The sequence below is a fragment of the Mycobacterium sp. NBC_00419 genome, assembly GCF_036023875.1.
GTDB lineage: Bacteria > Actinomycetota > Actinomycetes > Mycobacteriales > Mycobacteriaceae > Mycobacterium.
Genome location: NZ_CP107931.1, coordinates 3,263,042 through 3,320,058, shown reverse-complemented (window position 1 = coordinate 3,320,058; position 57,017 = coordinate 3,263,042). Strand labels below are relative to the sequence as shown.

The following is a 57,017-nucleotide window of genomic DNA, read 5'->3' as shown; positions in this document are numbered from 1 at the left end:
GGGGCTGGTCAGCCGCAGCAGGCACAGCTGGCCGATTTTCATGCCGGGCCACAAGGTGATCGGCAGGTTGGCGACGTTGGACAGTTCGAGGGTGATGTGCCCGGAGAAGCCGGGGTCGATGAACCCTGCGGTGGAGTGCGTCAGCAGGCCAAGCCGGCCCAGTGAGGACTTGCCTTCCAGGCGGCCGGCGAGGTCGTCGGGCAGGCTGCAGCACTCCAGGGTCGAGCCCAGAACGAACTCGCCGGGATGCAGCACGAACGGCTCGCCGGCGGCAGGCTCGACAAGACTGGTCAGCTCGTCTTGCTGCTTGGCGGGGTCGATGTGGGTGTAGCGGGTGTTGTTGAACACCCGAAACAGGCCGTCCAGCCGAACGTCCACGCTCGACGGCTGAACCAGGGCGTCGTCGAACGGGTCGATGCCGAGTCGCCCGTCGGCGATGGCGGCGCGGATGTCACGATCTGAGAGCAGCACGCGACGAGCGTAACGGGGTGGTGAGGTGAAAAGGGCCGCAAGGTTGGCGTTGTGCGTGGGGATCACGGCTGCGGTGGCGGTGGGCGGAACTGCGTGCGGACACGATGCGGACCGAGTGCCCTCGGCACCGCTGGCGGACAACTCGTCGGCGGCGATCGACAAGGCGATCACCGCCGTCACGACGTTCAACACCGAGCTGGAACCGCACATCTGGGACGGTGAGCAGTTGCGGCCGCAGGTGCGCACGGCGACCCTGGCGATGGTCGATCGCCTGGTGCGCGACAGCGGTGTCGACGGCCTCACGGTCGACGACGTCGCGCTGGTCGGCAGCATCGCCTCCTACGAGTACAACGATGCGTCGGACTTCGACGTGCATGTGCATGTCCACGCTGATGGTGTTGCTGCACAGCAACTTTCGGCGACAATGGCGTTGCTCAGCAGCAACATCGAGCAGCGGCAGGAAGGGCGGATCCACTTCTACGGCTTGCCGGTGGAGGTGCACTTCTATGCCGGGGCGCCGGAAGCCGAGCGGGTGCCCGGTGTCGGCCGGTTCTCCATCCTGCACAACGCGTGGATCGAGAAGCCCGCCCAGCACCCGGAGAACTTCGACCGCGCTCAGATGGCCGCCGACATGAAGGGCTTCTCCGACCGGTACAACCGGCTCGTCGAGGAGTTCACTGCGGCGAAGAAGGGCTTCGACTGCAAGCGGCTGAGCGACCTCGACGACGAGATCAGCGACTACCGCAGCGCCTCGTTCGACACCGACCTGGGACCACGCAACACCCAGAACCTCGCGTTCAGAGCCCTGCGCCGGCTCAACGTCAGCATCCCCGACATGCTCGACACCCTCGAAGAGGACTGCACCTACGTCAACGAGTCCCTGCCCTGACAGGTCTTGCTATCCTTCGTCAGCAGCACATGCCGATGTAGTTCAATGGCAGAACATCAGCTTCCCAAGCTGAATACGCGGGTTCGATTCCCGTCATCGGCTCCACGATTGAGCAGCACTGATGCTGTTCGATCACACCAAGTCGGTGTCACGCACTGTCACAACGCGGTTTAAAGTCGCGCCAGCGCATCTACCGGCACTATCGCCGGTGGGGGTCCCGCCTGCATGGGCCTCAGAACTCGCAAGAAGGTTGAACCAACAGAGGTGTAATTCAACTAAATGAGCTAACAAGTTGAACTTGGACCTCATGCGTCTACCTATGTTGAACGTGGGCCAGTACGTTCAACCTAACCGGCGTAAAGTTGAACATATGGACGTAGACGCCGTGGGCCACTCGCCCATCGGAACCCTTGTGCCAATCGGTGGAGTGGATCCCCGCACGATGGAAGAGTGGAGGTACTGGGCGTATCTACCGGACCCGCTCCCAGAAGTTCCTAACCTCTCGCCGAGCGCCACGGCTTCCGCCGCAAGGGCCGCCATGGCCATCGCAAGACTTGATGAGGCCGTCGCTCAGCTACCAAGACCCGAGATATTGGTACGCCCAATCATCCGCCGCGAGGCCGCCAGTACGTCCGCACTGGAAGGCACCTACGCAACCTTCCAGGAAGTTCTTGAGGCCGACTTCCTGCGAGACAGTCAGATGTCCTACGAACAGCGCGAGATCCGCAACTACGTGGAGGCGTCAGAGCTTGCCGTTCAGAACATAACTGAACGGCGAATCACGCGGAGCTTCCTCGGGGAGCTTCAGCGGGTCATCGTTCGCCGCACCAAGGGCGACACGGCCGACGCTGGAGACCTCCGCCCACACGAGGTTGCCATTGGTGCTGAAGATCGTCCGATCCATGAAGCTCGTTTCGTCCCGTGCCCCGCCGGAGACCACCTCATCGTTGGGGTAGCCACGTGGGAAGACTGGATCAACCAGAAGTCCGATCTGCTAATTGTCGCGAAAATGGCAATCGCCCACTACCAGTTTGAAACGCTTCATCCGTTCGGAGATGGCAATGGCCGACTCGGTCGCCTCATCTCATTGCTTCAGATCATGCAAACGGGCGAACTTCGTTGGCCTGTATTGAACATCGCACCCTGGTTTGAATCGCGGAGGAAGCTGTATCAAGACGGCCTGCTCAACGTCACACTCTCGGGGGACTTCAGTCCATGGGTCGAATTGTTCGCGGAAGCTGTGGAAGTCCAAGCCCGCGAGGGGCTTACACAGATCCAAACTCTCTTGGCGATACGCGACCGAATGGTTGCCGATTTGCGAGCGAAGGGGATGCGCGGGTCGCCAGTAGAGATCGCAGAAGTACTCATCGGATACCCGGTGATCGACGTTCCCACTGTGAAGCACCTGCTCGACAAGTCCTTTCAAGCGGCGAATCAGGCGGTTGGCAAATTGATAGAGCAAGGCATTCTGACGGAGATCACTGGCCGACGCCAGGACCGGATGTTTGTGGCACCTGAAATCCTACGAACGGTCAACGGGTGATACCAGAGTCGATCCCCTCTTGGGTATGACGACGAGTCCTGTTCCCCAGTCAGGTACTGCTGACCTTCTCGAAACGGCCTGTTTTTCGGTCCAACCTGATTCGGTATACCGATCCGCGCCGAAGTCCCGACAGATCGGGCGGCGGCGAGTGTGGGGGAAACGTCAGCAGCGGCATGATGCGCTCCACCAGCAGGGCCATCCCCGCGTCCCAGTCTGCGCCCTGACATTCCTCGAAGGTTCCCCAGGCGATGACGCTGCGCCAGTTGGACAGGTCCTCGACCTTCTCGACTTCGACGCAGACCTGGGGTTCGGCTCGCATCGCCCGCAGCTTCGCGCCGTCCATGGCGTGTCCCCACACGTAGGTTCCGTCGTAGACGTAAGTCACCGGTACTACGTAGACCCGACCATCGCCGAGGCAGCCGATCCGCGCGATGACCTCGGAGCTCAGCAGCTCCTCGATTTGTGGCTGGGTCAGTTCACCGAACATGGTGCAAGTCTTCCCGCTAGAGGGCGTTAGCTCGTACAAATGGTCGCTCTCATAACTCGGACTAACGCGCACCAAAGTCCGACTTATCGACCTAAGTCGGACTAACGCGCCCGCTTAGCTTGCTCATGGGCGCGTACAACAGCTCTCCCTCGTCCCGCCGCACTGGGAGTTCAGCGGCACCAGTTCTTGGCTGCGCTTTGTCCCGCTACCGGCGCCGCGTTTATCGACGCCGTGACTACATTGACGCGATGACTACGACGTCACCTCGGCTTGTTCGGCGCCCAATCGACTACCTGCTGTTGCCGGCCTTCATCCTCGGCATCATCAACGCCGTCTTGCTGAGCCTGCCCGAGGCAATCGGTGTACCGCGCACCCCGGACAGCCCCTGGCCGGTGCTGCGGGCGCTGCACACCTGGGCCGTCGAGCAGGAGCCACAGCATCTGGTCATGCCGCCGACATTGCAGGCCTCGCTGCTCTACGACGCCTTCGTGCAGCTGCCGCTGCTCATCGTGCTCACCATCGGCCTGTGGAAGCTCAAGCAGTGGCCCTGGTTCGGCATCCTGGCTCTGGTCTATTCGGTCAGCGCCGTGATGAACATGTACTTCTACTTCATGCAGACGTTCCTGGGGCCGGACAGTCCCCCGCACCTGGGCGTCTACCTGCCGGCCAACCTGCCGTGGGCCATCGTGCCGATTCTGGTGGCCTACCGCTTCTGGCCCTACGGCGTCGATCTCAAGGGCCGAACCGCTCAGCGGTAGTAGACCTCGCCACCGGTCGGGTATCCGCCGCCGGTCGTGGTGACATGCACGTGGTCGTAGTGGCCGTATCCGAAACCTGACGGTCCGTTGGGGGTGTAGTAGACGCCGCGCCAGATCGCGTCCTGGATCCCGAACCGCTGGGCGTTCTTGAACACGAACGACACGATCGCGTTACCGAGCGCAATGCCCTCGGCACTGCCCGGATTCGGGATCATGACGTCGACCGCCAGCCCTTCGGGATGCCAGCGCAGCGCATCCGGGCGCACCCCGCCCATGCTGCGGATCTGCGGGAACTCGGCACTGATGGCGCGCTCGACCAGGATGGTCCTGACCTGCAGACCTCGTTCGGGCGCCAACCCGACGGGCAAGACCCGCGATCGGGTATCGACTCGCCATCGCGACGCTGCCGTCGGCCGGCTCGCAGCGAAACTCACATTGACCGCGTCCCCGGGAATCGCCGCCATCGACGAACTCGCCACCGCGGACACAAGTTGCAGGCAGCACGGCGCCGACTCGACGACCGCCGGCGCGCTCTTCTGCTGCGTAGCCAGGGGTTGAACATCCCCGCCGACTACCAGGGACAGGGCTATGGGGACGCCGATGGCAGCGAGGACCATTGCTGGTCTCCGCCGCTTCTTGGCAAATTGGTGACGCCCCACGCGAAACACAATAACTGATCACGAACCAATAACAGCAAAGTGTCAGAATTATCTAGCTACGCCCACGGCCATGCGTTTCGCATTATCAGGCCCGGCACTTACGCGGGCGGCGTGACCGCCGGTGCCGTCACCGCTACCGAGGAACCCGGATTCTCCGACAATGTCGAACTGGCACTCGGTGTCGGGCCGGTGCCCAGTCCCTGCTCGGCCAGGCCGATGCACTCATAGGAGTTCTGCCCCGTGCACGGGATGCCGTCGACCACCGGCAGACCGCCGCCGGGCGCGGTGGTTTCGGCGACGATGTCCGGCGGAAGCCCGGGCATGCAGATCCCCGTCTTGGGGTCGAAAACCTCGAAGGTGGAACACTTTTCACCGGTGGACGGCGAGGCCGGGCTCGACACGACCACGCTGACGGCCATGGCGGCCAGTGCCGCCACTGCCGTCATGGGCAGCACCACCGATGTGAAACGTGCCGACATGGGCACTGAGTCAAGCACAGCAGCGCGGACGACGCCGGATTACCGAACGAGCTCACCCATCTGGGCCGGCCGCTGGCGCACCAGTTGCGGCCACCAGAACCAGCGGCCGAGCAGCGCAGCGATTGCCGGGGTCATGAACGCCCGCACCACCAACGTGTCGAACAGCAGACCCATGCCGATCGTCGTACCGATCTGGGCGACCACCACCATGGAACTGACCGACATCGCCATCATCGTGAACGCGAAGACCAACCCGGCCGCGGTCACGACGGACCCACTGCCGCCCATGGCCCGGATGATGCCGGTGTTGATGCCCGCCGGTAGCTCTTCTTTCATGCGCGCCACCAGCAGCAGGTTGTAGTCCGCACCCACTGCCAACAGGATGATGACCGCCATAGCCATCACCATGAACTGCAGGTCTATGCCCAGGATGTGCTGCCAGAGCAGGATCGACATACCGAAGGACGCGCCCAGCGACAGCGCCACGGTTCCGACGATCACGGCCGCTGCCACGATGGCGCGGGTGATCAACAGCATGATGATGAAGATCAGCGTCAGCGCGGCCACACCGGCGATCATCAAGTCGTAGGCGTTGCCGAGTTCGAGATCCTTGAACGCCGACGCGGTGCCGCCGAGGTACACCTTGGAACCCTCCAACGGCGTTCCCTTGATGGCCTCGAAGACGGCGGATTTGATGTCATCGATCCGGTTGATGCCGCCTGCGGACAGCGGATCATCCTCGTGGGAGATGATGAACCGCACGGCGTGGCCGTTCGGGGAGATGAAGTTCTTCATGCCGCGCTTGAACTCGGCGTTGTCGAAGATCTCCGGCGGCAGGTAGAACGTGTCGTCGTTGTGGGAGTCGTTGAACGCCTTGCCCATTGCCGTGGAGTTCTGGTCCATCGCCGCCTGCTGATCCTGCTGGCCGGCCTGCGTGGCCTGCATGGTCAGCATCATGATCCGCATCCGCTTCATGCTCTCGACCGTCGGAACCATCATCGCGGCCATCTGCGGCATCAACTCGTCGAGCTTGTGCATGTCGGGCAGAAGTGCCTGAATGTCGTCGGCCATGGTGTCGACACCGTCAAGGCTGTCGAAGGTCGAACGAATAGACCAGCACAGCGGAATGTCGAAGCAGTGCGGTTCCCAGTACAGGTAGTTGCGGATCGGCCGGAGGAAATCGTCGAAATCGGCGATGTGGTCCCGCAATTCGAGAATGTCAGCGGCCATCTGGTCGGTCTGGGTGACCATGTTGTGCATGGTGCCGCTCATCTGCTCCATCAACCCGATCATCTGGGTCATGTTGTTGATGGTGTCCTGCATGATGTTGCCCTGCACGATCATGTCGGCCATCCGGTCGTTCAGGTACGAACGATTCATCGTCTGCATGGTGCCGCCCATGCCGAGCTGTGCCGGGATCGTGCTGTACTTCAACGGTTTTCCGTCGGGCCGGGTGATCGACTGCACCCGCCCGATACCGGGAACCCTGGCAACCGCTTTGGCGACCTTCTCGATCACCAGGAAGTCGGCCGAGTTCCGCAGATCCTGATCGGTCTCGATCATCAGGATCTCCGGATTGAGCCGGGCGATCGGGAAGTGCCGTTCGGCAGCGGCGAATCCCTCGTTGGCCGGCAGGCTGTCGGGCAGATACTTGCGGTCGTTGTAGCTGGGCTGGTAGCCCGGCAGCATGATCAGACCGACGAGCGCGACCATGATGGTCAGGAACAGCACCCAGCCCGGCCAGCGCACGACGACGGCCGCCAGCTTCCGCCAGAACCGGATTCGCATGGCCCGCTTGGGTTCGAGCATGCCGAATCGGCTGACGACGGTGATCATCGCCGGGCCCAGAGTCAGCGCGACCAGGACGGCCACCACCATTCCGACTGCCATCGGAACGCCGAGAGTCTGGAAGTAGGGCAGCCGCGTAAACACCAGGCAGAACGTCGCGCCGGCGATCGTCAAACCGGACGCCAGCACCACATGGGCGGTGCCCCGGAACATCGTGTAGTAGGCAGATTCTCTGTCTTCGCCGACCGTACGTGCTTCTTGATAGCGCCCGATCAGGAAGATCGCGTAGTCGGTGGACGCAGCGATCGCCAACGTCACCAATAGCTGAGTTGCGAACGGCGACAAGCCGATCAGCTCGTGATAGCCGAGGAACGCGACCACACCGCGCGTCACCGACAGCCCGAGGATCAGCATCACCAGAACCATGAGGGTGGTGAGGATCGATCGGTAGAAGAACAACAGCATGAAGATGATGACGCCGACGGTGGCGAATTCGATGACCCGCAGACTCTTCTCACCGACGTGCTGTTGGTCAGCCTGCAGCGCGGGCCCGCCGGTCACGAAGACCTTCACTCCCGGCGGCGGGGTCATGTTCGCGACGATCTTCTGGACAGCCTCGACCGAATCGTTGCTCAGCGGCTCGCCCATGTTCCCGGCCAGGTTCACCTGGACGTAGACCGCCTTGCCGTCCCCGCTCTGGGCGCCGACCCGGGTCAGCGGGTCGCCCCAGAAATCCTGGATGTGCTGGACGTGGGTGGTGTCGGCCCGCAACTTGGCCACGAGCTCGTCGTAGAACTTGTGGGCATCGTCGCCCAGCGGCTGGTCACCCTCGAGGACGATCATCGCCGAGCTGTCGGAGTCGGACTCCTCGAACACCTTGCCGACGCGGGTCATCGCGACGATGGACGGCGCTTCCTTCGGCGACATCGAGATCGCCCGCATCTTGGCGACATCGTCCAGTTGCGGCACCATCACGTTCAGCGCCACGATCAGCCCGATCCAGCCCAAGATGATCGGGACGGCGAGCACCCGGATCCACTTGGCGACGCCGCTTCGACGCGCCTCGTCAGCGCGGATCTGGGGGTCGATCGTCGGAGCACTCATGATGAGTTAGTCATACTAAGCTATAACTCGGCCCCTTAGGGCGCCAGCCTTGGACCGTCAGAATTGCCGGCGCGCAAAAGGTTGCTGAAATCGACAGCACCTGCACAAAGCCAAGGCAAAGCGCGTGCGTTGAAGAATACCGCGAATAACTGCGATCGCCATCTCAGGTTTGGCCGAGATTGACCGCACGACAACGGATTCGACCCTCCTCGAGCGAGTATTTCTGTACCTGTGGCAGACCCCGCATCGGCGTTCTAATGTTCGGCCAACAGACATTCTCAGAGCGGGGGGTTGTCATGGGTATTCACCACAGTCCAGGCTTCATCGCCTTTGCGATCGTCGCGGTCCCGATCCTCGTCGCGATGGTCGGCGCCGTCTCCGCCCAGGTGGCCCAGAAGTTGCGTGATCGGGCCGACGGTGTGGTGACCACCTGGGCCGGATTGCGCATCACCCACCAGCAGTTGGTGATGGGCTATCACGACAATGCCCGCCGGATTCCGCTGGCCGGCCTGCGCGTCGACATCGAGGAGACCGGCTCACCGGTGCGACGTCATCACAACCACCGGATCCACCTCACCATCGAACATGACGGCACCGCCATCGACCGGTGGCAGCCGTACTCGCGGACCACCCGCCGGGCCGCGCAACGGTTCGCAGTTCAGCTGAACCTGTTGAGCCAGGGCGTCGACCGACGCGAGCTCAGCGTCTGACGCGGGCTACCAGACCCGCACGTAGTCGACGAGCATGTCGGCCGGGTAGTGCCCTGGCCGTGGATCGCGGCCGCCGGAGCCGCCGACCGCAAGGTTGAGCACCGGGAACACCCGGTAGTCGGGGAAGTTGAACGGCCAATCGTCCAGGGAGTAGGCCGGCACCGTGAAGTACGGCTCCTTGCCGTCGACGTAGTCCTGCCAGAAGTACATCCCGGAGTCGTTCCAGGTCACTCGCCAGGTGTGCCAGTTGGAGTCGATGCCGACCGGGGTCGTCGCAAACGACGTGCCGTCCAGGCGGGCGTGCACTGTCGTGCCCGAGGGCCAGTCGCCATTGCCGTACCACTCAGCCAGGTCGATCTCGCCGCCGACGTCCGGGTTGTCGTTCATCAACCACCAGGCGGGCCAGGCGCCCGCGGTCAGGCAATTGAACTTGATGCGAGCTTCCCAGGTGGTGCCGATTCCGCCCCACCACGTGCCGAGCACTTTGCCGGAGACGTACTTGTTGTCGGCGCCGCGGGTCGCGCGGATGACCAGGTTGGACTTGCCGTCGAGGAACACGTGCTCGCGGTCGTCGCGGTACTGGCCCATGTTCTCGGGCCGGTCCCAGAACACCGGGTTCTTGATCAACTCGCGGGCCTGGGCGATGTTCCACTTCGACGGGTCGGGGGCCGAGCCGGCCGGGCCGTCGAACTCGTCGTGGAACAGGTACGCGGGGGTGGTGGCGTTGGGTGCCGGCGCGTCCGGTCGAGCGGGGCTGGCACCGGCCGCCGGCATGGGCAGCGCGGCAGCAATCGCACCGAAACCGGCCATGGCCATCAGACTGCGGCGATCAATATCAGACACGCTAAAACCTTAAGGGCGATCTGCTCGTGTCGGCGCATCTGGGGCCTCTTCGACGCCTGCGCTAATTACCGGCACCGGCCCCAGCAACCCGGACAGACACCTCTGATCAGGGCGGATGCGACGGTGGGACAAGCTGAGGAACAGTGCCGCGCGGACGGTGTGTCGAGCCGATTCGCCCGAGTCGCGCCCGGTGCCGCGTAACGTGATCAGCTGATGAAGTCGACGATTCTCTCCCGCCGCGACCTGGATTTCCTGCTCTTCGAGTGGCTGGCCGCCGACGCGCTGACCAAGCGCGCACGCTTCGCCGAGCACTCCCGGGAGACGTTCTCCGACGTGCTGGATCTCTGCGAGGACCTGGCCACCCGGTACTTCGCGCCGCACAACAAGAAGAGCGACCAGAACGAGCCGACGTTCGACGGCACCACGGTCACCGTGATCCCGGAGGTCAAGGAGGCCATCGACGCGTTCGCGGCCGCCGATCTGCTCAGCATGGGCATGGATCAGGAACTGGGCGGGGCGCAGCTGCCCGCGACCGTGGCCCAGGCCGGGTTCGCCTGGTTCACCGCGGCCAACATCAGCACCGCCGGCTACCTGATGCTGACCATCGCCAACGCCAACCTGCTGGTGAAGTTCGGCAGCCCCGACCAGATCGACACGTTCGTCAAGCCGATGCTGGCCGGCCGTTTCACCGGCACGATGGCGCTATCCGAACCCCAGGCCGGGTCGTCGCTGGCCGACATCGTCACCCGCGCCGAACCGCAGGACGACGGCACCTACCGGCTGTTCGGATCCAAGATGTGGATCTCGGGCGCCGAGCACGAGATGTCGGAGAACATCGTGCATCTGGTGCTGGCCAAGATTCCTGGCGGACCGCCTGGCACCAAGGGCATCTCGCTGTTCATCGTGCCGAAGTTCCTCGTCGAGGCCGACGGGTCGGTCGGTGCGCGCAACGACGTCGCCATCTCGGGTCTGAACCACAAAATGGGCCAGCGCGGCATCACCAACACGGTGCTGAACTTCAACGGCGCCGTCGGCTACCTGGTCGGCGAAGCGCACCGCGGCATCGTCTACATGTTCCACATGATGAACGAGGCACGGCTCGGGGTAGGCATGGGCGCAGTCGCGTTGGGCTACACCGGCTACCTCAAATCCCTGCAGTACGCACGGGAGCGTCCCCAGGGCCGTCCGATCACCAGCAAGGACCCCGGCGCCCCTCAGGTGCCGATCGTCGAGCATGCCGACGTCAAGCGAATGTTGTTGGCGCAGAAGTCTTATGCCGAAGGTGCGCTCGCGCTGGCGCTGTACTGCGGCCGGCTGGTCGACTGGCAGGACAGCGCGGAGTCCGACGAAGAGCGCGACTCGGCCGCTCTGCTGCTCGACATTCTCACCCCGATCGCCAAGAGCTGGCCGTCGCAGTGGTGCGTGGAGGCCAACAGCCTCGCCATTCAGGTGCTCGGTGGTTACGGCTACACCCGTGAGTACGACGTCGAGCAGCACTACCGGGACAACCGCCTCAACCCCATCCATGAAGGCACCCATGGCATTCAGAGCCTGGATCTGTTGGGCCGCAAGGTCACTCAGCGGGGCGGGGCCAGTCTTACTGCACTTGGCGCGGTGATCGGCCAGTCGGTCGCGGCAGCGACGGGTCTCGGCGGTGAGGCCGCTGAGCTGGCCGCCGCCCTCGACGCGTCGTGGCAGCGGCTGGTCGACGTGACGATGGCGATGTTCGCCTCCGGCGACATCGAGGCGGCGATGGCTAACAGCGCCGTCTATCTCGAGGCCTTCGGCCACATCGTGATCGCGTGGATGTGGCTGGAGCAGTTCGTGGCCACCAACGGGCACCCGGGCGACTTCTACGAGGGCAAGCGCCAGGCTGCCCGGTACTTCTTCCGCTACGAGCTGCCGCGCACCACCCCGCAGATCCAGCTGCTCGCGAGCCTGGACCGCACTACCCTCGACATGCGCCCGGACTGGTTCTGACCTGCCCGACCCCTTAGTATTCGATTGGTCTACGAAGGGGTCGGCGTCAATGGGTAGCAGCAGGTACATCGGCTATGTCGGCGGCGTGGCCGTCGCAGTAGGCGTGGGAGCGGCGATCGCCGCAGGCGGTCAGGGCACCGCCAGCGCGGAAACCGGCAAGTCTGATTCGACCAGCGCCGCCTCACAGGCCGATGCCGGGCCGAAGAAGTCAACCGCGCACGCGGCCCGCGTGCACACCAAGCCGAGCAGCACAGCCGATGACGCCACGGGCGGGGTCAGCAAGGTCCAGGCCGCCGCCGCGTCGAGCCTCAGCACACCGACGACGACCGTATCGGTGCAGGTCGACCGACTCAAGAATCTGTCGACCGGCCGCAGTGCCCGCACGGCCGCAGCCACCACCGACACCGTCACCACCGAGACGCCGTCGTCGCAGGCCTCGCAGTCCTCCGTCGTCGCCTCGGACACCGTCTCGGTGCCGTGGAGTCCCAACCCGCTGCGCCCGATGCCGCCGGAGCCGGCGCCCAACGACATGCCGGGGCCCATCTGGGACCTGGAGCAGGCCGTCGTCAACGCCTTCCCCGACTTCTTCAAGCCGGTGCCCCGCGAAATCTTCGAGGCCGGCTACCGCGTGAGCCAGATGATCCCGTGGGTCAATATCGTGGTGCCGTTCTCCAATATCGGCGCGAACCTTAAGGCCGCGCTGGCTGGGGACAAGGCCGCCTCGCAGCGCATCGTCAACAACCTGATCGTCACCCTCGCGCCGGTCGCGATTGTGTACTACGCATACAACGAGATTGCCGATCTGGTGAACCTCGAGCAGCAGGCGCTGGACTTGCAGACATGGGCCATCACCACGGCCTGGGACATCCTGGATCCCTTCCAGCTGCTGCACAACCGCGGCGAGTCCGGCCTGCCGCTGTCCACCACGACGCCGCCGGCGTACCCGCCCACCGATCCGGTGAACGTTCTGTAATTGCCGGTCAGGCCCCGTTTCGCGGGGTGGAGTTCAGCGTTCGCGGACGCTTCGGGATGCAGGTCAGCGGTTCTGCCCCCAAGATCTAAGGATTGCGGCACAGTGGCCTAAGCCTTAGCGGGTTCGCAAGAAACGCGAGCAGACTCCAGGAGCGGTATGAGCAAGCTGCGGAAAGCCATCACCATCGTCAGCATCACCGCTGTCGCGACCTTCGGAGTCGCCGCGTGCGGGGGAAGCAAGAACAGCGGTGGCGGCGCCGCAGGCGGCGAGATCAGCGTCACGATGACCTCGTTCCCCGACTACGTCGACCCGCAGCTGTCCTACACCCTCGAGGGGTGGGAGGTGCTGTGGAACACCTACACCCCGCTGCTGACCTACAAGCACCAGAAGGGCGAGCCCGGCACCGACGTGGTGCCCGGCCTGGCCAAGGACATGCCGGAGATCTCAGCTGACGGCAAGACCTACAAGCTGACCCTGCGGCCGAACATGAAGTACTCCGACGGCACCCCGATCAAGGCCTCGGACTTCACCTACGCGATCAAGCGGCTCTTCAAGGCCGATTCCGGCGGCTCGGTGTTCTACGAAGGCATCATCGGCGCAAAAGATTTCGCCGACGGCAAGGCCGACACCATCAGCGGCATCAAGACCGACGACAACACCGGTGACATCACCATCACGCTGGACAACCCCAACGGCACGTTCAACAACCTGCTCGGCCTGATGTTCGCCGCCCCGGTTCCGCCGACCACCCCGCTGGACAAGGACGCCACCAACACCCCGCCGCCGTCGAGCGGACCGTTCGTCATCACCAAGGTCGACGCGCCGAATACCCTGACCCTGGAACGCAATCCGCAGTTCAAGACGGTCAAGGATGCCGGCGCCTCCGAGGTCGCTGATGCGCAGGTTGACAAGATCGTCGTCACCCAGAACAAGAACAACTCCGCGCAGGTCACCGGCATCCAGCAGAACAAGATCGACTACATGACCGACCCGCCGGACGCCGACCGGCTGCCGGAGATCAAGGCGAAGTACTCCAGCCGGTTCCGTCTCGAGGACTCGATCAACACCTACTACTTCTGGATGAACACCCAGAAGGCGCCGTTCAACGATCTCAAGGTGCGCCAGGCCATCAACTACGCGATCGACCCCGAAGCGCTCAACCGGGTGTTCGGTGGCCGCCTGCACGCCACCCAGCAGATCCTGCCGCCCGGCATGCCCGGCCACGACGAGTACAAGCTCTACCCGGGCCCGGACCTGGAGAAGGCCAAAGCCTTGATCGCCGAAGCCAATCCGGCCGACAAGGACATCACGGTGTGGACCGACGACGAGCCGGACCGCAAGCGCATCGGCGAGTACTACCACGACCTGCTGACCCAGCTCGGCTTCAACGCGACGCTGAAAGTCATCTCCGGTGACACCTACTTCCAGACCATCGGCAACGAGTCGACACCGGATCTGGACACCGGGTTCTCCGACTGGTTCCAGGACTTCCCGCACCCGGACGACTTCTTCCGTCCGCTGCTCAACGGTGCGAACATCCTTCCGACCAACAGCAACAACTTCTCCCGGGTCAACATCCCCGAGCTCGACGCCAAGCAGAACGAGTTGCTGACCAAGCAGCTCACCGATGACGTGAAGAAGCAGTACGCCGAGTTGGACAAGGCCTACATGGAGCAGGCGGTGTGGGCGCCGTACGGCAATGAGCAGTACACGACGTTCCTCTCCGAGCGGATGAACTTCGACAAGTCCTATCGACATCTGCTGTTCAACCAGGACTACACCTCGTTCGCGTTGAAGTAGCCGACGCCATGGTGGTGGCCACCGTCGAGGGGCGAAGTCCCTGGCATCTGGCATGGGAACGATTACGGCGCAACAAGGTTGCGCTGGCCTTCGGGGTGTTGTTCGTCCTGCTCGTGTTGTTCTCACTGGCTGCCCCGCTGTGGGCCGACCACGTGGCGCACACCGGACCCAACCAGAACCACATCACCGACAAGGTGCTCATCGACGGCCAGGAGACCTACGTCGTCTCACCGGACGGCACACCACTGGGACCGGGGCTGCGTGGGCGCTACCTGCTCGGTGCCGACCAGAACGGCCGCGACGTCATGGTGCGGCTGATGTACGGCGGACGCACCTCCATCTACATCGGGGTGATGGCGGCGGTCATCACCACGGTCTTCGCGGTGATCGTCGGCATGTTGTCGGGCTACTACCGCGGCTGGGTCGACTCGATCCTGTCGCGAATCCTCGACGTGGTGTGGGCATTCCCCGTGCTGCTGCTGGGGATCGCGCTGGGCACCACACTGGCGCTGGGCGGGTTCAAGATCGGTGGCCTGGTGGTGGCCGGTGACTCGCTGTGGATTCCGATCCTGATCATCGGCCTGGTCTACGTGCCGTACATGGCCAGACCGGTCCGCGGCGAGATCCTGGCGCTGCGGGAGAAAGAGTTCGTCGAAGCCGCTGTGGCACAGGGCAAAGGGCCGGTGCGCATCATGGTCTCCGAGCTGCTGCCGAACATCATCTCGACCATCATCGTGTTCTTCACCCTCAACATCGCCAACAACATGCTGCTGGAGTCGGCGCTGTCGTTCCTGGGCGCCGGCGTGCGCCCGCCCAACGCGTCGTGGGGCACGATGATCGCCGACGGCTACCAGAACATCTACACAGCACCGCACCTGACGATCGTGCCGGGTTTGATGATCGTGCTGACGGTCCTGTCGCTCAACGTATTCGGTGACGGGCTGCGAGACGCTCTGGATCCGCGCGCCAAGATCCGGTTGGAGCACTAGCATGCTTCGATTCGCGGCCAGAAGGCTGATCGGGATGATCGCGGTGCTGTTCGCGATCTCGGTGATCGTGTTCCTGATCTTCAACGTCATTCCCAACTCCGACCCTGCGGCGCGCATCGCCGGCAAGAACGCCAACCCCGCACTGATCGCCAGGGTCAGCGCCGATCTCGGCCTCGACCAGCCGCTGCCGGTGCAGTACCTGACCATGATGAAGCAGATCTTCACCGGCGAGCTGACGTCGTACGCCAGCAGTCAGAATGTGGCCGAACAGATTTGGGACGGACTCCCGGCGACGCTGTCGCTGACCATCGGCGCGGCGGTGCTGTGGATGGCGCTGGCGGTGTGGTTCGGCTACCTCAGCGCTGTGCGCGCGGGCGGGTTCACCGACCGCGCGCTGACCATCCTGGCGCTCGTCGGCATTTCGATGCCGGTGTTCTGGTTGGCGGCAATCCTGTTGTACTTCTTCAGCTTCAAGACCCAGATCTTCCCGACCGGCAGTTACGTACCACTATCCGAAGACCCGCTGCAATGGGCGTATCACCTGATCCTGCCGTGGATCACGCTCGCGGTGCTCTACGTCGGCTTCTACAGCAGGGTGCTGCGCTCCAACATGCTCGACTCGATGAACGAGGACTATGTGCGCACCGCCCGGGCCAAGGGCATCAGCGAACGCCAGGTGCGCATCCGCCATGTGCTGCGCAACTCGATGATCCCAATCGTCACGCTGTTCGGTCTGGATTTCGGTGCTGTGGTCGGCGGCGGGGCGATCCTGACCGAGACGGTGTTCAACATCAACGGTGTCGGGCTCTATGCCGGGCAGGCGATCGGCAAGCTGGACCTGCCGCCGCTGATGGCGGTGACGATGTTCGGGGCGTTCTTCATCGTGCTGTTCAACACGATCGTCGACATCCTCTACGCCGTACTCGATCCCCGGATCCGGCTGGGTGAGGCGGCACCGGCATGAGCCCGATCCTCACGGTTCGCGACCTGCAGGTCAGCTTCCGCACCGACGACGGCGTGGTACACGCGGTCGACGGGGTGTCCTTCGAGGTCTCCCCCGGCGAGGTCGTCGCGATCGTCGGCGAGTCCGGCAGCGGCAAGAGTGTGACAGCCCAGACGCTGATCGGCCTGACCCGCGCCCCGAACGCGAAGATCACCGGGTCGGTGATGTTCGAGGGCCGCGACCTGATCGAGCTTTCCGACGAAGATTTCCGCGGGGTGCGCGGCGAACACATCGCGATGGTGTTCCAGGACCCGATGACCTCACTGAATCCGGTGTACCGGGTCGGCGATCAGATCGCCGAGATGATCCGGGCGCATCGTGAGGTCTCCAAGAGCGAGGCACTGTCCCAAGCGGTGGAACTGCTTCGCTCGGTGGGCATTCCGAACCCGGAGCGCCGGGTCCGCGACTATCCGCACGAATTCTCCGGCGGCATGCGCCAGCGCGTGATGATCGCCATGGCACTGGCTCTGGATGCCGAGCTGCTCATCGCCGACGAGCCCACCACTGCCCTCGACGTCACCATCCAGGCGCAGATCCTGCGGCTGCTGGAGAACCTCAACGCCGAGCGCAACCTGTCGGTGGTGCTGATCACCCACGATCTCGGCGTCGTCGCCGAACTGGCCGACCGGGTGGTGGTGATGTACGGCGGGCAGATCGTCGAGGACGGCCGACTCGACGAGATCTTCTACAACCCGCAGCACCCCTACACATGGGGGCTGCTGGGGTCGATCGCGCGCCTCGACGAGGTCCGCCCCGAGCGGCTCCCCCAGATTCCGGGCCAGCCGCCGTCGCTGTTGAATCCGCCGACGGGCTGCCGCTTCGCTGCCCGCTGCAAGTATGCGTTCGAGAAGTGCACGCAGCCACCGGCTCTGGAGGCTCGCGTCGGCACCCCCGGCCACCTGGACCGCTGCTGGTTGACGCCCGACCAGAAGCTGGCGAACCGATGAAGGGCGATCCGCTGCTGGAAGTCAGCGACCTCGTCGTGCACTTCCCGATCAAGTCGGGCATCGTGGTGGACCGCGAGGTCGCCCGTGTGCATGCCGTCGACAGCGTCAGCTTCACCCTGCATGAGGGCGAAACCCTGGGCCTGGTCGGCGAATCCGGTTGCGGCAAGTCCACCCTGTGCCGGGCCATCCTGCAGCTGGTGACGCCGACGTCGGGCTCGGTGCGTTTCGAAGGCCAGGAGTTGGTGGGCCTCTCGCGGCGCGCGCTGCGGCCGCTGCGCCGCGAAATGCAGATGATCTTCCAGGATCCGTTCGCCTCGCTGAATCCCCGCAAGCGGGTGGGCCAGATCATCGGTGACCCGCTGGAGTTACACGGATTGGCCAGTGGCGCCGAACTCAAGCGCCGAGTGCAGGATCTGCTCGACCGGGTGGGCCTGCAGGCCGAGCATTACAACCGCTATCCCCACGAGTTCTCCGGCGGGCAACGGCAGCGCATCGGCATCGCCCGCGCGCTGGCCCTGCACCCCAAGCTGATCATCGCCGACGAGCCGGTCTCGGCGCTGGACGTCTCGGTGCAGGCGCAGATCATCAACCTGCTCGAGGATCTACAGCAGGAGTTCGGGCTGTCGTATCTGTTCGTCGCCCACGACCTCGGCGTCGTGCGCCACGTCTCTGACCGGGTCGCGGTGATGTACCTGGGCAAGGTCGTGGAGAACTCCGACTCCGACGGCCTCTATGACAACCCCCTGCATCCCTATACCAACGCCCTGCTGTCGGCGGTGCCGATCCCTGACCCGCGCAAGAACTTCGCGCGGGAACGCATCACGCTCGAAGGCGACGTGCCCAGCCCGATCGATCCGCCACCGGGCTGCCGTTTCCACACCCGCTGCATTTCGGCCACCGACGTGTGCCGCACCGACGAGCCCGCGTTGGTCGCGCACGGCGACAGCCACATGGTGGCCTGCCACCACCCCCGCGTCTGAGTGATGTCGGGTACTAGGGACGGCATGGATAGCGAGCGGGGCGGCGCCGGCGAGGTTCTCCGGACCGCGGGTCTGCTACTGAATCTCACCTCGATCATCGGCTTCGCACTGTTCTTGGGCAGGCTGGGAACTGCGGGCAGCGCCCAGTCGCATGCGGTAGCCGCCGCGACCGTCACCGCGTTCGTGGTGAGCCTGCTGTGCCTGGCCGCCGACGCGCAGCGCGACGAACCGAGCTCTATGGCCTCGGCGCCGAGTCAGTCGCTGCCGTAGAAACCCTGCTTCAGCAGTTCGGTGATCTCGCTGACCAACGGCATTCGCGGATTGGTGCGGTTGCTCAGGTCTTCGAAGGCGGTCATGGCCAGTACCGGTAGCGCCTCGGTGAATTCGGCTTCACCAACCCCGAATTCGCGCATCGACCGCGGCATGTGGAGTTCGTCGAGTAGCTGATCCACACCGGCGAACAGCCGGGCTCGGCTGTCTTCGGGGGTGTGCCCGCCGAAGATCAGTGAGCCGATCTGGGCGTACTTCTCCGGCGCGACGTACGCCGAGTATCCCGGTGCCGGCATGAACTTGCTGGGCAGACTTGCGTTGTACTGCAACACATACGGCAGGAAGATGCCGTTGGCCCTGCCGTGCGGGATGCCGAACGCGGCACCCACCGCATGAGCCAGTGCGTGGTTGGTGCCGACGAATGCGTTCGAGAACGCCAGCCCGGCCAGCGTCGCCGCGTTGGACATCTGCGTGCGCGCTTCGAGATCGTCGGGGTCCCGGTAGGCGCGCGGCAGCGCATCGAAGATCAGCCGGGCGGCCTGCGCGCACTGCGCGTCGGTGTAGGGCGAGGCGAAGATCGACACCGCCGCCTCCAGGGCGTGGGTCAGTGCGTCGACCCCGGTGTCAGCGGTCAAGTTCGGCGGCATCGACGAGGTCAGCACCGGGTCGACGATCGCCACGTCGGGCACCAGGCTGTAGTCCACCAGAGTCTGCTTGCGCGGCCCCATCGTGATCACCGCCGCCGGGGAAACCTCCGAGCCGGTGCCCGATGTCGTTGGGATCGCGATCAATTGGAGCTTGTGCCGGTCGGTCGGATAGTCCGCGACCCGTTTTCGCGGATCCAGGAACGGCATCGTCAGCTCGTCGAGCGTCTTCTCCGGGTGTTCGTAGAACAGTCGCATCGCCTTGCCCGCATCGAGTACCGAGCCGCCGCCGACGGCGATCAGCACGTCGGGCTGCACCCGCTCCAGCAGCGCCACCCCGCGCGCAATGGTCTCCTCGTCGGGCTCGGGGGTGACGTCGGTGAACGCGTGCACGTGCTTGGTGGGAAGCTTGCTGCGCAACAACTCCACCACCCCACGCTCGTCGGTCTGATTGTCGGTGACGATAACGACTGTCTCGCAATCCAACTCGCGCAGGTTGTCCAGCGCGCCGGCGTTGAAGTAGGTGTTGGCCGGAACCCGGAACCATTGCGGAGGGGTTCTGCGATGCGAGACCGTCTTGATGTTGAGCAGCTGCCGGTAGTTGACGTTCTCGGTGGTGCTCGATCCGCCCCAGGTGCCGCAGCCCAGCGAGAAGGTCGGCGTCAGGTTGTTGTAGACACCGCCGAGCGCCCCGACCGCGGTGGGCGCGTTGACCAGGATCCGGCCCGTGCGCACCGCCAGGCTGTAGGCGTCGATGACAGCCTGGTCATTGGCGTAGATGGCCGAGGTGTGCCCCAGCCCGCCGTGCTCGGTCACCAGCACCGCGGTATCGATGGCGTGCTGGGAGTTCGGTGCCCGCACCACTCCGAGCACCGGCATCAGCTTCTCCTGCACCAGCGGGTGCACGGCCAGTTCGTCGAGATCCGACGGCAGCGGAGCCAACAGGATCTTGGTACCCGGCGGGACACTGAAACCGGCGCGGGCGGCCAACTCCGGTGCCTTCTGGCCTACGGCGTCCATCGACACCTTGTCGCCGCAGCCGAACGCGAACTCGGCGATCTTGGCAGCTTCCTCCGGCTTGAGCATCCGGGCGCCCATTTTCTCAAACTCGGCGATCATCGCGTCGTAGATCTCGTCGTCGATGATGCAGGTTTGCTCGGCGGGGCAAATCACCGACGAGTCAAAGGTTTTCGAGATCAGGATGTCGACGACGGCGCCGCGGACGTCGGCGGTCTTGTGGATGTAGATCGGGGCGTTGCCCGGTCCCACACTCAAGCCCGGCTTGCCGGCCTGATTGGCCAGGGCGACGATCTTCGGGCCGCCGGTCACCCAGATGAAGTCGACGCGTGGGTGTTTGAACAGGTAGTGCGTCACCTCGTGGGCGGCGTCGGGAATCACCTGCAGCGCACCGGGTGGCATGCCGGCGGCCTCGGCGGCCTCGCGCAGGATCGCCACCGCCCGTTCGCAGCAACGCACCGCATACGGCGAGGGCCGGAACAGCACGGCGTTGCGGGTCTTGGCGGCGACGATCGCCTTGAACAACACCGTCGAGGTCGGGTTGGTGACGGGCGTGATCGCCAGCACGACACCGATGGGTTCGGCGACGTAGACGATGTTGTGCTCGACGTCCTCGTCGACCACCCCCACCGACTTCTTGTCCTTCAGATAGTCGTGCAGGAATTCGGTCGCGACATAGTTCTTGACAACCTTGTCCTCGAAAACGCCGAAGCCGGTCTCCTCCAGAGCCAGTGCGGCCAGTTCCCCCGCCGCGCGCACCCCGGCACGGACCATCGCCTCGACGATGGCGTCGACCTGTTCCTGGCTGAGCTTGCGAAACTCACGTGCCGCCTGCGCGGCGCTGTCGACCATCGCGTCGATTTCTGCTGTGCGATTGTCGTCGGCCTGATGGTGTGTTGCGCTCAGTGTTCCGGTCATCCCGTGTCCCTCCCAGATGCGGGGATCGTATGTTCGCGGACATCGGGGTAGATAGGGATAAAAGACCCCTATATGCTGGGTTCAGTCGAGTGAACCTAGCGGAATCGAGGATTCATGCCCACCCACCGCGCAGTACATGTGACGTCAGCCGGAGCGCCCCTCGAACTGGTGGACGTCGACACCGCACCTCCCGGTCCCGGCCGGGTCCGCATCGCCGTCAATGCATGCGGTGTGTGCGGCACCGACCACGCCTTCGTCAACGGCGGCTTTCCCAACCTGAGCTGGCCCATCACCCCCGGGCACGAGGCGGCCGGCACGATCGCCGAACTGGGTGAGGGCGTCGAGGGATTCGAGATCGGCGACCGGGTGGCGGTCGGCTGGTTCGGCGGCAACTGCAACCACTGCCTGCCGTGTCGCAAGGGCCAGTTCATGCAGTGCGTCAACGGAGAGATTCCCAGCTGGCACTATCCGGGCGGTTACGCCGAGTCGCTGACGGCGCCGGCCACCGCACTCGCGCGGATTCCCGACGGCCTCTCGTTCGCCGAGGCCGCCCCGATGGGCTGCGCGGGAGTGACGACCTACAACGCGCTGCGGCACACCAATGCCGTCGCCGGCGACCGCGTCGCGGTGCTGGGCATCGGCGGGCTGGGCCACCTCGGCATCCAATGGGCCCGCGCGATGGGCTTCGAGACGATCGCGATCGCCCGCGGGTCCGGTAAATCCGACGACGCCACAGAGCTGGGCGCGCATCACTACATCGATTCGACCGCCGGTGACGTCGCCCAGGCGCTGCAGGCGCTCGGCGGTGCGCAGGTGGTGCTGGCCACCGCGGCCAACTCGGCGGCCATGGCCGCCACGGTCGGCGGGCTGGCTCCGCAGGGTGAACTGGTGATCATCGGCGCGTCGTTCGAGCCGCTACCGATCGCCCCGGGGGATCTGATCTTCGGCAATTACAGGGTGATCGGGCACCCGTCGGGCACGGCGGCCGATATCGAGGACACCATGCATTTCGCCCTGCAGTCCGGGGTGCGGGCGCGCATCGAAGAGGTGTCGTTGGAGCAGGCCGCGGAGGCCTACCAGGCGATGGACGAGGGCCGCGCCCGTTACCGGATGGTCCTGATGACGTAGCTAGTCTTCGGTCGGCTCGGACTTCTCCAGGCCGGCGTCCAGGACGCTCACGTCGATCCCGTAGGGCAGGAATCGCACGCTGCGGGTGGGGTCGGTGTTGTGCTTGTTGGCTCGCAGGGCGTCGAGTTCGTCCTTGTAAACCTGCTCGACGTGGGCCTTGCCGTCGGCGTCGGCGATGTAGATGGCCCACACCCCGTCGCCGGCCTCGCCTGCGGTCTCCGGTTGTGTCCGGGGCCGTGAGCGGCGCGTGAACTCGTCGAACAGCATGCCGAAGCCGGCTGCCTCACCGGGCGTGTTCATAAGCTTGCCGAATCGCTCGACGACGTCCCGCAGGCCCTCACCCGCCTCGCGCACGACGCGATCGATATCGTCCGGGTCGAACCCGAACGGTCCGTTGTTCTCCATAGCTCACAGTGTGCGCCCAGTTTGCTGCCGCGTCGACTGCCTCAGGTTCGCGACAAGCGAAACCTCAGCCGAACAGGCGCAACGGCAGGTCAGCCATGGTGACGAAACCGGGCTGGGCCGCGCAGACCGCGGGGATGGCGTTGACCGCGGCCATCGCGGTGGCCACGCTGGCCGAGCGGACGTGTTCGGCCAGCGCGACGTCGCGGCGGAAGCTGGCCAGTGTCATCAGGTGTGCCCGCATCGAGGGTGTGCCTTCGATGGTGACCGTCCAGCCGTGCTGCGGCGCCGGCCAATGCCGCGGTTGCGGTTCGCCGACAGTCCACAGGGTTTCGACTTCGACCACCGGGGTGCCGGCTCGCGTGCCGGTCCACCGCCAGTGCTGTCCGGCGACGGTACCGGCGCGCAGGGTGCGCCCGCAGATGTCGCGGTCCTCGCTGGCGGCGATTACCTCCAGCTCGGTGCTGACGTCATCGACACCGAGCCCCAGTGCGTCGCCGAGCAGCCAAACCTGTTGTTGGAAAAGCTCACTGGTGAACTTGGGGCCGTCGGTCTCGGCGGTGACCTCCCCGAGCGGGCTGCCGAAGCGCATCTGGTCGAAGGTGATCTCCACGCTGTCGTACACCGACCAGTCGGCACGCTCCTGAATCATGATGTGCTCGATGCTGCGCGACATCCCGGACAGCGCGATCGGGATGATCGCGCCGAGGTTGCCCGGGTTGAGGCCGGTGCCGTGCAGCGAGCTGTTGCCTGCAGCGCAGGCCTGCTGCAGCCGGTCGCGGTCGGCGGGGGCCATCCGGGCCGGGTGGAACGCGAAGGCGGTGGTGATGAGGTTGGTCCCGGAGGCCAGAATCGCGGCCGCCTCGTCGACCGTCGGGTGGCGCGGCGCGTAGAGCACCGCGTCGACGCCCGCGGTGTCGACATCCTTAGCGGCAGCGATGCCCAGCGGGGCCGTGCCGGCGAGGTCTCCGGCGTCGCGCCCGACCTTCTGGTCGGTGTAGACCTTGACGCCGGCCAGTTCCAGATCAGGGTGGTCGAGGATGCCGCGGATCGCCTCCACGCCCACCGCGCCGGTGCCCCATTGCACCACGCGGTAGGTCATCGCTAGACGACCGTCAGCGGAAGGGAGCGTCGCTCCTCGAACTCGAAGGTGGCACCGAGGCTGAACTTGGTGACCTCGACCTCGGGTGCGACTTTGGCTGCGGTGTCGGACTTTTCGAACTCCGCTGTCCAGTCGTCGGCGGTGCCGGTGATGCGCACCGCGATGTGTGGGTCGATCGCGGTGGCGATGGCTTGCAGCGGTTCGGCCGACGCCGGTGAGCTCAGTGAGATCCAGGCGCCGTCCTGATGTGCCGGCGAGGGGTGCACGTGCACACGGCCGCCTTCGATCTCGCCGACGACGTAGCCTGCCGGGTTCAGCAGCGGGTGCAGCTCCAGCACGGTGGCCAGGCCGTCGAAGTCGTTGGGCAGCTTGAGGGCTCGCTGGATGCGTTCGGCGGCCACCCCGGCGATGCCGATGAGCTGCTTGGTGCAGATCTGGGTGGCCAGGTCGGTGTTGTCCCCGGCGCGGGCGCGCACCGCGATACCGAACGACAGGTTGAGCAGGTGCATCTGCAGCACCACCTCATCGGCGATGCGCACCAGAGCCGAATGGGAGAAGGCGGTGAAGTCGACGTCGGACAACAGCGGCCCGGAGTAGTCGGCGTGGCCCTCGTCGCTTGGATCGATGTCGGCGAGTTGCCATGTGGCGGCGCGACTTGCGGCCACGATGTCCAGGGCGGGGATGCTGCCGACTTCGGGGTAGGACTCGTCGATGATGACCGTCCAGGCGCAGTGCGGTTCGCGATCGGCCGGGGTGCGCGGCGGCCGGTGAATGGGACGGACCTGGGCCTTGGCGTTGGTGGCGATCGCGGTGGCATCGAAGGTCGGGTCCTCGATGTCGTGGCACATGCCCTTGACGTAGTCGGGGCCCATCGGTTCGACGTCCATCAGGGCGCCGCAGTGGTCGAGGTGGAACTCGCCGTGCCAGCGGTCGTGGACGGTGTAGCGGAAGTCCATGAACTGCGGCGGGGCGCCGATGTCGAGCTGCAGACCCTTGAAGATGGTGATGATGTCGGTGCCCTCGTACTTGAGGGCTTTCTGCATGCGCCGCGTGTAGAGCGGGCTGGAACCGGCCCACTCCTCGATCGCGATCTGCAGCATTTCGGGGCGGCCGAAGGACTGGATGCACCATGCCATGCCGGACCGGTCGATCAGTTGGCCGATCAGCAGGAGCTCGGGGACCAGGACGGCCAGTTCGGCGCGGGACAGCTGGGCATAGCGGCTGTGCGATTCGCTCACACGCGAAACATAGTTGGCTCAATGTTATAAAGTCAACGATGTGAAGGCGCTCGGCACCCCACCCACGCGGCAGACGCTGGCGCCGCGCAAACGTGGTGACGACACCCGCGCACTGATCATCGACGAAACCGTGCGCTGCGTGGTCGAAGAGGGCTTTCAGGCCGCCACCGCCAAGCACGTCGCCGAGCGGGCCGGCGTCACGTGGGGAGTCATCCAGTACCACTTCGGCGACCGCAACGGCCTGCTGATGGCGGTCGTCGACGAGGGGGTGGCCCGGCTGGTGGAGGAGCTTTCCGCCGCCGAGGTGGGCGATCTGGGGCTGCGTGAGCGCATCGAACTCGTCGTCGACACCGCGTTCCGCTGCTACAGCAGCCCGACGTCGTTGGCGGCGTTCGAGATTCTGCGGGCCATGCGCGGCACGCACGGACAGAGCGCACAGCGCCATCTGCTGGAGATCAACGATGCGGTCAACCAGCTCGGCAGGCTGATCTCCGACGACAAGGGGGTGGCCGAGGTGATCTGGTCGGCCCTGCGCGGAATGGTGCTCGTCGAGATGATCGTGAACTCACACCTGGAGTGGCAGCGCGAGCGGCAGGTCCTGGTCGACATGGTCACCCGCTACCTCCAGGACCGCTGAACCGGCTCAGCGAACATTGACCGCACCCGCGCGAATCGGGGTGTCGGCCGTCACAGGGCCCACTGCACCGGTGCTGGTCAGCGCCGTCATGTCAGCAAAGTCACACGTCCAAAGTTGATTTACGTGGAATTAACATGGACCATCGGGCTGTTCCTCAAGTTGGCGATCCCAGCTTGGTGAACGTCAGCAGCAAACAAGCTTCTGTAGACCCAGGGGCGTAAAGAGGAGTTGAAAACAATGTCGTCGCTCGAGCGTTTTCGCAGTGACATGAAGCGGGCCATCAACCGTCGCCGTCTGCACGCGCGGATCAATGCGATGCCCCCGTCAACGGTGCGCGATGAGCTCGTTGCCATCGCCCAGCGGTACGAGAACACCCACCGCTGATCTGATTCATGGACTGAAGCCGGCAGACCCCCACGGGTCGCCGGCTTCGTCTGTATGAGACATCCCTTTCCGGCGACCGCATCGCTGTGCTGCAATGACCGGCATGGCTGACGCGGAAGCAATCGAGGCGATCAAACAGGTCAAGTACCGCTACATGCGGGCGCTGGACACCAAGCACTGGGACGACTTCGCCGACACCCTCACCGAGGACATCATCGGCGACTACGGCTCGTCGCTCGGCGAAGAGCACCACTTCACCAACCGCAAGGATCTGGTGGAGTTCATGCGCAAGTCGATGCCCGCGGGTGTGCTGACCGAGCACCGGGTGACCCACCCGGAGATCACCGTCGACGGCGACGAGGCCGAGGCCATCTGGTACCTGCAGGACCGCGTGATCGTGCCGGAGTACAACTTCATGTTGATGGGCGCGGGGTTCTACCGCGACCGCTATCGCAAGACGCCCGACGGCTGGAAGCTCAGCAAGACCGGCTACGACCGCACCTACGAGGTGACGCAGTCGACGGAGAACATGAACTTCAAAGCGACACCCGGCAAGGCCGTCGCGACTACTACTTAGCGACGGCGATCAGGGCGCCGGGCTGCAGCCAGCGGATGATCTTGACCAGAGTGTCGTCATCGAGGGAGACGCAGCCCGCCGTCGGTCCGCCGTCGGTGGTGTGGACGAAGAATGCACCGCCGTTGCCCGGGATACGGGCCTTGTTGACACCCATGACGATGGCGTGGGCGTACTGCGGGATGTAGAGGTTCTCGGTACCGCTGCTCGGGTTGGTGTTGAACGTGCAGTCGGCTTTCTTGCAGACCTGCATGGTGTTGTAGGTGGGACTCTTCATGTCGCCGTCCCACCAGTAGTCCGGAGTCACCTGGATGTACTGCAGGCCGCCACCCGGGCTGGGCTGGGTGCCGAAGGCGAAGTCGAGGGTGAAGATGCCCATCGGCGTTTTCATCTCGCCGTCGTGGGACTGCGGGACCATGCCGTTGGCGCCGACGTGGGTGGGGACGCCGACGAGGACGGGTGCCCAGCCGTTGGCGCTGCGCTGCCAGACGTCCATCTTGGCGGTGGCCCCGCCGGTGCTGACGACGGAGAGCACCTGGGTGGCGTTGCCGACGTTGGCCTGGAACCACGGGGTTTCGGCGTGGCTTACGGGTGCCGAGGCTAGGGCGACGAGCGCCGCACTGAAGGCAGCACACATCGATCGCAGTACTCGGCGCATCGCTTCATGGTCCCTGTGAGGTTTCTGCGGGGTCAAGTCAAGGTTGGGCCACGGTTGGGTCTGGGCCAGCTAACGGAGGGGGCGCGGCTATGCGATTAGCCGCTCGCACGGCTGTCCGCCGTTGATCGAATTTCCGATCGGGAAGACCACGCTGATCTGCGGTAACACGCGTTTTGGGCATTGAGCTGCCGACAAAGGTGAATAGCGCTCCGGCAAACACAAGCGATACGATCGCCAACATGTCGCAAGCTCCTTATGGACCTGGGCCCGCTGCACCTGCACCCTGGCCTCCGCAAGGACCGCCGCCTGCGTCTGGCGGACCGTCACGGCTGCCGACGATCATCGCCATCGTCATTGCGTTGATTGCGGTCGCGGTGGCGATCGGCGCGTGGTTTCGGCCGGCACCGAAGGCGGAAGCTCCTGCTGCGAAGACCTACAGCGAGCAAGAGGTCGCGGACGCGAAGAAGGCTGTGTGCGATGCCTTTGACACCGTCCACGAAGCAGTGCGCATCAATACGGGCCGAGATGGTGGATCCGATCCGACGGCAACACTCGCCGTAGCGGCGAACGCGCGCCTGTCCATGTACGGAGGCGCGGATTATCTTATGGAGACCCTTCAGAAGCATCCCGCAACCCCTGCCGACCTGTCCGCGTCAGTGCAAAAACTTGCCGATACCTTCCGAGTCCTAACAATTCAATTCATGATCAACAAGCAGAATTCCGACCTCGAAGAGCCCTTACGCGAAGCGGATTCGGCTACCACAGCAATTCAGAGTATTTGCACATGACGGCCCCATACAGCCCGTGGTTCTTCTTGATGGTGGGACACCAGTGGCCTGCCGATTCTTCCGCGATCACGTTGCAAACAGCGTCGTCAAATCGGGCAGCGACAACAGAGCGCTACGACACCTACGCACAACAGCTGCGTTCCATCCGAATCGGAGCACTTGCAAGTCAAGAAGGCATCACTGCGGACGATGCGAGGGATAACTTCGCCGTTGGTGAACGTTCCGCCGAGTCGATGAGCCGGGTTAATCGACTCAAGAAGACCGCGTACGACTCAGGCCAAGATGCTCTGTCCGAGCTGCGCTCAGACCTGTCGGAAATAGCAGCCGATGGTGAACGACGGATTGCTGATATCCAGAGCTCGAAGCGCCCGCTTCCAGAGAAGCTGGCAGCGATCGTGGATGTCATTGCCGAAAAACAAACCTATGCCAATCACAAGGCGATGAGTCATGGCAGCAACGTCACGGCTGCGATACAGCAGATTCTCGACGAAACTGGCGAACGCCAGTCTGCGCAACAGTTCGCCAAATCGCACGGAATCAACCTCGACTCAATTTTTGGATCTCCGAACAAAGACGAGATCTCGCGACAGGTTGACTCCGTCCTCAACCAGGTGGGCGCACAGTCCGGGATCGGTGGCGGCAACTCAGGAGCCGCTAATCTCACCTCCGACGGCAAGGGCGAAACAGGAGAAAACGCAGCAGGTTCGGGTTCGGGTATCAGCGGGGGCAACCAAACTCCGATACAGGCGTTTCCTAATACTGAGCAGCCTTATCTCGGATCATCACCCGGCGCCAACGCCGGGGTCTTGCAGGGAAACAACACGCCACCACAACTTGCAACACCTGGGCCGAACGCTGGTGGCGTAGGGCGGCCGCAGCCTGGTTTCGTCACGCCGACGACCGTGAATGCACTCGCGCCTAACGCCACTTCACCGGCTGTATCGACCGGCGCCATTACTGGCGCGTCGTCTCTGCCCACGTCACCATCCGCCCCCACCAACGCCCTCTCCCCCGAAGGCTTCGCCCAGAACTTCAACGCAGGCTCTCAAACCGGTACTCCGATGTCGGCAGGCAGCGAGGCACTGTCCACCGGGGCCATGCATGCCATGCAGCCGCAAGCCCCGCTTCACACCGAAAACCTCGCCACTCCGATAGCCCCGACTGCACCCTCAGCAGGCGTGCCGCTTTTCGAAACCGCCCACGCTGCAACACCTATTGAGACTCCAGCACCAGCGCCCGTCGCCGAAGCCCCCCAGACCGTCGTCGCCGCACCGACAGCCTCCGCTCCCGCTATGCAGGCACCAATGTCAGCCGCGCCCATCGCACCCGCAGGCCCGCTGCCCGCCTATGGCGCCGACATTCGTCCGGCCGCAGCCACCATGCCCGCCGGCCCTGCACCCACACCGCCGGCCGCCCCCGCCTCGGCCCCGGTCAGCCCCGCCAACGCAAGCTCTGTGGCCCAGCCCGCCGTCGTCCGTCAACAGCCGACACCGCTGGCCACACCGTCACCCGCCGGGATCACCGAAAGCGCTTTCGCCGCAACCGCTACCGGAGCCATGGCCGGTGCCAGCGCCGCGCAGACCCAAGCCCAACAACGCCTCCAGCGCCTCCTCGACGCGGTCGCACGCCAAGAACCCAAGCTGCGCTGGGCAATTGGCGACCACGACGACGACACCACTGTGCTGGCCACCGACCTCGCCAGCGGCTGGATCCCGCCGCACATCGAGATCCCCACCGGCATACAACTGCCCGCGCCGGCCCACCGCCGCGCCAACCTCGCCGCCTTGCTGGGCCCGACAACCCTCACCGCCGCCTACACCCCCGGCCAGTTCATTCCCAAAGCCGACGACTGCGAGCCGGTGTTGATGTCCATCCGCGCCCGCCAGACACCCGCCGTCGAGGACCTCGGCTGGGAACTCGCCCAGGCCACCAAGTGGCGCGACGGCCTCCCGCGGCTGGCCCACACGCTGGCCAAAGCCACCTCGACCGGTACCGGCTACCTCGACTCCGAGGTCGAGCTACTACACGAGCACCTCGGCACCGTCGCCCGCCAGGTTCTGGGTGACTACCCCGACAACGTCGACCCCGCTAATGTCGGCAACTGGCAGCTGCTGGCCACCATCGACGCCCTGCTCAAGGGCGAAAAGACCAGCGCCAACTACCACTTCGCCTGGTTCCAGGCCGTGAACCTGGCCGCCCGAGGGGAGCAACGCCGATGACTGAAGGCCATCTCGCCGCCAGCGCTGGCCACTACCTGCAAGCCAACGCCATGAACGCCCCTCCCCCGCCCATCACCTCAGACCCGCTGGTCGCCGGTGCCACCCCGATCGAACAACTTCTTCGCGTCCTGGGCCTGGCCGCCAATCTGGGTGACCCGAAGGACAACGCCGAGAGCCTCGAAGAGCACGCCAAGCGCGATGCCAAGACCGCCGAAGCCGCCGCCAAGTTCCCCGCCCAGGACGAGGCCGCGTCAGCGGAGATGAAAGGTGTTGCCGCTCAGGGCGATGCCTCGCAGATGGCCCAGCAGCTCCCGCAGATGGCGTCCGGCATCGCCGGTGCGCTGGCCGGCGCGATGGGCGGCGCCCTGCAACCTCTGGCCCAGATTCCCCAGCAGGTCGCCCAGGGCGCGCAGCAGGCCATGCAGGCCGGGATGGGCATGATGCAGCAGGCCGGTGGCTCCGCCGCCGAGCTGGACAAGGCCAGCCTCTCGGATCTTCCCCTTGACGAATACGGCGCGGACGCAGGCGAATTCGGGGGCGCAGGCGGCGGCGGTTCAGCAGGCGGTGGTGGTTCAGCAGGCGGCGGATTCGGCGGCACCGCGCCCACCGCAATGCTCGGCCCACCCCCGGTTCCCTCCGCCGGCACCTCGCCATCGGCCGCGCCCACGATGGCGACGCCGCGGCCCAGCGCGCCGCCGTCGACGTCGACACCGTCCGGCGGTATGGGCGGCATGCCGATGGTTCCGCCCGGCGCGATGCACGGCGGCGCCGGCGCCGACAAGGACGACAAGGCCGCCACCAAACGGGTGTCGGTGCCGACCATCAAGAACGGCGCACCCGTTCAGGGCCGGATCACCGCACCCCCGCCGGCACCGCCTCAGGTCGTCAAGAAGGTCGACGGCAAGCCGGTTGCCACCAAGCGCATCGTCGTCCCCAGCGCCACGCCCGCCGACGATCCACCGGCCGAAAACAAATAGCTATACCCAGAATTCGTTCATCGGCTGGGCGTACTTGTCGTTGTTGGTCACCGGCCCCAAGCCCAGCGCCAGTTCGATGGTCCGCTGCAGGCTGTAGTGGTTGTAGTAGTCGGTGGCGATGAACGCCCCGCCCCGCATACCGCCGGTGATCGCCGCCTGATTCGGGATCACGACGGTCACGATGTGATTGCCTTCGTTCCCGATCCCCAACGAGATGTTGTTGTAGTCCTCGTCGAAAGTCAGCACCACGGCGGTGGAGTCGCCGGACTTCCACAGATCCGAATCGAAGATCACCGACATCTGCTGCTGAATGAACGTGTCGCCCGCGGCAACGTTGTACTGGTGTGTCGTCAGCTGACTCAGCGCCCACGGCAGGATGCCCTGCAGACCTGAAGTGGGGCCCTCCATATTTGTGGCGTCGTCAGCGGCGAACCAGATGAACTTCGCGACGTCGGCGGGAGTGCCGTTGAAATCGGTTGCCATCTGCGAGATATCGAAGATGTGGTTGTCGATATAGGCCGCACCCTGGTTGTAGATATTGTGGAACGCCAGGAACGGTGTGCGGTCATTCGGGGTGCTGTAGCCCCCGCCACCGTCTTGGTATGCGGCCCAAGTCAATCCGGGATTCTCACTGACGAGGTTGGGCGCGTCGAAGCAATCTGCCGCGCAGTTGTAGTTCAAGTCGTAGTTGGAGCCACCCAGGATAGGCCAGTAGTTGGGGTCGCTCGGATGAGTCAGCGCGTAGTAGTTCGTCGCGTATCCGTATGCGTTGATGAGGCTGTTGATGTAGGGCGCATTGGGGCTGCCGACGATGTCACCGACACCATGGTTCTCCATGTAGACCATGATCAGATGGTCCAGCGATCCGACGTTCGAGGTCGGCACCGTCAGCGGCGCCGGGGCCACGTCGGTCGACTGGATGCTGAATGACACGTTGTCGGCGTAGGCGTTGTTGTAGTTGCCCAGGATCGGATTGAGATCCTTCAAGGTCACCACGATCTGCGCGCTGCGCGTGCCCACCGGGACGTACCCGGTGGTGTCGCGCTGCTGGAAGCCGGTCTGCAGCCAGCGATCCAGCGCGGTGACCGGTCCGATGTCCTCGCTGCCGAGATAGGCCTTGTTGGCATCGAGGAAGGTGACCTTCACCGACGCCCGCGACGGATCCAGCAGGTAGCCGCCCAGTTGAGCGCTCAACGCGAACGCCACACCCGCCGCGGTGGGATCGGCGAGGTGGTCGATGGCGGTCGCCGCCCCGGTGAGGTCCACGGTCTGCGACAGCGACGAAGTCGCCACGTTGCCGCCGCCGAAGAACTGATTGCCGCCGCCTGTCGGGGCGGTCTGCGGGAAGCTCAGGAACGCCGGCAACGTCGGCCCTTCGGCGCCCAAGAAACCCGGCAGGCGTCGCAGCGTGCCGTACTGGATCACCGTCGGCGTGCCCGTCACAGTCCAGCCGGGCAGCGTCACCGAGCTGTATCCCGACAACGACGGATCACCAGCCTCGGCACCGGAGTTCACCACGAGGTTGCCGCTACTGAGTACCGGGGCCGGGGTGGTCACGACGGCGGCAGTGGTCACGGCACGGCCGGTCGCGGTCCGCGCGCTGTGCGCGACGTCCCGGCGCACCACCTCGGCGACGGCTGCAGCCAGGGTTTGTGCCGGGGTCGACGGGACCTGCGGAGTGGGGCTGGCGCCGCCGGCCACGTTCACCTGGGCGATGGTTTGGTTCGACGAGGAACTGGCCACCTTGTGCTTGGCCGCTGCACCGCGGGCCGAACTTCCATGGCTGCTCGACGGCGACCCGGTGTCGGCACTGCTCACCGCCGCAGTCGCGGTGGCGATCGCGAAGCCGACCCCCAGCGCCACCGCCAGGCCACCGACCCGACCGACATAGCTCGCACACCTCATGACAATTCCCTTCGCTCCGCAGCAGTGCCCCCGAGATTGGACACCCCGAACCTTGGGTTCGGGCCGAAATTGACGGCCGTGTCGCAAATCGACCCGGCTACGTTGGATTTATGAAGTCGCGAAGCTTGCTTGACGCCCAGGGCATCCGTCAGATCACCGGCGGACTGGGAACCCTAGACCGCGAGGTGTTCGAGGCAGTCGCCGAATCCCCCAGCGTTCTGCTGGACAAGGCCATGCCGATCCTTACGCGGGCAGCCGACCACTCGAAGCTGTGGCTGGGCATCGCGGCGGCCCTGACAGCGACGGGCTCGCCGTCGGTGCGCCGTGGTGCCAGCCGGGGCGTGGCGACACTAGCGGTCACCAGCCTGCTGACCAATCAGGTGGCCAAGCGGGTGTGGAAACGTCCCCGGCCCAACGGGACCCTGGTGCCGCTGGTCCGGCGGGCCCGTCGGATGCCGACGTCGAACTCGCTGCCATCCGGGCATTCCGCGAGCGCCGCGGCATTCGCGGTCGGCGTCGGCCTCGAAAGCCCGCCGCTGGGTCTGGGGCTGGCGCTGCTGGCCGGACTGGTCGGCCTGTCGCGGGTGGCTACCGGCGCCCACTATCCCGGCGACGTGTTCGCCGGATTCGGGATCGGCGCTGCGGTGGCGGTCCTGGGCGCGCGACTGGTGCCGCCCATTGTTCCGGCCAAGCTGCCGTCCACCGAACCGCTGCGCGTCGACACCCCGCAACGCCCCGAGGGCGAAGGCGTCGTGCTGGTGGTCAACCCGGCCTCCGGCAGCGGCAACGGCGCACGGGTGATCGACGAGGTCCGCGAGAAGCTGCCCAAAGCCGAGATCGTGGAACTCGGCGAGGACGACTCCCCGGAGTCGGTGCTGCGCGAGGCCGCGCAACGCGCCGAGGTGCTCGCCGTCGGCGGCGGCGACGGCACCGTGTCGTGCGCGGCGGCGGTGGCAGTGGACACGGGTCTGCCGTTGGCGGTGTTCCCGGCCGGCACCTTCAACCACTTCGCCAAGGACATCGGCTGCGACACCGTCGATCGCACGGTGTCGGCGATCCGCACCGGCAGCGTCTCCCGCGTCGACCTGGTCTGTCTCAACGACGACCAGACGGTGATCAACACCGCGAGCATCGGCGCCTACCCGAGGTTCGTGCGCACCCGCGAGAAGCTCGAGCACAAGATCGGTAAACCGCTGGCCGGGCTGTACGCGATGCTGCACACCTTGCGCCGTGAGAAGCCGGTGCGCATCCGCTACGACAACAAGACCCTGCAGACCTCGCTGTTCTTCCTGGGCAATTCGGTCTACCTGCCTTCGGGTTTCGCCCCGGCGCGGCGCACCAGGCTCGACGACGGATTGCTCGACGTCCGCATCCTGGAAACCGGCCGGCGGCTCAGCCGGCTGCGCATCCTCAGCGCGCTGGCACTGGGCCGCCTGGAACGCAGCCCGCTCTACCACGAGATGCAGGTCCCGCAGTTCTCCTTCGAAGCGGTCGACGGCCCCACCGAGGTGGCCCGCGACGGTGAAGTCGGCAGCACCTACGACACGGCCAGCTTTACCGCACAGTATCGAGCTCTGCCGGTGTTTCGGCCGCTGCCGTGAGCGGCCGCGGCGGCACCAGCCGCACACACACCAGGTAGTAGAGGAAACCGAGCGCCCACCCCGCGACCACGTCGGACGGGTGGTGGACGTTGAGCACCACCCGGCCCACTCCGACCAGGACGATCAGCACCGCCCCGAGCAGCGCGAGCGGCAGCCGCAGCCGTCCCGCCACCGGCCACACCACGGTGAGGATGGCCAGCACGCCGACCATCACGCCCAGGGCGTGCCCGGACGGGAACGACGACGAGGCCGCCTCGGCCATCGCCGTGACCGGCCGGGGCCGGCCCGCGATCGTCTTGGCCGTTTCGGTGACCAGACCCATCAAGCCCACACTGAGCGCCAGGAACAATGCGGTCCGCATGCTGCCGCGCAGCACCGCGATCACGATCAACACCAGCGCGATCACCCGAAAACCGGTGGGGCCGAACACCGTGCAGAACAGCTGCCAGGACGACACCCAGCCGGGTCGGCTGATGCCGAAGTCGTAAAACACCCGCAACGACACGGTGTCGACGGTGTCCAGCCACGCCCAGTTATGGACGTAGCCGATCCACATCGCGGCGTAGACGAACACCGCGCCCACAGCCCCGATGAGCACCCAGCGTGTTCTCAAACTCATCTCCGCGAGGGTAACGCCACGGCGGAAAACCGAGCTTGAAAGCGCCGTGGCGTTACGCTCGGCGCGCGAGGCGCAACGAAAACCCAGGTAATCGGCCGGAGTGAAACCCTTGCCGTCGATGCCGGCTCAGGGCAGCCTCGCACGGCGAGGCAAGGTTGAACCGGCAGGAACCGAACGGAGGCATCCCGCGTGAGCGAGGCGCAACAGGACAACGTGCTGATCGTCCACTGGCATGACCTGGGCCGCTCCCTGGGCGTCTACGGCCATCCCGGAGTCGTCAGCCCGCACCTGGACCAGCTCGCCGCCGACGGCATCCTGTTCACCCAGGCCCACGCCACCGCGCCGCTGTGCTCGCCGTCGCGCGGGTCGCTGTTCACCGGCCGCTACCCGCACAGCAACGGACTAGTCGGGCTTGCCCACCACGGCTTCGAATACCGGCCCGGCGTCCGCACGCTGCCCCAGGTATTGCACGAACACGGTTGGTATTCAGCTCTTTTCGGAATGCAGCATGAGACCTCGTTTCCCGCGCGGCTGGGCTTCGACGAGTTCGACGTCTCGAACTCGTTCTGCGAGTACGTCGTCCAGCGGGCCCAGGAGTGGCTGGTCGACAGCGCTCCGATCGAGGAGGGTATTCCCTTCCTGCTCACGGCCGGGTTCTTCGAGACGCACCGGCCCTACCCGCGCGACCGCTACGAACCTGCCGACACCTCCGACGTCGAGGTGCCCGACTCGCTGCCCGACACCCCCGAGGTGCGCGGCGACCTGGCCGAGTTCTACGGCTCGATCACCGTCGCCGACGCCGCCGTCGGCCGACTACTGGACACCCTGGCCGAGACCGGACTCGACCAGAGCACCTGGGTGGTCTTCGTGACCGACCACGGCCCGGCCTTCCCGCGCGCGAAGTCCACGCTGTACGACGCGGGCACCGGCATCGCCCTGATCATCCGACCGCCGCTGCGGCTCGGCCGCCCCGCACAGGTCTACGACCAGCTGTTCAGCGGCGTCGATCTGCTGCCCACGCTGCTGGGGTTGGTGGGCATCGCCCCGGGCGACGACATCGAAGGCCTCTCGCACGCCGCCAATCTGACTGGCGTGCAGGATGATCGGCACGAAGTCCGCGATCACGTCTATACCGAGAAGACGTACCACGATTCGTTCGACCCGATTCGGGCCATCCGCACCAAGGAATACAGCTACATCGAGAACTACGCGCAGCGCCCGCTTCTCGACCTGCCGCTGGACATCGAGGAGAGCCCGTCGGGACAGGCGGTCGAGCCCTTCATCACCTCACCGCGGCCGCCACGTGAGCTCTATGACCTCGTCGCCGATCCGACCGAGACGACCAATCTGCTCGTCGGTGAGGTCACCGACGACGCCGAGAAGATCGCCGACGAACTCGCCGTCCGGCTCAACGACTGGCGCGAGCAGACCGGTGATGTCATTCCGTCGGAGTTCGCCGGGACCCGCATCGCGGCCCGCTACACCGAGACGTACTTCCAGATCAACGGCATCACGTTGACCAGCCGCTCGGCCATCGCCACCGAGCGTGGCATCGATGACGAAGTTGGCTTCGCACAATGATTTTCATCAAGGGGAGTTAAACCAATCCCCCGCAGCGCAGTGCGGGAAGTGCCGTTAGGCTCTGCCCCATGCCAGACCCCGCGTCCGCATATCTGGTGCTCGCGTCGCAGCGCAGCGGCAGCACATTGTTGGTCGAGTCGCTGCGCGCCACGGGTGTGGCCGGTGAACCGGCCGAGTTCTTCCAGTACCTGCCGAGCACCAGCATGTCGCCACAGCCCCGGGAGTGGTTCGCCGACGTCGACGACGACTCGATCCTGCGGCTGCTCGACCCCCTGATCGAGGGCAAACCGGACCTGGCACCCGCCGAGATCTGGCGTGATTACATTCGCACCGTCGGCCGCACCCCCAACGGCATCTGGGGCGGCAAGCTGATGTGGAACCAGACACCCCTGCTACTCAGCCGCGCCAAGGATCTTCCCGACCGATCCGGGTCGGGCCTGCTGTCGGCCATCCGCGACGTCGTCGGCAGCGATCCGGTCCTGATCCACGTCTACCGTCCCGATGTCATCTCACAGGCCGTGTCGTTCTGGCGGGCCGTACAAACCCGGGTCTGGCGCGGCCGTCCGGACCCGGTGCGAGACGCCAGGGCCGAGTATCACGCCGGGGCGATCGCCCACGTGGTGACGATGTTGCGCGCCCAGGAGGAGGGGTGGCGCACCTGGTTCGTCGAGGAGGACGTCCACCCGATCGACGTCCCCTATCCGGTGTTGTGGCGCAACCTGACTCAGGTGGTGGCGCAGGTACTCGAGGCCGTCGGCCAGGATCCGCGGCTGGCCCCGGCCCCGGTCCTGGAACGGCAGGCCGACCAACGCTCCGACGAGTGGGTGGACCGCTACCGCTCCGACGCCGAGCGCGAGGGCCTGCCGACCTGAGTCGGTAATCCACAGCAACTTCCCAGACGGTTACGGCACCGTAGTGCCGTGACTTTGCGTTGGCCCCGCTTCGCACTACTCGGCCTGCTGGTCGTCACCGCCGCGCTGTACCTGTGGAACCTGTCGATCAACGGCTACGGCAACGCCTTCTACGCGGCGGCCGCGCAGTCGGGCGCCAAGAGCTGGAAGGCGTGGTTCTTCGGCTCGCTGGACCCCAACAGTTTCATTACCGTCGACAAGCCTCCGGCCTCGCTGTGGGTCACCGGCCTCTCGGTTCGCCTGTTCGGGATGAACAGCTGGGCCGTGCTGGTTCCCGAAGCGTTGATGGGTGTGGCCGCCGTCGCCGTCCTGTACGCGACCGTGCGCCGCACGCTCGACGATCCGACCCGGGGCGCGGTAGCCGGTCTGATCGCCGGGTCCGTACTTGCCGTCACGCCGGCCGCCACCCTGATGTTCCGCTACAACAACCCCGACGCGCTCATGGTCCTGCTGATCACCGTGGCGGCGTACTTCCTGATGCGCGCGGTGCGCACGGCGTCGTGGCGGTGGCTGGCGCTCGTCGGTGTGGCGTTGGGTTTCGCATTCCTGACCAAGATGCTCGCCGCACTGCTGGTGCTACCCGCCTTCGCGCTCACCTACCTGCTGTTCGCCCCGACCACTGTGGCCCGGCGAGCGCTCCACGTCGCGGGAGCCGTTGGCGCCCTGATTGTTTCGAGCGGTTGGTGGGTGGCGGTCGTCCAGCTGTGGCCGGCCGATTCGCGGCCGTACATCGGAGGATCCACCGACGACAACGTGCTCAACCTGGCATTGGGTTACAACGGGGTCGACCGCATCGTCGGTGGCGGCAACCACGTCCATCCGCCGGACGCGCACGCTGGCGGCTGGGGTACCCATGCGGGGCCGGCACGGCTGTTCTCGGCCGAGATGGGTTACGAAATCTCCTGGCTGTTGCCCGCCGTCATCGTGGCGATCGGTGTCGGGACCTACCTGGCGGTCCGGGGGCGGCTGACCCGCGTCGAGAAATCCGCCCTGGTCATGTGGACCGGATGGTTCGTGGTGAGCGCCGCGGTGTTCAGCTACATGAGCGGCATGGTGCACCCCTACTACACCGTCGCGCTGGCGCCGGCCGTCGGCGCGCTGATCGGCTTGACCGCAGTGTGGAGCAGACCGGGCGCTGCGGTGATGACGCTATCGGCGGCCGCGTGGAGCGTAGTGCTGTTGCACCGCGCGGAGCTGGGACCGGCGTGGAGCCGTTGGGCCATCGGGATCGCCGCGGCCGCCGGGGTGATCGCGTTGGCAGCCGCCCTGTGGAGATGGCCGCGACTGACCCCGGTCGCGGCGGCGCTCGCCCTGCTCGCCGCCCTGAGCGGCACCACGATGTTCTCGGTGGCCACCGCAATCACACCGCACAACGGATCGATTCCCAACGCTGCCCATACCGCCACCGTATGGCCGACCGTGGGGCAGCGGTTCGAGGAGACCGCGATGATCGGAGCGGGCTCAGCGCACGTCGACCCGAAGCTGGCCGAGCTACTGCGCGACACCCACACCACCTGGTCGGCGGCCACGCCGGGCTCGCAGGCGGCGGCCTCGCTGGAGCTTGCCACCGGAACGGCGGTGATGGCGATCGGCGGATGGAGCAGCGATCCCGTGCCCACCCTCGACCAGTTCATCGAGGCGGTTCACGCCGGCAAGATCAGCTACTACATCGACAGCGGGCGGCTGCGCGGCCGCGACCCCAACGGCACCGACATCGCCCACTGGGTGGCCGGCCATTACCGGCCGATGAAAGTCGGCGGGACGACGGTGTTCCGGCTGTCGTGACGCATCCGGGCCGCTAGCATCCGGACGGGGGTTACCAGCGCTCAGATGTCCCCCGGAAAGGCGATACGACGATGACGTCGAATGTCGACTTGCCCATTCCGGTTCCGGTGCCCGACGTGCCGGGTGCCGACGCCGGACGCGGCGGCCTACCGGCCCGCTCGGACCTGACCCTGCTGCAGCGGACCGTGGTCGACACCTCCGCGATCGCCGACCTCGCTCTTCGCACCGCGATCTCGTCACTCATCGGGGCCACGCTGCTGCCGTCGGTCGCCACCGGACTTCTTCGCGGGTCGGGGGCCAAGCGGGAACGCACGAACCTCGAGTTCTACGCCGAGCTCGGGAGCCATCAGGATCCGGCGCTGTCGTTCCCGGCGCCCACCGTGTCACCGGTCGTCACCAGCCGACCGGGGAACGCGGTCGCCGAGTACATCGCGCACGGCAACGTCCACAACATCTCGTTCGAGAGCAGTTTCGAACCCGTCAACCCTGCCATGCGGTCACACTGGAAGACGTTGGAGCGCAACAACACCGTGTGGGCGCAGCATTGGCGCCACGGTGACGGCCCACGGCCCACCCTGTGCGTCATTCACGGGTTCATGGGATCGGCGTACCTGTTCAACGGACTGTTCTTCTCGCTGCCATGGTTCTATCGCACCGGCTACGACGTTCTGCTCTACACCATGCCCTTCCATGGCCGGCGCGCCGAAAAGGGTTCTCCCTTCAGCGGTTACGGGATCTTCGCCCAGGGCCTGGCCGGATTCGCCGAGACCATGGCCCAGGCGGTGCATGACTTCCGGTCGGTGCTGGACTGGTTGCGCGAGACTGGCGTCGACCGCATCGCGCTGACCGGGATGTCACTGGGCGGCTATACCTCGGCACTGATCGCCTCGGTCGACGACCGGTTGGAGGCGGTGATCCCCAACGTCCCGGTGGTCACGCCGGAATCCGCATTCGACCAGTGGTGGCCGACCAGCAAGCTGGTGGCCCTGGGCCGCAACCTCGGCGGCATGAGCCGCGAGGACTCGGTGGCCGCGTCGGCTTACCACTGCCCCTTGAACTACCGTCCGCTGGTGCCCAAGGAGCGACGGCTGATCATCACCGGGCTGGGCGATCGGCTAGCCCCGCCCGAGCAGGCCGAGGCCTTGTGGGAACACTGGGATCGTTGTGCGCTGCACTGGTTTCCCGGCAACCACATCCTGCACGTCAGCCAGCCTGAGTATCTGCGACGCACCAACCGATTCCTGCGACCGCTGATGTGGGACCAGCCCGACGTTCGGGTCAGTTCTTGACGGCGCTGACCAACGAGTTGGATTGCACCATCGGAAAGGCCTCCGTGCCCGGTTCTGGGAGCGGTCGCTGCAATCCGGCCAGCAGTTCGGACAGCGGTGTCCGTTGGGCGCTCCATCCATGCGCGCCGAACCACTCGGCGGCGGGGGCGAACATCTGGTTGTAGATCAGGGTGAAGAAGGTGCCGTCGGTACCGGCCGCCCGCTCAGCGCGTTTGGCCGCCTCGAATGCCTGCGGCGGCATGGGCTCGCCCTCTTCGATTGCCGTGAAGCTGCCTGAGGCGGCCAGGGCGTCGATACCGGTGAACAACTGCTCCTGAGTGCCGGCAGGCAGATACATCAGCAACCCCTCGGCCAGGAATGCTGCAGGTTGGCCGGGACGAAAGCCGTTGTCTTTCAGCGCTTGTGGCCAGTCCGACCGAAGGTCGACGGCGATCTCACGGCGCTCGGCGTTGGGTTGGTCACCTCGCCGGGTGAGCACCTCCCGTTTGAAGTCCAACACCTTCGGCTGGTCCAACTCGTAGATGACCGTCTCGTCCGGCCAGTCCAATCGGTACGCGCGCGAATCCAAACCGGCGGCCAAAATCACCATCTGCCGAACACCGGATGCCACCGCCGCCTGAAAGTAGCTGTCGAAGAAGTGCGTACGGGCCGCCTGAAAGTTCACGAAGTGGGCACCGAATTCGCCCGTCAGCTTGCTGGCGGTTGTCGACCCGTCGAGGACCTCCGACCAGTGACCGCCGACCGTACGACAGAACACCTCGGCATACTCGTCGATCACCAGTGGGTCGGGCTTGCGCGCTTCCAGCGCCCGCGCCGAGGCGACGAACAGCGCCGTCGATCCGACGCTGGTGGTGATGTCCCAGGTGTCATCGTCAGTACGCACGTCCGCGAGGGTACGCGCGGAATCTGACAGTCGTCAGACCAGTGGGCGCCCGGTGCGGATCCGCCAATCCAGATCGCGCAACAGCACATTGAACGGGAACGCCCGCACAAACCGTGGGGCGAGGTTGTTACCGAACCGGATCGCGCTCATCAGCCGGTCGAACTGTCGCTGCTTGTCGGCATTCCATTCCAGCCGCATCTCGTCGCGGAACTTCTGCGGCAGGAATCCGGTGGTGATCAGCAACGCCAGGGCCTCGTTGGCGCGCTGAACCGGACCGGGTAGCCGCACACCCCGCAGCCGCGACACCGCGATCGGATACAGGTAATGCCGCACCGCGTCGTCGATGTGGACCTGGTCCAGCGACTCCTGCCAGTACCGGTCGAACGCCGCCCGGTCGGCCGGCCACATCGATTCGGGAACCTGCAAGGTGGTTCCCAACGCCATGCCGTCGCGGTAGTGCCGGTCGGCGGTCTCGTCGTCCATCTCGCCGACGAAGATCCGGTAGATGTCGACGGCTCCCTTGTACAGGCACGCAGCCACCCACAGCTGGAGGTCTTTGTCGAAGGCGTTGTACTGCACCGGGCTGTCGTCGGTCGAGTACACCTGGGCGTGCGACTTGTTGACCGCGCGGCGGTAGGCCTTCTTCTGTTCCTCGCTGCCGCCGGTGGCCACCGCCAGGTAGGTGAAGGTGGTGCGGGCCCGCTTGATGGGATGGCGGTCCACCCGGCCGCTCTCCACCCGGCTCTCCATCACGCCGTAGCCGACGCCGGGCCGGGCCAGCTGCATGATCACGTTGGCGGGTCCGGCCAGCAGGGCCACCCCCATCAGGCCGTCGTCGATACCGGCGGCCCGCTTGGCCCCGGGGCGGTGCGCCGTGGGGAGCGGCGGCGCGCTGACGGCGCGCTCGACGTGGCTGACGGGTTCGCTGATCGTCACTGCTGCCTCACCTGTCGCATGATCTGAGAACCAATGTTTCCTGATATTGCCGGTTCGCCGCGGCCGGTGTCAAGATGTCGTGATGACGCAGGCGAGGCCCTACGGCGGCGTGGACGCCGCCGACCGGCTGGCCCGGCGTCGGGCGAGCCTGCTGCAGGCGGGCATGGAGCTACTCGGCGGCGACGCGGACCCGGCCGAGCTGACCGTTCGGGGCATCTGCCGCCAGGCCGGGGTCGCCACCCGCTACTTCTACGAAAGCTTCGCCGACAAGGACGAGTTCGTCGCGGCGGTGTTCGACTGGGCGGTCGCCGAGTTGGCCGCGACCACCCAGGCCGCAGTCGCGGCAGCGCCGCAGGCCGAGCAGAACCGCGCCGGCATCGCCCACATCGTGCACAGCATCGAGCACAACCCCCGCCTGGGCCGGCTGCTGTTCAGCGCCCAGCTGTCCAACTCCACCGTGGTGCGTAAGCGCCAGGAGTTGGGTCCGCTGTTCGCGGTGTTGTCGGGTCAGCACGTGCAGGCGACGCTGCATCGCCCGGCCAACGATCGGATCAAGGCGTTCGCGTACTTCGTCGTCGGCGGCGTGGGGCAGACCATCAGCGCGTGGCTGGCCGGTGACGTCGGTCTGTCGGCGGCTGAGCTCGTCGACCAGATCACCGCGATGATCGACGAGGTCGGGGATCCGCGGCTGTTCGGCGACTAGGGCGCGGCGTGCATCCGCGGCCGGCGATCGGCTGCGGTCTTGGGCACCGTCGTCGCGTCACCCTCGACGAATTCTTTTGTCCAGCAGGCGAACTCGAGCAGGATGCCGTCCGGATCGGTGAAGTAGAACGACCGCACGTACACCCCCGGGTGGACGGTGCGCGCCGCCTGCGACGGGCTGTTGTCGTGGTTGAGCACCGGCCCCACCCGCACACCCTTGTCCTTGAGGCGCTGGCGGTACTCGTCGAACCGCTCGGCGGGCACGTGGAAGGCGATGTGGTTCATCGAACCGACCGCGGTGACGATGTCACCGACTCCGGGCAGTGCCGCCGGTGTGGTCTCCCCCGTGTGCCCGTCGGGTGCGTCGGTGAACCAGAAGAACGCCACGCAGTCGCCGTGACCGGCGTCGAAGAAGAAGTGCTGGCCCATGCCGTTGGGGAGATCGAGCGATTTGATCAGCGGCATCCCCAGCACGCCGGTGTAGAAATCGACGGTGCGCTCCATGTCGGAGCACACCAACGCCACGTGGTTGATCCCGCCGAGTTCGAACTCCCGGTTGGTGAAGTTGGGCCTGATCATGAACTGCTCCCGGTCGCGCCGCACTGTCACCTCGAAAGTAACACCAGCCGGGGTTCTGATTGCCCAGGTCAAATGCTTTCGAACGCAAGATCGCGCGATCTGGCCGACGAAGCGATTCTCCAAGATCAGGAGTGCACCGCGACGTGCACGAATATCGTCTCCTCAGCAATTCACGCCCAAGGAGGTGCTGACCATGGCAACGCCGGGAGTCGTTCGTGAGTTCGTCGGCGTCGCGTCGCCGACCGCCCGCCGGGCCGGCGCGGGCGGGCACCCCTGCCAGGGCCTCTACCACCGCGGCGTGGGACGCAAGCCGAAAGTGGCGATCATCGCCACGCACTACCAAATCGACTTCTCCGAGCACTACCTCGCCGACTACATCGCCACCCGCGGCATCGGCTTCCTGGGCTGGAACACCCGATTCCGCGGCTTCGAGAGCAGCTTCCTGCTCGACCACGCGCTGGTCGACATCGGTGTCGGTGTGCGTTGGCTTCGCGACGTCCAGGGCGTGGAAACGGTTGTTCTGCTGGGTAATTCGGGAGGCGGTTCACTGATGGCCGCATACCAGTCCCAAGCCGTCGAGCCCAATGTGACGCCGCTGGAGGGTATGCGGCCCGCAGCGGGGCTGGGCGAACTGCCCGCCGCCGACGGCTACGTCGCCAGCGCGGCCCATCCCGGACGTCCCGAGGTGCTGACCGCCTGGATGGACGGGGCGGTGCTCGACGAGAACGACCCGGTGGCCACCGATCCCGAGCTTGATCTATTCGACGAACGCAACGGTCCCCCGTTCTCCGCCGAGTTCGTCGCGCGCTACCGCGCTGCTCAGGTGGCCCGCAACCACGCGATCACCGACTGGGCCGGCACCGAACTCAAGCGCGTGCAGGCGGCGGGATTCTCCGACCGGCCGTTCACCGTCATGCGCACCTGGGCCGACCCCCGGATGGTGGACCCGACCATCGAACCCACCAAACGTCAGCCCAACCTCTGCTACGCCGGGGTGCCGGTCAAGGCCAACCGCTCAGCACACGGCATCGCCGCGGCGTGCACGCTGCGCAACTGGCTGGGCATGTGGAGCCTCGAGACCGCCCAGACCCGCGCCGAGCCGCACCTGGCCCGCATCAGCTGCCCGGCACTGGTGATCAACGCCGAACAGGACACCGGGGTGTTCCCGTCCGACGCCACCCGGATCTTCGACGCGCTCGCCAGCACCGACAAAACCCGGGTTTCCGTCGACACCGACCACTACTTCACCACGCCGGGGGCACGCAGCGAACAGGCCGATACCATTGCCAGATGGATCGCCAAGCGGTGGCACTGAGAGTGCTCGCACACTTCCTGCCGACTGAGACAGTCCTGGAAGTCGTTGCCCCCGAATCAGATTGGCTCGATGTCCGGTGGTGCCACGAAGACGACGACGCCACCCTGCACCGCGAGCTGCCGCAGGCTGACGCGATCTGGCACGTGCTGCGCCCGCTGTCAGGCGAGGACCTGCGGCGGGCGCCGAACCTGCGTCTGGTGCACAAATTGGGCGCCGGGGTCAACACCATCGACGTCGACACCGCGACCGAACTCGGTGTTGCCGTGGCCAATATGCCCGGCGCCAACGCACCCTCGGTCGCCGAGGGCACCGTCTTGTTGATGCTGGCCGCACTGCGCCGACTCCCCCACCTCGACCGTGCCATCCGCCAGTGCCGGGGCTGGCCGACGGACGCGACGCTGGCCGAAACCGTTCGCGACATCGGAAGTTGCACAGTGGGCCTGGTGGGCTATGGCAACATCGCCAAGCGCGTCGAGGCGATCCTGCACGCGATGGGCGCAACGGTGTTGCACACCAACACATCCGACGATGGCACCGACACCTGGCGACCACTGGAGGCGTTGCTCGCCGACAGTGACATCGTCAGCCTGCACCTGCCGCTGACCGCTGCCACCGACAAGCTCATCGACCGTGCCGCCCTGGACCGGATGAAGCCGGAAGCCCTGCTGATCAACACCTCTCGCGGCGGGGTCGTCGACGAACAGGCCCTGATCGAGGCGTTGCGCGGCGGCCGGCTTGCCGCGGCCGGGCTCGACGTGTTCGCCGTCGAACCGGTGGCCCATGACAATCCGCTGCTGGAGCTGGACAACGTGGTCCTCACCCCGCACGTCACCTGGGTCACCCGCGATACCATGCGCCGCTACCTGGTCGAGGCGGTCGACAACTGCCGCCGTCTACACGAGGGGCAGGATCTGATCAACGTCGTCAACGGGAGGCAGTATGTCCGTCGCATCCACCGATGAGCTGTCGCTGGAAGCACGCACGCTGCGCAAGGTGATCATCCGCGCCGTGCCGTTCCTCATGGCGATGTACTTCGTCAACTACCTGGACCGCACCAACCTCGGTATCGCCAAGGCCGACATCAGCGAACACCTGCAGTTGACGTCGACGATGTTCGGGCTGGCGTCGGGCATCTTCTTCATCGGCTACGTCCTGGTCGAGGTGCCCTCCAACCTGGCGCTGGAACGCTTCGGTGCCCGCCGCTGGCTGGCCCGCATCGCGGTGTCGTGGGGAATCGTCGCGGTGGCAATAGGATTCGCGCCCAATGCCACCACGTTGCTCGTCTTGCGATTCCTGCTGGGCGTGGCCGAGGCTGGGCTGTTCCCGGGTGTCATCTTCTATCTCACCCGCTGGTTCCCCCGCGCCTACCGGGCCCGCATCGTGGCCATGTTCATGATGGCCAGCCCGATCGCCGCGGCCGTCGGCACCCCGGTGTCGGCGTGGCTGATCTCGGCAGGTGAAGGCAAGTTCGGTTTGGCCGGCTGGCAATTCATGATGATCTCGGTCGGACTACCGGCAATCGTCCTCGGCATCATCTGCTGGTTCTATCTCACCGACCACCCGGCCGACGCCCACTGGCTGGCACCCGAGGAACGGCAATGGCTGATCGGCGTGCTGGCCGCCGAGGAACGAGAAGTGTCCGACACCTTCGACTTCCCGTTGCGGCGCGTGCTGCGCAGCCCCCGGATCTGGGCGCTGTCGGTGGTCTACTTCGGCATCGCCTACGGCCTGTACGCGCTCGCGTTCTTCCTGCCGTCGATCATCACCGGATTCAAGCAGACCTTCGGCGTCCACCTGTCCATCGTCCAGGTGGGACTGATCACCGCGGTGCCCTACACCTTGGCGGCCATCGCCATGTACCTGTGGTCACGCCACTCCGACCGCACCGGTGAACACGTCTGGCACGTCGCCCTCCCGATGTTGCTGGGCGGCTTGGCAATTCCGGTGGCCCTGTACCTGCACAGCCCGCTGCTGGTGATGATCCCGGTGAGTATCGCGGCCATGGGCGTCTTCAGCGCCATCCCCAGCTTCTGGGCACTGCCCGCCCAGTTCCTCACCGGGGCTGCGGCCGCGGGCGGGATCGGGCTGATCAACTCGATCGGCAACCTCGGCGGCTTCGCCGCGCCGTACGCCACCGGCGCGCTTAATCAGTTCACCGGGAACGACAAGGCCGGCATGTGGGCCGTCGGCATCTTCATGGTGATCTCCGCGGTGGTCGTCGTGGTGTTGCGCGCCACCCCCGATCCGAAGACCGCCGAGTCCGCGCCCAGGTCGTGATCCCCGTGGCCGTCGACCGAAACTGAGATCTGATCGCAGACTCGGTCTCGCCCGCGGGTACCCTCGGTCCCAACCCACCGGTTAATTGACATGCTCAGCCGACACAGGAGTCTGTGAACATGCCCATCGCCATCACTCCCGAGCACAACGATCTCGCCGATTCAGTGAAGTCCCTCGTAGCGCGCGTGGCGCCGTCGGAGGTTCTGCACGACGCGCTGGAGAACCCGATCCCCAACCCGCCGCCCTACTGGCGGGCCGCCGCCGAGCAGGGCCTGCACGGTCTGCATCTTGCCGAGTCGGTCGACGGACAGGGTTTCGGACTGCTGGAGCTCGCCATCGTCCTGGCCGAGTTCGGCTACGGCGCGGTGCCCGGCCCGTTCGTGCCGTCGGCGATCGCCAGCGCACTGATCTCGGCCAACGATCCCGACGCCAAGGTGCTCAGCCAGCTCGCCTCCGGTGAGGTCATCGCGGCCTATGCGCTGGAGTCAGAGCTGACCGCCAGCGAGCAGGGCGACGGCATCGTCATCCGCGGCGAAGCGCGCTCGGTGGCGTCCGCCGCGCAGGCCTCGGTGCTGGTGCTGCCGGTCGCCATCGGAAGCGGTGTCGAGTGGGTGGTGCTCGACGCCGCCCAACTGGAGATCGAGCCGGTGAAGTCGGTCGACCTGCTGCGTCCCGTGGCGCACGTGCGCGCCAACGGCGTCGAGGTCAGCACTGATCAGCTGCTGTCTAACCTGTCCCAGAGCGCCGGGCGGGCTATCGTCACCACCCTGTTGTCGGCCGAGGCGATCGGCCTGGCCCGCTGGGCCACTGACACCGCGGCGGAGTACGCCAAGATTCGCGAACAGTTCGGTCGGCCGATCGGTCAGTTCCAGGCCGTCAAGCACAAGTGCGCCGGGATGATCGCCACCACCGAGCGGGCCACCGCCGCGGTGTGGGACGCCGCCCGCGCCCTCGACGAGGCGATCGAGAAAAAGTGGGACAACGGCGAGACGGCCTACGAGTTCGCCGCGGCCGTCGCCGCGACCCTGGCGCCCGCCGCCGCCCAGCACTGCGCGCAGGACTGCATTCAGGTGCACGGCGGTATCGGCTTCACCTGGGAGCACGACACCAACGTCTACTACCGCCGCACACTCGGGCTGGTCGCCGCGTTCGGCCGGTCCTCGGACTACCAGCAGAAGGTCTTCGACACCGCCACCAGCACAGGCATGCGGCCGGTCAACATCGACCTCGACCCCGAGACGGAGAAGCTGCGCGACGAGATCCGCGCCGAAGTCGATGCGCTCAAAGAGATTCCGCGCGAACAGCGCACCACCGCGATCGCCGAGGGCGGCTGGGTGCAGCCGCACCTGCCCACACCGTGGGGACGCTCGGCCAGTCCGGTCGAGCAGGTCATCATCGCCCAGGAGTTCAGCGCCGGCCGGGTTCGCCGCCCGCAGATGGGTATCGCGGCCTGGCTGATCCCGTCGATCGTCGCCTTCGGCACCGACGAGCAGAAGCAGCGTTTCCTGCCGCCGACGTTCCGCGGCGAGATGATCTGGTGCCAGCTGTTTTCCGAGCCGGGCGCCGGCTCGGACCTGGCCAGTCTGACCACCAAGGCCACCAAGGTCGACGGTGGCTGGCGCATCACCGGTCAGAAGATCTGGACCACCGCCGCGCAGTTCTCGCAGTGGGGCGCGCTGCTGGCTCGGACGGACCCGAGCGCACCCAAGCACAACGGCATCACCTACTTCCTGCTCGACATGAAGAGCGAAGGCGTCGAGGTCAAGCCGCTGCGCGAGCTCACGGGCAACGCGCTGTTCAACACGGTGTTCATCGACGATGTCTTCGTTCCCGACGAACTCGTGCTCGGCGAGGTGGACCGCGGCTGGGAGGTCAGCCGCAATACCCTTACCGCAGAACGTGTTTCGATCGGCAGCAGCGAGCCGGGCTTCCTGGCCAACCTCGACGGCTTCGTCGAGTTCGTCACCGAGGGCCACTTCGACCAAGTCGGGCATCACACCGCTGGTGAGCTGATCGCCGAGGGGCATGCGGCCAAGCTGCTGAACCTGCGCTCGACGCTGCTGACGCTGGCCGGTGGCGACGCCATGCCGTCGGCGGCAATCTCCAAGCTGCTGTCGATGCGCACCGGGCAGGGCTATGCGGAGTTCGCGGTGTCGTCGTTCGGTATCGACGGCGCCATCGGCGATCCCGACTCGTTGCAGGGCAAGTGGGCCGAGTACCTACTGGCCAGCCGTGCCACCACGATCTACGGCGGTACGTCCGAGGTGCAGCTCAATATCATCGCCGAGCGGCTGCTCGGCCTGCCGCGCGACCCGTAATCCGCGCCGAGATCGACGAAATGTAGCGATCTACTCGCACTTTCGCGCCCGTTCGTTGGTTTGGGCGCAAGGGGCGGGCGGGCGCTACTGGATTTCGATCTGCCGCAGTTCGCGTTTGAGGATCTTGCCGGTGGGGTTGCGCGGTAGCTCGGCCAGGAAGACGACCTCGCGCGGAACCTTGTAGCGCGCAAGGTGTTCGCGCACATAGTTCTTGATGGCGTCCTCGGTGGTCTCGGCCTCTTCCTTGAGGACGACGAACGCCCGCAGCCGGGCACCCCACTCGGGATCGTCGACCCCGAGGGCGGTTGCCTCGATGACGTCGGGGTGACCGCTGATGAGGTCCTCGACCTCGGCGGGGAAGACGTTCTCGCCGCCGGAGACGATCATCTCGTCGTCGCGGCCGCTGACGAACAGCAGCCCGTTGTGGTCGAAATAGCCGACGTCACCGGAGGACAGCAGCCCGTCGATGATCTGCTTGTTGCCGCCGCCGGTGTAGCCCTCGAACGGGAAGCTGTTGCCGACGAAGATCCGACCCACCTCGCCCTGCGGCAGCTCGTGGCCGTTGTCGTCGAGGATCCTGATCTTGGTGCCGCGGACCACGGTTCCGACGGTGGCCGGATTCTTCTGCAGCTCGTTCGGTCCGGCGATGGTGGCCAGCGCCACTTCCGTTGAGCCGTACAGGTTATAGATGACCGGCCCCAGGTGCTTGAGTGCACGGGTCGCCAGTTCGGCGCCGAGCTGCGAACCCGAGACGAACACGATCCGCAGCGATGACAGGTCAGGCTTGGTGTCCATCTTCTCGAAGGCGTCGAGCATCCGGGAGAGCATCACCGGGACGACCACGATCGCCGTCACGTTGTGCTTAGGGACGTCCTCGAGCACGGTGACCGGCTTGAACTTTCGGTGCAGCACCAGTGTGCTGCCCAGCGTCAGCGCAATAGTGGCGTGCAGGTAGCCCAGCGCGTGGAACATCGGCGACGGCAGCGAGGTCACCTCGCCGGCCTTGAACGGAACGCTGGACAGCACTCCGCCGATCGGTGCCAGCGTCGGCGGGGTGTGTCGGGTCGCGCCCTTCGGCGTGCCGGTGGTGCCGCTGGTGAGGATGACGATTGAGGACCGCCTGGTGGCCTTCGGCGCGGGGGCGCTGCTGCTGCGGGCGATGAGTTCGGCCAGCGTCTCGTCGGTGCTGCCCGAGGGCTCCGGCTTGTCCGGGTTGGTGCCCAGCGCACGCAGCTTGCCCAGCGGCGGCTCCGAGAGCTTGACGGCCTCGGTGTACTCATCGTCGTAGACGATGACCCGCGCGCCCTCGCGCTCGGATACGTCGCGGATCTGGGGACCGGAGAACTCGGTGTTGAGCATGATCGTGCGGGCCCCGACCCGGGCGGCGCCGTAGTTGGCGATGACGAACCAGCGGTGGTTGCGGGCCAGGATCGCGACCCCGTCACCGCCCTTGACACCCATCGCCAGCAGTCCGTTGGCCACGGCATTGACCGCGTCGTCGAGTTCCTTGCACGTCAGGGAGCCCTCGTCGTCGATGACGGCCAGCCGGCTGGGGGTGCGGCGGGCGTTGAGGGCGGGCACCATCCCGATCTCGCCCCACCGGCGGATGTCGGCGACCATGCCGACCAGGTTCTGCGGTGGCTCGAGCCCGAACGCCCCGGACTCGATCATCTTCTGCAGGTAGTGCAGTTCGGCGGCACCGCGTTCGGCCAGCTTCTGGGCCTTGGCCAGTGCCTTCGAGGGCAGGTCGATGAGACTAGACATGCCGCCACCCTAGGTGACTGCGGTCACGGGCCGAGCGGAATGCGCCGGTAACTAGCATTGCGTTATGGAGGGCTTCATCGGCGTCGGGGACCGCCAGGTCAGCATCAGCCATCCCGACAAAGTGGTGTTCCCGGGTGTCGACGGCCGTGACCCGGTGACCAAAGCCGACCTCGTCGACTACTACCTGGCCGTGGCCGACGGCGCGCTGCGCGGTGTCCTCGACCGGCCGATGATCCTCAAGCGCTTCGTCAAGGGCATCACCGAGGAGGCGATCTTCCAGAAACGCGCCCCGGAGAAACGTCCGGACTGGATCGACGTCGCCGAGCTTCGGTACGCGCGGGGAACCTCGGCCAAGGAGGCCGTGGTCCATGAACCGGCCGGGTTGGTGTGGGCGGTCAATCTGGGGTGCGTCGACTTCAACCCCCACCCGGTCCGGTCCGGCGATCTGGACCACCCCGACGAACTGCGGATCGACCTGGACCCGATGCCGGGTGTGAGCTGGCCGCAGATCCTCGACGTCGCGCAGGTGGCGCGTGAGGTACTCGAAGACCACGGCCTGACGGCGTGGCCCAAGACGTCCGGGTCGCGCGGCTTTCACATCTACGCCCGCATCGCACCCCAGTGGCCGTTCAAGCAGGTGCGGCTGGCCGCCGAGACGGTGGCCCGCGAGGTGGAACGGCGCGCACCGGAGTTGGCGACGAGCCGGTGGTGGAAGGAAGACCGCCAAGGCGTCTTCGTCGACTTCAACCAGAACGCCAAGGACCGCACGGTCGCATCGGCCTATTCGGTGCGGGCGTTGCCCGATGCCCGCGTCTCGACTCCGTTGGAGTGGGACGAGGTTCCCGGCTGCCGGCCCGAGGCCTTCACGATCGCCACTGTTCCGGCGCGCTTCGCCGAACGCGGTGATCCGTGGGCGGCGATGGACGCTGCGGTCGGCTCGCTGGACGGGCTTTTGCGGCTGGCCGAAGAGCTCGGCCCGGCCGAGAAGCCCCCGAAGGGCAGCAAGCCGCTGATCGAGGTGGCGCGCACCAAGACCCGGGACGAGGCGATGGCCGCTCTCGACGTCTGGCGCTCGCGTCATCCCGCGGCTGCGGCACTGCTGGCGCCGACGGACATCCTGGTCGACGGGATGCGCGGGCCCAGCTCGATCTGGTACCGCATCCGCATCAACCTCGAACACGTACCCGCCGCACAGCGCCCCGACCAGGAGGCGCTGATCGCCGATTACAGTCCGTGGGAAGGCTATTCGGGCCGTCAGGCCCCCTCGGCCCAGTAGGCCTGGGCCTTGATCGACGTGCGCGGAATGCGATAGGCCTCGCGCAGCACCTTGGCTACGGCCCGGGTCGTGCGGTTGTCGGTAGCCACCCAGCCGAAGTGGTCCTCGGCGTCGTACGCGGCCGCGCTGACCGCCTCGACAAGGGCTGCACCGGATTCCCCGCGCTCGATCCAGACCACGTCGGTGTCGCGGCCGACCGGCAGCGTCGGGTCGTCGTCGTGCCCCGCGCCGAGAAATACCTTGGCGGGTGCATCGCCGATGGCGTCGAGCAACGTATTGATCGCGGGCAATGATGCTGTGTCACCGACGATCAGGTAACCAGCCGGCTGCGGCGCCGGCAGTGCGAAGCTACTTCCGAGCACGGTCGCGCCGATGGTGTCGCCGGGCTGCGCCGCGCACGCCCATCGGGAGGCGATCCCGTCGTGCAGCGCGAACTCGATGTCCACCGAGTCGTTGTCCGGGTCGGGATTGACCAGGGTGTAGCCCCGCTGGTGCAGCTTGGCGCCGTCGGGAAACCACATCCGCACCCACATGGTCGGGTGGACGGGCCGCTCCGCCAGTAGGCCGCCGGCTGAGAAGTTCAGTCGCAGATAGTGTTCGGTGATCAGTTCCTGTCCGGTGACGGTCAGTTCGTAGTCGCCGGCCCGCAGCAGTTTGAGCATGGCGCCCTGCCAGCCGCGGGATAGTTTCGTGTCAGTCATCGGTTCTCCATTTCTTCAGGTGAGCAATCGGGTGCTCGACAGCGGGTGAAGCGCGGCCAGTGCACTGGCTTGGCGGCCGGTGATGGCCGCCAATCCCGGCAGTGGGCTCGCGGCAGTCGGTGAGTCCTCGGTCCGTATCGCGATGCCGGCGATGATCTGCGGGTCCGACCGTCTGCCCGCGATCTCCACTACCGACCAGCACTCGGCAAGCTCGGAACCGACGATCGGGGCCGAGCCGGTCTCGACGGCGTACGCGGTGAGGAATCCCCGCGAATCGCGGACCGACCGCCACCCTTCGCGGGCCTCACCGGCCAACATGTCGGGCACCTGATCGGGTTCGGCGAGGTGTGCGGTCCAACCCAGGTCACCGAGGTGCTCGATGAGTCGGCGGGCAGCATTGCGGGCGGTGTCGTGCAGCGGCATCCGCGCGGACCTGGCCCGCAGAGCAGCCAGATTCTCTGCCGCACTGAACCTCAGTCCGATCCACATCCTTCGGTCGGCGCCGGCGAGGCGGGTGGTGATGCGGATCGAATCGCAGTGCAGACCATAACGATCGAGGTAACCGGCCAGCATGTCGGTCGGCGGATGGCCGTTGCTGCCGTCGACGCGCAGCAGCACCGTCGTCAGCGCGTCGAGTTCGGTGACAGTATCGGCTGCCGAGGGCATTCGGATCGCCCTGCGCTGCAGAGCAATACGGGCACGGTGCCCGAGAATCGTGGTGACGAACCGGCCGCGCCACCACATCAGGACCATCAGCGCCAAGCCGGCCGCGCCGGCGAGGACCCAGCGGTCGGTCGCCGACCGCCAGGGGTAGGCGAAGGTCGCCGACATCACCGCCAGCACAACGACTGTCAGGCGAACCGCACTAGGCCGGGGCGGGCGCGTCATCCGGCTCATCAGGATTCCCTCGTTCGGCGACGCACCACGACGACGGTGACGGCGGCTGCCAGCAGTGCGGTACCGACGAAGGCCACGGTCCGCGGTGTGTGATCGATCGGCGGTGGTTGGACCGGAGCGGCCAGGCGTCTGGTCGTCGGCGCGGCACGGTCCGGGGGGCTCACCGTCCAGGTCAGCGCACCGACCGGGTCGAGGGTTCCGGCCCCGACCAGGTTGGACGGGGACTGCGCGGCGTTGTGCGCGGTGCCCGTCAGTCGCCGCACCACCTCGTCGGCCTTCATCGCCGGATAACGGCTGCGCACCACAGCGGCCGCCCCCGCGACGTAGGCGGCGGCGTAGCCGGTACCGTCCAGTGCCGCCATCCCGCCGCGGCCGTCCGGCATCCCGTCGGCCAGGCCGCCTGCCGCGTCGTTGCTCAGCGACACGATGTTCGTACCGGGTGCGGCGATCCCCACCCAAGGCCCGGCCATGGTGAAGTCAGCGGGCTGCCCGTCGGCGGCCAGCGCACCGGCCGACAGCACGTACGGCTGCCACCACGACGGGACCGACACCGAGGTGACGGCGGCCCAGTTGCGGGGATCCGACGGGTGCGCCGGGCTGCCGAGCGGGTTGGCGGAACAGCCGTCGGAGCCCGCGGCGCCACCGGAATCTCCTGCCGCGGCGACGATCACGGCGTCCTTGTCAACGGCGGCGTAGCGCAGTGCCGCTCCCAGGGCCTGCTGGTCGCCCACGTGATCGGGTGCCAGACAGGTGACCGTCGAGATGCTGATCACGGTGGCGCCGAGGTCGGCGGCGCGCACCACCGCGCGGGCCAGGGTTGCGACGTTGACGCGAGCCGCAACGTCACGGGGGTCCTCCCCCGGCGCACTGGGCGCGAAGCGCGGCGAGGACTGCCGGATCGACAACAGCCGTGCGTCCGGTGCCACACCGACGAAACTGTCGGGTCCGGATTGGCCGCCGATGATTCCGGCCACCGCCGTGCCGTGTCCATCGCAGTCGGTGAGCCCGTCGCCGGTGGACACAAAGTCGCCACCCCCGATCACATTCGGGAGCCGGGGACCGGGCTGCACTCCGGTGTCGATGACGGCCACGGTCTGCCCGTCGCCACGCGAATACGACTGCACGGCCGACACGTTCAGCATCTGCTGGTTGACGGTCACCGACTCGGGATCGGTGCCGGGACGCATCGCGGTCCGCACGCACTCGGCGCGTTGGGTCACCGCCGCAACCGGGCCGCCAGCACCGGACGGCGTCGGCACCGCCGGGTCGGCGACCGGCGGGCTCAGCGCGGCGGCCGACGGCCCGGTGACCAACAACGCCACCACGACCAGTGCGGCGGTGCGCATCATCGATCCAGAACCCAGGCGAAGATGCCGACGAGGTAGGCCGCCACCGGAATCAGCGAGGCGTCCACCGCGGCCGCCGCGAATCCCACCAACCGCCGCACCGGCAACGAATACCGCTGAGCGGAAGCCAGATCCGGGCTGGCGGCCACCAGCATCCACACCGCGGTCAGCGCGGCCAGCACCATCAGGGTCCACATGGCAGCGACGAACTGGCGCTCGGCGACGTACATCGCCAGCAGTGCACAGCAGACCAGGACCGGCTGGGCCAGCAGCCAGGCCTTGCACGCGGCGCTGTCCCACACCCGGGAGCGCAGAACTGCGGCAGCCGCGGCGGCCGCAATCAGGTACCAGCCCCACCCGGCGGGACCTCCCGGCACCGAAGCCACGAACAGTGACCCCGCCACCGACACCACCACTGCGCCTGCGATCAGGCCGGTCTGATGGGCTTCGGCGATGCGCACCCGCAGCGGCAGATCGGCAAGCAGTCGGTCGGGCACGCCGGCCGGTATCGGGTCGCCTGGTGCGGGAATGACCGGCAGCGGGAACCGGGCCCATGTCGCGGCCACCTGCGGAGCCGACACCGTGACCAGCAGGCCGATGACGATCAGTGCACAGCCCGCCGACACGGTGGGCAGTTGCCACAGCGCTGCTGCCCCCGTCACCAGAAGTGTTGCAACACCGACAATCCCAGTCGCGGTGAAGACAGCAACCCAGTCGTCGCTCTGGGTCAGGACGATCAACGACCACGCGGCCACACCCGCGGCCGCCAGCATCACCTGCGGTGGCCCCCACGTCCCGGGGACGGCAAGCCCGAACGCCGAGGCGATCGGTACCAGTGCCACCACCGACACCTCGGTGGCGATGCGCGCGGAGGACCGGCGCAGTACGAGGGCCGCCGCGGCGGTCAGGGCGGCGAGCGCCGACACCGCGTAGAGCCCGGCGACCGACCCGGTCGCGGCGCGGTGTGCGAAGG

General features: G+C 66.2%; 52 protein-coding genes and 1 tRNA gene (2 of these 53 running past the window's edge). 31 read left to right on the top strand and 22 right to left on the bottom strand.

Annotation, left to right across the window (positions count from 1 at the left end; translation table 11 throughout):
• Nucleotides 1–471 carry the 5' portion of a dCTP deaminase gene (dcd, locus tag OG976_RS15710; RefSeq protein ID WP_328350382.1) on the bottom strand. The gene continues 111 nt to the left of window position 1, outside the view, so the window shows 471 of its 582 coding nt (coding positions 1–471); the start codon lies at nucleotides 469–471; the stop codon falls past the left edge of the window.
• 55 nt (nucleotides 472–526) lie between these two features.
• On the opposite strand from dcd, the gene OG976_RS15705 reads away from it, so the two are divergent.
• The 3 genes from OG976_RS15705 (at nucleotide 527) to OG976_RS15695 (ending at nucleotide 2,903) form a co-directional block, all read left to right on the top strand.
• Nucleotides 527–1,360 carry a hypothetical protein gene (locus tag OG976_RS15705; RefSeq protein WP_328350380.1) on the top strand — a complete coding sequence of 278 codons (834 nt, stop codon included), beginning with the start codon at nucleotides 527–529 and terminating at the stop codon, nucleotides 1,358–1,360.
• A 31-nt stretch (nucleotides 1,361–1,391) separates the two neighbouring features.
• Nucleotides 1,392–1,465, top strand: a tRNA-Gly gene (locus tag OG976_RS15700).
• Between the two features lie 265 nt (nucleotides 1,466–1,730).
• Entirely contained in the window at nucleotides 1,731–2,903 is a 1,173-nt protein-coding gene (locus tag OG976_RS15695) for a Fic family protein (protein WP_328350378.1), read from the top strand.
• 49 nt (nucleotides 2,904–2,952) lie between these two features.
• Here OG976_RS15695 and OG976_RS15690 read toward each other — a convergent pair whose 3' ends face one another.
• Nucleotides 2,953–3,390 (bottom strand): pyridoxamine 5'-phosphate oxidase family protein, encoded by a 438-nt coding sequence (locus tag OG976_RS15690; protein ID WP_328350376.1) that lies wholly within the window; start codon nucleotides 3,388–3,390, stop codon nucleotides 2,953–2,955.
• A gap of 248 nt (nucleotides 3,391–3,638) precedes the next feature.
• Between OG976_RS15690 and OG976_RS15685 the strand changes: the two genes are divergently transcribed.
• Nucleotides 3,639–4,148 carry an EXPERA domain-containing protein gene (locus OG976_RS15685; protein ID WP_328350375.1) on the top strand — a complete coding sequence of 170 codons (510 nt, stop codon included), beginning with the start codon at nucleotides 3,639–3,641 and terminating at the stop codon, nucleotides 4,146–4,148.
• Here the strand turns inward: OG976_RS15685 and OG976_RS15680 are convergent.
• From OG976_RS15680 to OG976_RS15670, 3 genes are all read right to left on the bottom strand, one after another.
• The gene (locus OG976_RS15680; protein WP_328350373.1) at nucleotides 4,139–4,807 is read right to left on the bottom strand and encodes a hypothetical protein; all 669 of its coding nucleotides are present in this window, start codon (nucleotides 4,805–4,807) and stop codon (nucleotides 4,139–4,141) included. The genes OG976_RS15685 and OG976_RS15680 overlap by 10 nt on opposite strands.
• A gap of 98 nt (nucleotides 4,808–4,905) precedes the next feature.
• A complete protein-coding gene (locus OG976_RS15675) occupies nucleotides 4,906–5,286 on the bottom strand; it encodes an intersectin-EH binding protein Ibp1 (RefSeq protein ID WP_328350371.1) in 381 nt (126 codons plus the stop codon).
• Nucleotides 5,287–5,325: 39 nt separating this feature from the next.
• Nucleotides 5,326–8,178, bottom strand: coding sequence for an MMPL/RND family transporter (locus tag OG976_RS15670; RefSeq protein WP_328350369.1), 2,853 nt, complete (start codon nucleotides 8,176–8,178; stop codon nucleotides 5,326–5,328).
• 296 nt (nucleotides 8,179–8,474) lie between these two features.
• On the opposite strand from OG976_RS15670, the gene OG976_RS15665 reads away from it, so the two are divergent.
• Entirely contained in the window at nucleotides 8,475–8,888 is a 414-nt protein-coding gene (locus tag OG976_RS15665; RefSeq protein WP_328350367.1) for a hypothetical protein, read from the top strand.
• Between the two features lie 6 nt (nucleotides 8,889–8,894).
• Here OG976_RS15665 and OG976_RS15660 read toward each other — a convergent pair whose 3' ends face one another.
• Entirely contained in the window at nucleotides 8,895–9,722 is an 828-nt protein-coding gene (locus OG976_RS15660) for a glycoside hydrolase family 16 protein (protein ID WP_328363626.1), read from the bottom strand.
• Nucleotides 9,723–9,944: 222 nt separating this feature from the next.
• Between OG976_RS15660 and OG976_RS15655 the strand changes: the two genes are divergently transcribed.
• From OG976_RS15655 to OG976_RS15620, 8 genes are all read left to right on the top strand, one after another.
• Entirely contained in the window at nucleotides 9,945–11,711 is a 1,767-nt protein-coding gene (locus OG976_RS15655; protein WP_328350365.1) for an acyl-CoA dehydrogenase, read from the top strand.
• Nucleotides 11,712–11,760: 49 nt separating this feature from the next.
• Nucleotides 11,761–12,684 carry a hypothetical protein gene (locus OG976_RS15650; RefSeq protein WP_328350363.1) on the top strand — a complete coding sequence of 308 codons (924 nt, stop codon included), beginning with the start codon at nucleotides 11,761–11,763 and terminating at the stop codon, nucleotides 12,682–12,684.
• 156 nt (nucleotides 12,685–12,840) lie between these two features.
• Nucleotides 12,841–14,484 (top strand): ABC transporter substrate-binding protein, encoded by a 1,644-nt coding sequence (locus OG976_RS15645; RefSeq protein ID WP_328350361.1) that lies wholly within the window; start codon nucleotides 12,841–12,843, stop codon nucleotides 14,482–14,484.
• Between the two features lie 8 nt (nucleotides 14,485–14,492).
• A complete protein-coding gene (locus OG976_RS15640) occupies nucleotides 14,493–15,473 on the top strand; it encodes an ABC transporter permease (protein WP_328350359.1) in 981 nt (326 codons plus the stop codon).
• Between the two features lies 1 nt (nucleotide 15,474).
• Nucleotides 15,475–16,437, top strand: a complete 963-nt coding sequence (locus tag OG976_RS15635) for an ABC transporter permease (RefSeq protein WP_328350357.1) — start codon at nucleotides 15,475–15,477, stop codon at nucleotides 16,435–16,437.
• Nucleotides 16,434–17,423, top strand: a complete 990-nt coding sequence (locus OG976_RS15630) for an ABC transporter ATP-binding protein (RefSeq protein ID WP_328350355.1) — start codon at nucleotides 16,434–16,436, stop codon at nucleotides 17,421–17,423. Before OG976_RS15635 ends, OG976_RS15630 begins: the two co-directional genes overlap by 4 nt.
• Nucleotides 17,420–18,403, top strand: coding sequence for an ABC transporter ATP-binding protein (locus tag OG976_RS15625; protein ID WP_328350353.1), 984 nt, complete (start codon nucleotides 17,420–17,422; stop codon nucleotides 18,401–18,403). Before OG976_RS15630 ends, OG976_RS15625 begins: the two co-directional genes overlap by 4 nt.
• Before the next feature lie 24 nt (nucleotides 18,404–18,427).
• Complete coding sequence (locus tag OG976_RS15620) at nucleotides 18,428–18,673, top strand: hypothetical protein (RefSeq protein ID WP_328350351.1); 246 nt, start codon at nucleotides 18,428–18,430, stop codon at nucleotides 18,671–18,673.
• Here OG976_RS15620 and adhE read toward each other — a convergent pair.
• The gene (adhE, locus tag OG976_RS15615; protein ID WP_328350349.1) at nucleotides 18,658–21,252 is read right to left on the bottom strand and encodes a bifunctional acetaldehyde-CoA/alcohol dehydrogenase; all 2,595 of its coding nucleotides are present in this window, start codon (nucleotides 21,250–21,252) and stop codon (nucleotides 18,658–18,660) included. The genes OG976_RS15620 and adhE overlap by 16 nt on opposite strands.
• 114 nt (nucleotides 21,253–21,366) lie before the next feature.
• Between adhE and OG976_RS15610 the strand changes: the two genes are divergently transcribed.
• A complete protein-coding gene (locus OG976_RS15610) occupies nucleotides 21,367–22,380 on the top strand; it encodes an alcohol dehydrogenase catalytic domain-containing protein (protein WP_328350347.1) in 1,014 nt (337 codons plus the stop codon).
• Here OG976_RS15610 and OG976_RS15605 read toward each other — a convergent pair whose 3' ends face one another.
• The 3 genes from OG976_RS15605 to OG976_RS15595 form a co-directional block, all read right to left on the bottom strand.
• A complete protein-coding gene (locus tag OG976_RS15605; RefSeq protein WP_328350345.1) occupies nucleotides 22,381–22,785 on the bottom strand; it encodes a hypothetical protein in 405 nt (134 codons plus the stop codon). It abuts the gene before it with no gap.
• 64 nt (nucleotides 22,786–22,849) lie between these two features.
• Nucleotides 22,850–23,884 carry an NAD(P)H-dependent amine dehydrogenase family protein gene (locus tag OG976_RS15600; protein ID WP_328350343.1) on the bottom strand — a complete coding sequence of 345 codons (1,035 nt, stop codon included), beginning with the start codon at nucleotides 23,882–23,884 and terminating at the stop codon, nucleotides 22,850–22,852.
• A 2-nt stretch (nucleotides 23,885–23,886) separates the two neighbouring features.
• Nucleotides 23,887–25,122 carry a hypothetical protein gene (locus tag OG976_RS15595; protein WP_328350341.1) on the bottom strand — a complete coding sequence of 412 codons (1,236 nt, stop codon included), beginning with the start codon at nucleotides 25,120–25,122 and terminating at the stop codon, nucleotides 23,887–23,889.
• A gap of 40 nt (nucleotides 25,123–25,162) precedes the next feature.
• On the opposite strand from OG976_RS15595, the gene OG976_RS15590 reads away from it, so the two are divergent.
• From OG976_RS15590 to OG976_RS15580, 3 genes are all read left to right on the top strand, one after another.
• Nucleotides 25,163–25,759, top strand: a complete 597-nt coding sequence (locus OG976_RS15590) for a TetR/AcrR family transcriptional regulator (protein WP_328350339.1) — start codon at nucleotides 25,163–25,165, stop codon at nucleotides 25,757–25,759.
• A 237-nt stretch (nucleotides 25,760–25,996) separates the two neighbouring features.
• Nucleotides 25,997–26,143 (top strand): hypothetical protein, encoded by a 147-nt coding sequence (locus tag OG976_RS15585; protein ID WP_328350338.1) that lies wholly within the window; start codon nucleotides 25,997–25,999, stop codon nucleotides 26,141–26,143.
• Between the two features lie 94 nt (nucleotides 26,144–26,237).
• The gene (locus OG976_RS15580; protein ID WP_328350337.1) at nucleotides 26,238–26,720 is read left to right on the top strand and encodes a nuclear transport factor 2 family protein; all 483 of its coding nucleotides are present in this window, start codon (nucleotides 26,238–26,240) and stop codon (nucleotides 26,718–26,720) included.
• On the opposite strand, the gene OG976_RS15575 is transcribed toward OG976_RS15580, so the two are convergent.
• On the bottom strand, nucleotides 26,713–27,375 hold the full coding sequence (locus tag OG976_RS15575) for a L,D-transpeptidase family protein (RefSeq protein WP_328350336.1): 663 nt from the start codon (nucleotides 27,373–27,375) through the stop codon (nucleotides 26,713–26,715). The two genes, OG976_RS15580 and OG976_RS15575, sit on opposite strands and share 8 nt — an antisense overlap.
• A gap of 239 nt (nucleotides 27,376–27,614) precedes the next feature.
• Between OG976_RS15575 and OG976_RS15570 the strand changes: the two genes are divergently transcribed.
• Nucleotides 27,615–28,163, top strand: coding sequence for a hypothetical protein (locus OG976_RS15570; RefSeq protein WP_328350335.1), 549 nt, complete (start codon nucleotides 27,615–27,617; stop codon nucleotides 28,161–28,163).
• 302 nt (nucleotides 28,164–28,465) lie between these two features.
• On the opposite strand, the gene OG976_RS15565 is transcribed toward OG976_RS15570, so the two are convergent.
• Nucleotides 28,466–28,696 (bottom strand): hypothetical protein, encoded by a 231-nt coding sequence (locus OG976_RS15565; RefSeq protein ID WP_328350333.1) that lies wholly within the window; start codon nucleotides 28,694–28,696, stop codon nucleotides 28,466–28,468.
• Nucleotides 28,697–29,467: 771 nt separating this feature from the next.
• On the opposite strand from OG976_RS15565, the gene OG976_RS15560 reads away from it, so the two are divergent.
• Both OG976_RS15560 and OG976_RS15555 read left to right on the top strand, forming a co-directional pair.
• The gene (locus OG976_RS15560) at nucleotides 29,468–30,382 is read left to right on the top strand and encodes a DUF5631 domain-containing protein (RefSeq protein WP_328350332.1); all 915 of its coding nucleotides are present in this window, start codon (nucleotides 29,468–29,470) and stop codon (nucleotides 30,380–30,382) included.
• The gene (locus OG976_RS15555; protein ID WP_328350330.1) at nucleotides 30,379–31,359 is read left to right on the top strand and encodes a hypothetical protein; all 981 of its coding nucleotides are present in this window, start codon (nucleotides 30,379–30,381) and stop codon (nucleotides 31,357–31,359) included. Before OG976_RS15560 ends, OG976_RS15555 begins: the two co-directional genes overlap by 4 nt.
• On the opposite strand, the gene OG976_RS15550 is transcribed toward OG976_RS15555, so the two are convergent.
• Nucleotides 31,360–33,264, bottom strand: coding sequence for a phosphoesterase (locus tag OG976_RS15550; protein WP_328350328.1), 1,905 nt, complete (start codon nucleotides 33,262–33,264; stop codon nucleotides 31,360–31,362).
• A 110-nt stretch (nucleotides 33,265–33,374) separates the two neighbouring features.
• On the opposite strand from OG976_RS15550, the gene OG976_RS15545 reads away from it, so the two are divergent.
• Nucleotides 33,375–34,865: a bifunctional phosphatase PAP2/diacylglycerol kinase family protein gene (locus OG976_RS15545; protein ID WP_328350327.1), complete on the top strand. Its 1,491-nt coding sequence runs from the start codon at nucleotides 33,375–33,377 to the stop codon at nucleotides 34,863–34,865.
• On the opposite strand, the gene OG976_RS15540 is transcribed toward OG976_RS15545, so the two are convergent.
• The gene (locus OG976_RS15540; protein WP_328350326.1) at nucleotides 34,819–35,484 is read right to left on the bottom strand and encodes a phosphatase PAP2 family protein; all 666 of its coding nucleotides are present in this window, start codon (nucleotides 35,482–35,484) and stop codon (nucleotides 34,819–34,821) included. The two genes, OG976_RS15545 and OG976_RS15540, sit on opposite strands and share 47 nt — an antisense overlap.
• 189 nt (nucleotides 35,485–35,673) lie before the next feature.
• On the opposite strand from OG976_RS15540, the gene OG976_RS15535 reads away from it, so the two are divergent.
• The 4 genes from OG976_RS15535 (at nucleotide 35,674) to OG976_RS15520 (ending at nucleotide 41,050) form a co-directional block, all read left to right on the top strand.
• Nucleotides 35,674–37,065, top strand: a complete 1,392-nt coding sequence (locus OG976_RS15535; protein WP_328350325.1) for a sulfatase family protein — start codon at nucleotides 35,674–35,676, stop codon at nucleotides 37,063–37,065.
• Between the two features lie 68 nt (nucleotides 37,066–37,133).
• The gene (gene stf0 / locus OG976_RS15530) at nucleotides 37,134–37,937 is read left to right on the top strand and encodes a trehalose 2-sulfotransferase (RefSeq protein ID WP_328350323.1); all 804 of its coding nucleotides are present in this window, start codon (nucleotides 37,134–37,136) and stop codon (nucleotides 37,935–37,937) included.
• Nucleotides 37,938–37,985: 48 nt separating this feature from the next.
• On the top strand, nucleotides 37,986–39,761 hold the full coding sequence (locus OG976_RS15525; protein ID WP_328350321.1) for an ArnT family glycosyltransferase: 1,776 nt from the start codon (nucleotides 37,986–37,988) through the stop codon (nucleotides 39,759–39,761).
• A gap of 71 nt (nucleotides 39,762–39,832) precedes the next feature.
• Complete coding sequence (locus tag OG976_RS15520; RefSeq protein WP_328350319.1) at nucleotides 39,833–41,050, top strand: alpha/beta hydrolase family protein; 1,218 nt, start codon at nucleotides 39,833–39,835, stop codon at nucleotides 41,048–41,050.
• Here OG976_RS15520 and OG976_RS15515 read toward each other — a convergent pair.
• Together OG976_RS15515 and OG976_RS15510 are read right to left on the bottom strand one after the other, a co-directional pair.
• Complete coding sequence (locus OG976_RS15515) at nucleotides 41,040–41,933, bottom strand: SAM-dependent methyltransferase (protein WP_328350317.1); 894 nt, start codon at nucleotides 41,931–41,933, stop codon at nucleotides 41,040–41,042. The genes OG976_RS15520 and OG976_RS15515 overlap by 11 nt on opposite strands.
• Nucleotides 41,934–41,966: 33 nt before the next feature.
• Entirely contained in the window at nucleotides 41,967–42,869 is a 903-nt protein-coding gene (locus tag OG976_RS15510; RefSeq protein WP_328350315.1) for an oxygenase MpaB family protein, read from the bottom strand.
• Nucleotides 42,870–42,951: 82 nt separating this feature from the next.
• Between OG976_RS15510 and OG976_RS15505 the strand changes: the two genes are divergently transcribed.
• On the top strand, nucleotides 42,952–43,572 hold the full coding sequence (locus OG976_RS15505; RefSeq protein ID WP_328350313.1) for a TetR/AcrR family transcriptional regulator: 621 nt from the start codon (nucleotides 42,952–42,954) through the stop codon (nucleotides 43,570–43,572).
• Here the strand turns inward: OG976_RS15505 and OG976_RS15500 are convergent.
• Nucleotides 43,569–44,150 carry a VOC family protein gene (locus OG976_RS15500; RefSeq protein ID WP_328350311.1) on the bottom strand — a complete coding sequence of 194 codons (582 nt, stop codon included), beginning with the start codon at nucleotides 44,148–44,150 and terminating at the stop codon, nucleotides 43,569–43,571. The two genes, OG976_RS15505 and OG976_RS15500, sit on opposite strands and share 4 nt — an antisense overlap.
• Before the next feature lie 193 nt (nucleotides 44,151–44,343).
• On the opposite strand from OG976_RS15500, the gene OG976_RS15495 reads away from it, so the two are divergent.
• From OG976_RS15495 to OG976_RS15480, 4 genes are all read left to right on the top strand, one after another.
• Nucleotides 44,344–45,465, top strand: coding sequence for an alpha/beta hydrolase (locus OG976_RS15495; RefSeq protein ID WP_328350309.1), 1,122 nt, complete (start codon nucleotides 44,344–44,346; stop codon nucleotides 45,463–45,465).
• The gene (locus tag OG976_RS15490; protein WP_328350307.1) at nucleotides 45,441–46,427 is read left to right on the top strand and encodes a 2-hydroxyacid dehydrogenase; all 987 of its coding nucleotides are present in this window, start codon (nucleotides 45,441–45,443) and stop codon (nucleotides 46,425–46,427) included. The genes OG976_RS15495 and OG976_RS15490 overlap by 25 nt, the downstream gene beginning before the upstream one ends.
• Nucleotides 46,405–47,742 carry an MFS transporter gene (locus OG976_RS15485; RefSeq protein WP_328350305.1) on the top strand — a complete coding sequence of 446 codons (1,338 nt, stop codon included), beginning with the start codon at nucleotides 46,405–46,407 and terminating at the stop codon, nucleotides 47,740–47,742. The genes OG976_RS15490 and OG976_RS15485 overlap by 23 nt, the downstream gene beginning before the upstream one ends.
• A 119-nt stretch (nucleotides 47,743–47,861) precedes the next feature.
• The gene (locus tag OG976_RS15480; protein ID WP_328350303.1) at nucleotides 47,862–50,060 is read left to right on the top strand and encodes an acyl-CoA dehydrogenase; all 2,199 of its coding nucleotides are present in this window, start codon (nucleotides 47,862–47,864) and stop codon (nucleotides 50,058–50,060) included.
• 84 nt (nucleotides 50,061–50,144) lie between these two features.
• Here the strand turns inward: OG976_RS15480 and fadD2 are convergent, their stop codons facing one another.
• Nucleotides 50,145–51,824, bottom strand: coding sequence for a long-chain-fatty-acid--CoA ligase FadD2 (gene fadD2, locus OG976_RS15475; RefSeq protein WP_328350301.1), 1,680 nt, complete (start codon nucleotides 51,822–51,824; stop codon nucleotides 50,145–50,147).
• 64 nt (nucleotides 51,825–51,888) lie between these two features.
• Here fadD2 and OG976_RS15470 point away from each other — a divergent pair, with 64 nt between their 5' ends.
• Nucleotides 51,889–53,100 carry a DNA polymerase domain-containing protein gene (locus OG976_RS15470; protein WP_328350300.1) on the top strand — a complete coding sequence of 404 codons (1,212 nt, stop codon included), beginning with the start codon at nucleotides 51,889–51,891 and terminating at the stop codon, nucleotides 53,098–53,100.
• Here OG976_RS15470 and OG976_RS15465 read toward each other — a convergent pair.
• The 4 genes in view from OG976_RS15465 to eccD are tightly spaced (at most 15 nt apart) and all read right to left on the bottom strand, a layout consistent with a single transcriptional unit that may run on beyond the window.
• Nucleotides 53,079–53,801, bottom strand: coding sequence for a siderophore-interacting protein (locus OG976_RS15465; protein WP_328350299.1), 723 nt, complete (start codon nucleotides 53,799–53,801; stop codon nucleotides 53,079–53,081). The two genes, OG976_RS15470 and OG976_RS15465, sit on opposite strands and share 22 nt — an antisense overlap.
• 15 nt (nucleotides 53,802–53,816) lie before the next feature.
• Entirely contained in the window at nucleotides 53,817–54,698 is an 882-nt protein-coding gene (eccE, locus tag OG976_RS15460; RefSeq protein ID WP_328350298.1) for a type VII secretion protein EccE, read from the bottom strand.
• Entirely contained in the window at nucleotides 54,698–56,047 is a 1,350-nt protein-coding gene (gene mycP / locus OG976_RS15455) for a type VII secretion-associated serine protease mycosin (protein ID WP_328350296.1), read from the bottom strand. Before mycP ends, eccE begins: the two co-directional genes overlap by 1 nt.
• Nucleotides 56,044–57,017 carry the 3' portion of a type VII secretion integral membrane protein EccD gene (gene eccD / locus OG976_RS15450; RefSeq protein WP_328350294.1) on the bottom strand. The gene runs 418 nt beyond the window's last position, so 974 of the gene's 1,392 nt are visible here — the last part of the coding sequence; its start codon lies off the right edge, out of view — the gene reads right to left on this strand; the stop codon is at nucleotides 56,044–56,046. The genes mycP and eccD overlap by 4 nt, the downstream gene beginning before the upstream one ends.

Coding starts and splice junctions, on each gene's coding strand:
- OG976_RS15695 (WP_328350378.1), top strand. CDS start 1,731: ATGGACGTAGACGCCGTGGGCCACTCGCCCATCGGAACCCTTGTGCCA.
- OG976_RS15690 (WP_328350376.1), bottom strand. CDS start 3,390: ATGTTCGGTGAACTGACCCAGCCACAAATCGAGGAGCTGCTGAGCTCC.
- OG976_RS15685 (WP_328350375.1), top strand. CDS start 3,639: ATGACTACGACGTCACCTCGGCTTGTTCGGCGCCCAATCGACTACCTG.
- OG976_RS15675 (WP_328350371.1), bottom strand. CDS start 5,286: ATGTCGGCACGTTTCACATCGGTGGTGCTGCCCATGACGGCAGTGGCG.
- OG976_RS15670 (WP_328350369.1), bottom strand. CDS start 8,178: ATGAGTGCTCCGACGATCGACCCCCAGATCCGCGCTGACGAGGCGCGT.
- OG976_RS15665 (WP_328350367.1), top strand. CDS start 8,475: ATGGGTATTCACCACAGTCCAGGCTTCATCGCCTTTGCGATCGTCGCG.
- OG976_RS15655 (WP_328350365.1), top strand. CDS start 9,945: ATGAAGTCGACGATTCTCTCCCGCCGCGACCTGGATTTCCTGCTCTTC.
- OG976_RS15650 (WP_328350363.1), top strand. CDS start 11,761: ATGGGTAGCAGCAGGTACATCGGCTATGTCGGCGGCGTGGCCGTCGCA.
- OG976_RS15645 (WP_328350361.1), top strand. CDS start 12,841: ATGAGCAAGCTGCGGAAAGCCATCACCATCGTCAGCATCACCGCTGTC.
- OG976_RS15640 (WP_328350359.1), top strand. CDS start 14,493: ATGGTGGTGGCCACCGTCGAGGGGCGAAGTCCCTGGCATCTGGCATGG.
- OG976_RS15635 (WP_328350357.1), top strand. CDS start 15,475: ATGCTTCGATTCGCGGCCAGAAGGCTGATCGGGATGATCGCGGTGCTG.
- OG976_RS15630 (WP_328350355.1), top strand. CDS start 16,434: ATGAGCCCGATCCTCACGGTTCGCGACCTGCAGGTCAGCTTCCGCACC.
- OG976_RS15625 (WP_328350353.1), top strand. CDS start 17,420: ATGAAGGGCGATCCGCTGCTGGAAGTCAGCGACCTCGTCGTGCACTTC.
- OG976_RS15620 (WP_328350351.1), top strand. CDS start 18,428: ATGGATAGCGAGCGGGGCGGCGCCGGCGAGGTTCTCCGGACCGCGGGT.
- adhE (WP_328350349.1), bottom strand. CDS start 21,252: ATGACCGGAACACTGAGCGCAACACACCATCAGGCCGACGACAATCGC.
- OG976_RS15610 (WP_328350347.1), top strand. CDS start 21,367: ATGCCCACCCACCGCGCAGTACATGTGACGTCAGCCGGAGCGCCCCTC.
- OG976_RS15605 (WP_328350345.1), bottom strand. CDS start 22,785: ATGGAGAACAACGGACCGTTCGGGTTCGACCCGGACGATATCGATCGC.
- OG976_RS15600 (WP_328350343.1), bottom strand. CDS start 23,884: ATGACCTACCGCGTGGTGCAATGGGGCACCGGCGCGGTGGGCGTGGAG.
- OG976_RS15585 (WP_328350338.1), top strand. CDS start 25,997: ATGTCGTCGCTCGAGCGTTTTCGCAGTGACATGAAGCGGGCCATCAAC.
- OG976_RS15580 (WP_328350337.1), top strand. CDS start 26,238: ATGACCGGCATGGCTGACGCGGAAGCAATCGAGGCGATCAAACAGGTC.
- OG976_RS15575 (WP_328350336.1), bottom strand. CDS start 27,375: ATGCGCCGAGTACTGCGATCGATGTGTGCTGCCTTCAGTGCGGCGCTC.
- OG976_RS15570 (WP_328350335.1), top strand. CDS start 27,615: ATGTCGCAAGCTCCTTATGGACCTGGGCCCGCTGCACCTGCACCCTGG.
- OG976_RS15560 (WP_328350332.1), top strand. CDS start 29,468: ATGTCAGCCGCGCCCATCGCACCCGCAGGCCCGCTGCCCGCCTATGGC.
- OG976_RS15555 (WP_328350330.1), top strand. CDS start 30,379: ATGACTGAAGGCCATCTCGCCGCCAGCGCTGGCCACTACCTGCAAGCC.
- OG976_RS15550 (WP_328350328.1), bottom strand. CDS start 33,264: ATGAGGTGTGCGAGCTATGTCGGTCGGGTCGGTGGCCTGGCGGTGGCG.
- OG976_RS15545 (WP_328350327.1), top strand. CDS start 33,375: ATGAAGTCGCGAAGCTTGCTTGACGCCCAGGGCATCCGTCAGATCACC.
- OG976_RS15540 (WP_328350326.1), bottom strand. CDS start 35,484: ATGAGTTTGAGAACACGCTGGGTGCTCATCGGGGCTGTGGGCGCGGTG.
- stf0 (WP_328350323.1), top strand. CDS start 37,134: ATGCCAGACCCCGCGTCCGCATATCTGGTGCTCGCGTCGCAGCGCAGC.
- OG976_RS15520 (WP_328350319.1), top strand. CDS start 39,833: ATGACGTCGAATGTCGACTTGCCCATTCCGGTTCCGGTGCCCGACGTG.
- OG976_RS15505 (WP_328350313.1), top strand. CDS start 42,952: ATGACGCAGGCGAGGCCCTACGGCGGCGTGGACGCCGCCGACCGGCTG.
- OG976_RS15500 (WP_328350311.1), bottom strand. CDS start 44,150: ATGATCAGGCCCAACTTCACCAACCGGGAGTTCGAACTCGGCGGGATC.
- OG976_RS15495 (WP_328350309.1), top strand. CDS start 44,344: ATGGCAACGCCGGGAGTCGTTCGTGAGTTCGTCGGCGTCGCGTCGCCG.
- OG976_RS15490 (WP_328350307.1), top strand. CDS start 45,441: ATGGATCGCCAAGCGGTGGCACTGAGAGTGCTCGCACACTTCCTGCCG.
- OG976_RS15485 (WP_328350305.1), top strand. CDS start 46,405: ATGTCCGTCGCATCCACCGATGAGCTGTCGCTGGAAGCACGCACGCTG.
- OG976_RS15480 (WP_328350303.1), top strand. CDS start 47,862: ATGCCCATCGCCATCACTCCCGAGCACAACGATCTCGCCGATTCAGTG.
- fadD2 (WP_328350301.1), bottom strand. CDS start 51,824: ATGTCTAGTCTCATCGACCTGCCCTCGAAGGCACTGGCCAAGGCCCAG.
- OG976_RS15470 (WP_328350300.1), top strand. CDS start 51,889: ATGGAGGGCTTCATCGGCGTCGGGGACCGCCAGGTCAGCATCAGCCAT.
- OG976_RS15465 (WP_328350299.1), bottom strand. CDS start 53,801: ATGACTGACACGAAACTATCCCGCGGCTGGCAGGGCGCCATGCTCAAA.
- eccE (WP_328350298.1), bottom strand. CDS start 54,698: ATGAGCCGGATGACGCGCCCGCCCCGGCCTAGTGCGGTTCGCCTGACA.
- mycP (WP_328350296.1), bottom strand. CDS start 56,047: ATGATGCGCACCGCCGCACTGGTCGTGGTGGCGTTGTTGGTCACCGGG.